The organism is Rhizobium sp. SVR5-9E, assembly GCF_056755095.1.
Map to the genome: position 1 here is coordinate 55,493 of NZ_JBNDHS010000005.1, position 56,687 is coordinate 112,179.

Below are 56,687 nucleotides of genomic sequence, written 5' to 3' on the forward strand. Positions count from 1 at the left end.
GAGTGAGACATCATAGCTCTGGAGAATTGGCGTTGCTGCCGCACTGGACGAAGGAATGTGAATGCGATTTTTCCGCGACAACGGACTGACCATTGTTCTCCTCACGGCGACACTTGTCACGATCGGCGGCATGCTGCTCAGCGGATGGCAGAGCTTGAACCAGGAGCTTGCGGAACACGGTTTCCCCCAGCTGACATTGCTGGAATACGCCGGGTCGGGTCATTTTCTCTCGGCACTGTTCGAGAACTGGGAGAGCGAATTCCTGCAAATGGCCACTTACGTGGTTTTGACCGCGTTCCTCTTTCAACGGGGCTCGGCAGAATCGAAAGATCCGGATGACACCTCATCGCAGGACGAGCACATCTTGGTCCCTGCCCATGATCCTCACGTGCCGGGGCCTTTGAGAGGCGGGCGGCTCGCGCGCAAACTCTACGCTTATTCGCTGGGCATAGTCCTAGTGGTCCTGTTTGTCGCAAGTTTCATTCTTCATCTGTTCGGCAGTGCTCAAAAGGAGGCACTTGAGGCGGCCCTGCGTGGCCACCCGGCGACGAGCTTCCTCGACCATCTAGGCAGCGCGCAATTTTGGTTCGAGTCATTTCAGAACTGGCAATCCGAGTTCTTTTCCACCGCCGTCCTTGTTGTCCTGTCCATATTCCTGAGGTTCAAGGGCTCGCCGGAATCGAAACCCGTCGCCGCACCGCATCACCAAACTGGCGGGTGAAAGCCTAGAACGTTAATTGGCAACTGGTTCAACCCAGTCGCATCGGAAGGCCAGAACGGGCTTCGAAAATCCCTTCAGACGCCGGCGCGTAGCGTGGGCGAAGAGATCTGAGGCGCCGTATTCCCGGAAAATGTTCTCCGATACCAAAATCTGGTCGCTGGAGGCGGCGCCGCACAATCGCGCTGCAAGTTGCACCGTGGAGCCGAACAGGTCGTTACTATCCTCGACGGGCTCGCCGCAATCGAGTCCGATGCGAACATGAATTGGTTCAGGATTGCCGCGGTTGTACCGCTTGAACTCCTGCTGAACCATTCTTGCACATTCGACGGCTGCAGGGATCGAGGCGAACGTCGCCATGATTCCGTCGCCGGTATGCTTCACCTCGCGGCCGGCACACTGGCCGAGGCACCTACGCACAAGGGAGTCGTGCGCCCTGACCATTTCGGTTGCCAAGCGGTCGCCAAGGCGTGATGTCATTGCCGTCGAGCCGACGATATCGGTAAACAGGATGGCCCGGTGGCCGGCATCCACAGTGGCCGAGGATTGCCCGGGCGCCGGCTTTGGATCGGTAATGCGGCCGAGAAAGGCCTCTACCGCCGACAATGCAACTTCGACGATTTCGCCGGCGACAAAGCCGTGGGCTTCCCGGTGCACACATTGTGCCGTTTCCGCATCGGGCGCATCTACGAGGCAGAACACGGTCCCCCGGGGCTGGTCGTACCAGTAGGTGAGGAATTTGACCCCGTATTGATCCTGAATCTCGATGTCCTTGCGGTGTGCCTCGGCAATGTCGGCGGCTGTGGTTCCCGCGAGATCATGCCGGTCTATGAAGATAGGCATTGGCGCGCTCCTTCCGGAATCCTCCGCATATAGGAGGCATGTATTCTACGGCCTGCATACGAATCCGTCCACATTCTCGAACGGTTGATTTCCATCATCGCCAGCGGGCCGGGATACGGTCAAAAGCCTCGTCATCCACCAGCCTTCCCAACAAGCCTGGGTGCTCTAGCTTTCTGGTTGTGAAAAGGAGGAATGCTATGTCTGACGCTGTAAATCAGACCGTGCCGACCCGCAAAGTGCTGCGCGGCCGACCTTACAGTATGAGCGAATTTGCTCGGAAATATCGCTTGGATGAAAAGGAAGCCAGGCGGCTTTACGAAAAGTTCGGGCCTTCGGCGACCGAGCTCGACCTCTTGATGGCCGCCAAGCGCAGGCCGCCGAAATTGCCGCCGGACCTCGATTCCTGATGAAAATCCGTACCGGGGGCTGCCTTTGTGGCGCGGTCAGATATGAAGTGAAGGGTGAGCCGCTTCGCGCCGGCCTCTGCCATTGTGCAGATTGCAGAAAGGAGAGTGGCTCGGCCTTCGTCACCTTCGCGGTATGGCCACGCACCGCATTCGACTATTCCGGCAGGGTCGCGACATTTGAAGGCCGCAGCTTCTGTACGGCATGCGGCGGGCGGCTGTTCTGCCTCACGGAGAACGAGGCGGAACTCAGGCTCGGTTCGCTGGACGAGGCGCCGATGGAAATTGCTCCAACCTATGAAGTATGGATCAAGCGGCGCGAAAGCTGGCTCCATCCGATGCAAGGAACGCAGCAGTACCAGGAAGATGCCGACTAAACCGGATTTTCATTACCAAGATTTAATGCAATTTTTCGCTATTCCATGCCGATGCGCCTCTCGCAGTTAGTTCCGGTTCATCTTCGCTATGACTATTTACATGGCGAAGGAGCAGGCGCTCCCATGGTGGTTTGAGGATTTCATGAACGATTTCGAATCCGGAAGCGGCGCGAAGGCCGTATCGGCTAGGCTCGATCTTGCTGAGGTACTGGCAACCTCCGGCAAGCGTGGCCAGGGTCGCCGCTGGCGCGGCCGGCTTATAGCGGCAGCCATAGTCATTGCCGTGGCCGGTAGCGGCGGCTATGCTTATTACGGCCGCAACGGCAATGAATACAGCTATACGACCCTGCCGGCAAAGCGCGGCGATTTGACGGTCCTGGTGACGGCAACCGGCTCCGTGCAGCCGACGGAACAGGTCGACATATCGAGCGAGCTTTCGGGCACCGTGCGCGACGTCAACGTCGATTACAACAGCGAGGTGAAATCCGGCGAGGTGCTGGCAGTTCTTGATACGAACAAGCTGGAAGCCGATGTGAAAAGTTCGCGCGCGAAGGTCGTATCCGCCAAGGCGAACGTTGCCAAAGCCGATGCCGACCTGCTTTCGGCGCAGAGCTCGCTGGAGCGCTTGAAAAGTCTGGTCAAAAGCAACGTCTCGACGCAGCAGAGCCTTGAGGACGCATCCTACAAATATGAGTCTGCCGTCGCCGCAAAGCAGATAAACGAAGCGGACGTGCTCTCGGCCGAAGCGGACCTGCAACTGGCAGAGGTCAACCTAGCCAAAGCCAAGATCGTTTCGCCGATCGACGGCGTCGTACTGACCCGCTCGGTCAATCCTGGGGCAACCGTTGCTGCCTCGCTTTCGGCGCCGGTGCTCTTCACGATCGCAGGCGATCTCAGGAAGATGGAACTGCAGGTGGACGTCGACGAGGCCGATGTCGGCCAGATCGCGGTCGGACAGAAAGCGACCTTTACGGTCGACGCCTATCCGGACAAGACCTTCCCCGCCGAGATCGAGCAGATCCGTTTCGCCTCCGCGACAACCAACAACGTCGTCACCTATAAGGCCGTGCTTTCGGTCGACAACGCAGGCCTGCTGCTACGCCCAGGCATGACGGCTACCTCGGACATCACGGTCGAGGCCGTCAAGAATACGCTGATGGTGCCGAACGCAGCGCTGCGTTACGCGCCGCCGGAAACCGCATCGCGCGGGCGCGGCATCTTTGCTCTTTTCCGTCCGCCACGCATCGGCCGCCCGCGTGGAGGCGCTGGCGGTAGCGAGGCGCTGACTGGCGCAAAGCGGCGCGTATGGGTGCTTCGGAATGGCGTGCAGGTGCCGTTGGTCATCCAGGTCGGCTCCTCAGACGGTCAGTTCACCCAGGTCGTCTCCGGTGAATTGAAGGAGAACGATCGGCTTGTGACCGACGCAACGGCGCTGACGCAATAGACGGGACACGACGATGACCAGTCCGCCGCTTCTCGAATTCAGACAGGTATCGAAGGTCTATGGCCATGGCGAAGCGGCTATCCGCGCGCTCGACCACATCGACCTGCGGATCGCGACGCATGAATTCGTCGCGATCATGGGGCCGTCAGGCTCCGGAAAATCCACGGCGATGAACATCCTCGGCTGCCTCGACGTGCCGAGCGCCGGCGACTACATCTTCCAGGGCATTTCCACGAAAGGTTTCGACCGGGGGCAACTGACGCTGCTGAGGCGCCATATGCTGGGCTTCGTCTTCCAGGGCTTCAATCTTCTCGCCCGTACATCGGCGGTCGAGAACGTCGAGTTGCCGCTGAGCTACCGCGGGATTGCCGCGCGAGAGCGCCGCGAGCGTGCCATTGAAGCGCTTGGTCTGGTCGGCCTGGCGGGACGTGAACACCACAAGACACAGGAGCTTTCCGGCGGCCAGCAGCAGCGCGTGGCGATCGCGCGGGCGATCGTCACCGAACCCGCTCTGCTTCTCGCCGACGAACCGACCGGCAATCTCGACACCAGGACCAGCGCCGAGATCATGGATCTGATGACCCGCCTGAACCGGGAGCAGGGCATCACCATCGTCATGGTCACGCATGAGCCGGACATCGCGGCCTATGCCCAGAGGATACTGCGTTTCGTCGACGGAAGGCTCGAAGCCGAGGTTGCGCCTCGGGAGGAGGCGGATCATGTTTCTTGAAACGCTGAAGCTCGCGCTGCGCGCCATCAGCCGAAACATGTTGCGGTCCTTCCTCACCGTGCTTGGCGTCGTCATCGGCGTTGCAGCCGTCATTGCACTGGTGACAATCGGCAATGGCACCACCGAGCAGGTCTCCACCGAACTTTCGCGGCTCGGAACCAACATGCTGTTCGTGCGTCCGGGGCAGTTCGGTCCGGGGCGGGCGAGTGCAGAGGCGAGGCGGTTCACCGTCAAGGACGTCGATGCAATCCGCGATCAGCTGACGGGCGTTCGCGCCGTGGCGCCGCTCAACCAGACGACGGCGACGGCGATCTACGGCGGACAGAGCCATTCGACCACCATCATGGGCACAACCAACGACTATTTCATCGCCCAGGATTGGGACATTGCGCTTGGCCGCACATTCGAGGCGGCAGAAGAGCGCGGACGTGCCAGGTGCATTCTCGGCGAGACGGTGCGGTCGGAGCTTTTCGGCGCGGCCAATCCAACAGGCCAGCAGATCCGCGTGGGCAAGGTATCCTGCAGCGTCATCGGCGTTCTGGCAAAACGCGGGCAATCGGGCATGGGCAACGACCAGGACGATGTGGTGATCCTGCCCGTGAAGGTCTACCAGCGCCGGGTCGGCGGCAGGGCCAATGCCACGGTTCAGATGATCGTCATCTCGGCGCGCGACGGCGTCTCGACCTCGAAGGTGCAGGCGGAAACGGAAAACCTGCTGCGCGAGCGCCGCAAGATCGTTCCGGGCCGAGACGACGATTTCACCGTCAACGACATGACGCAGATCGCCGCGGCGATGACGGGGACGACGACGCTGCTCACCGGACTTCTGGGAGCGGTGGCGGCAATCAGCCTGCTCGTCGGCGGCATCGGCATCATGAATATCATGCTGGTTTCCGTGACCGAGCGCACGCGCGAGATCGGCATCCGCCTTGCCATCGGCGCGCTCGAAACCCAGGTCCTGATGCAGTTCCTGGTGGAAGCCATAGCGCTGTCGCTCTTCGGCGGCATTACCGGCATCGTGCTCGGGATGGGGATCGGCTTTGTCTCCGTCACGCTCTTGAAGGTTCCCTTCGTCTTCAGCCCCATGATGATCGCCGTTGCTTTCCTCTTCTCGGCTGCCATCGGGATGATATTCGGTTATTTTCCGGCTCGCCGGGCCGCACAGCTGAACCCGATTGACGCCTTGCGCCACGAATAAAATAGCTTCACGTTCGCTTTCCTGGCTCTGAATTATCACGGTAGCTTGCCATCCTCATTTCTGCCATGTCACTATGTGATATATCAGTTTGAAGCATGGATTCCGGAATGCAGAATTCGCAGAGCCATCTGGCCTACCTCGCACTGGAGCACGCGATCGTGACGCTGGTGTTGAAGCCTGGTGCGCTCGTGACGGAAAAGCAGCTGATCGATCTGGCAGGACATGGGCGCACGCCGGTACGGGAAGCGATTCAGAAGCTTGCGTGGCAGGGGCTTATCATCGTCCGGCCGCGCGTCGGGTTGCAGATTGCGGAGATCAAGGCGGGTGACCATGCCAATGTCATGCAGGTGCGCAGGGAACTGGAGCCGATCGCGGCATCGCTCGCCGCCGAGCATGCGACGGACGAACAGCGGGCGGCGCTGACCGAATGCGCCCGCGCCATGGCGGACTGTACCGTCAACGGCGATCTTGATGCTTTCTTTGCGGCCGACAAGGCGTTCGACGAAATTCTCGAAGAAGCCTGCCCGAACACCTTCATCACGGTGGCACTCGGGCCCGTGCAGACGCATTCACGGCGTCTCTGGTATTCCACCGCCAATCCGGATCGGATGAACCGCTCGATCTCGCTTCACGTCGCAGTCATTCACGCGATTGAGGCGGGCAGGGTGGAAGAATCGCGCAAGGCAATGGCAACCTTGATTGACTACCTGAGCCACAAATGAAAACGGCTCCGTCTCCGGAGCCGTCCATCAATTCATGCAAAGACCATCAGCCGACAAAGGCGCGTTCGATGACGAACTCGGCGGGTTTGCTATTGGCGCCTTCTTCAAGGCCCGCCTTTTCCAGAAGTTCCTTGGTGTCCTTCAGCATGGCGGACGAGCCGCAGATCATGCCCCGGTCGATTGCCGGGTCGAGCGCCGGAACGCCGAGATCCGTAAAGAGCTTGCCGGAGGAAATCAGATCGGTGATGCGGCCGGTGCGCTCGAAATCCTCACGCGTCACGGTCGCATAGTGGCGCAGCTTATCGCCGACGATTTCGCTCAGCAGCTCGTCATTGCGGATTTCATCAACGAGGTCGAAGCCGTATTTCAGCTCAGCGACGTCGCGGGTCGTGTGCGTGAGGATCACTTCCTCATACTTCTCATAGGTTTCCGGGTCGCGGATAAGGCTTGCGAAGGGGGCAATGCCTGTTCCGGTCGAGAACATGTAGAGCCGCCTGCCGGGGGTGAGTGCGTCGAGAACCAGCGTGCCCGTCGGCTTCTTGCGCATCAGGACCTGATCGCCCGGCTTGATGGCCTGAAGATGCGATGTGAGCGGGCCGTCCGGCACCTTGATGGAGAAGAATTCGAGTTCTTCGGCCCAGGCGGGGCTTGCGATCGAATAGGCGCGGAACACCGGCTTGCCTTCGACCATCAGGCCGATCATTGCAAACTCGCCCGAGCGGAAACGGAACCCCTGCGGCCGGGTCATGGTGAAGCGGAAGAGCCGGTCGGTATAATGCGTGACGCTCAGCACCTTCTCGGCATAGACATTTGCCGGAATGGCGGAGGCGAAATCTTCGGTCTTTGCAGGAGCGTTCATTTTTCTTAATCGGATCCCGTATTCGTCGGATGATCGTGCGGATGCGAGGCAGATATTACAAATCCGCCTGAAGTTAAAGGCAATCCATTCTCCGGCGCGCTACCAAGAGGAAATATGCATGTCATGCTCATGATTCAATGCCTGTGCGCCATGTTGCTTTTGCGCTGGCGAAGCGAAGCAAAGGATGCATATTAGGCCAAAACGCCGCCTGCAGGTTTTAAGCGGCGATAGGCGGTGGGGAAACATGAAGATTTTCAACTACAAGCGCGTTCCTTATGCAGAAATACGCGCCTTTTCCGTCCATATTTTGACGGCATCCGGCTCCTTCCTTGCCTTTCTCGGCGTGGTCGCCGCCGCCGAGCATCGTTTCATCGATATGTTCTGGTGGCTGGGTCTTGCTCTGCTTGTTGACGGCGTCGATGGCCCGATCGCCCGCAAGGTGCGCGTAAAGGAAGTCCTGCCCAACTGGTCGGGCGACACGCTCGACAATATCATCGATTATGTGACCTACGTGTTGCTGCCCGCTTTCGCATTGTATCAGAGCGGCATGATCGGCGAGCCCTGGTCTTTCGTCGCGGCCGGGATGATCGTCGTTTCGAGCGCCATCTACTATGCCGATATGGGCATGAAAACGGATGAGTATTTCTTCTCCGGATTCCCTGTCGTCTGGAACATGATCGTCTTCACGCTCTTCGTCATCGATGCCGATGCAGCGACCGCGTTGAGCGTCGTGGTCGTCTCGGTGATACTCACTTTCCTGCCGATCAATTTCCTGCATCCGGTCCGCGTCCAGCGCTTGCGGCCGCTCAATCTCGCGGTCTTCTTTCTCTGGTCGGCGCTCGGCATGTATTCGCTGCTCATGCATTTCAGCATGCCGCAGTGGGCGGTTGTTCTCTTCGTGATCAGTGGCATCTATCTCTATTGCATCGGCGCCGTATTGCAGTTCTTCCCGGCGCTGGGCCGCAGCGAATAGGAGACACATATGACAAAGACGCAGGCGATCGCATTCAGCCGCAATGGCGGAACTGAGGTTCTGGAATATGTCGATATCGACCTGCCGCCGCCGACCGCCGGCGAGGTGCAGATCAGGCATGCCGCGATAGGCCTCAACTTCATCGACGTGTATTTCCGCGATGGCACCTATAAGGCGCCGCATCTTCCCTTCGTTCCGGGCAAGGAAGCCGCCGGCACCGTCACCGTGGTCGGGCCGGGTGTGACGGATTTTTCCGTCGGCGATCGGGTTGCCTATGCCGGTGCCGACGGTGCCTACAGCGTCGAACGGAATGTCGCGACCAAGCATCTCGTCAAGGTGCCGGACGGCATTAATCTGGAGACGGCGGCTGCGATGATGCTGAAGGGCATGACCGTCGAGTATCTGTTGAACCGGACATTCAAGGTGGGGCCGCAAACCGTCCTGCTGTTTCACGCTGCGGCGGGCGGCGTCGGGCTCATTGCCGGGCAATGGGCAAAGGCGCTCGGAGCGACCGTGATCGGCACCGCAGGCTCGGAAGACAAGGTGAAGCTCGCACTCGAGCACGGCTATGATCACGTCATCAATTACCGGACGGAAAACTTTCTCGATCGTGTGCGTGAAATCACCGCCGGCAAGGGCGTGGACGTCGTTTATGACTCGATCGGCCGCGACACCTTCCCGCAATCGCTTGACTGCCTGAAGCCGCGCGGCCTGTTCGTGTCATTCGGCCAATCCTCTGGCCCGATCGAGAACTTCACAATGGCAATGCTGGCGCAGAGGGGCTCGCTTTTTGCGACCAGGCCGACCCTTTTCACCTACATTGCGACCCGCGAGGAACTGACCGCCTGTGCAAACGCGCTATTTGATGTTGTGCTAAGCGGCAAAGTGCGTATCAATGTCAATCAAACCTATCCATTGCGTGAGGTGGGACGGGCTCACACGGATCTGGAAACAAGAAGAACTACCGGAACTACGCTGCTGATTCCATGAAAGATCCGGAACGGACGGATCGGCAGAGAGAAATGAGGGGAACGTGTCGTCATTGAATGCGCTGTCGTCCGGTGCGTTACTGTCGGTTCAGAAGCTGACGAAATTCTTCGGTAGCTTTGCTGCCTGCAATGAAATCGATCTCGATATTGCCCCAGGCGAAATTCACGCGCTTCTGGGAGAAAACGGCGCGGGAAAATCCACGCTGGTGAAGATGCTGTTCGGCGTGCTGGAGCCGACCGGCGGCCAAATCTTTTGGTCGGGAAAATCGGTTGCGATCGACTCTCCGGGAGAAGCCCGCAAACTCGGCATCGGCATGGTCTTCCAGCATTTCTCACTTTTCGAGGCGCTGACGGTCGCCGAAAACATCGCGCTTTCCCTCGATGACAGAATTCCGATCGGCAGGATCGCCGAAGAGGCGAGGGCACTGTCGCGCGCCTACGGTCTGCCGCTCGATCCGCACGCCCACGTCGCCGACCTTTCCGTCGGCGAGCGCCAGCGCATCGAAATCGTCCGCGCCCTGCTGCAGAACCCGAAGCTGATCATTCTCGATGAGCCGACTTCCGTTCTGACGCCGCAGGAGGCCGACAAGCTTTTCGAAACCCTCTTCAAGTTGAAGGCGGAAGGCCGCTCTGTCCTCTACATCAGTCATCGTCTCGAGGAAGTGCAGCGTCTTTGCGATCGCGCCACGGTGCTGCGCCACGGCAGGGTGACGGGCATCTGCGATCCGAAGCGCGAGACGCCCGGCTCGCTCGCCAGAATGATGGTGGGTTCGGATGTGGCGAGCGTCACACATCCCGATCGCGGCAATCCGGGGGATGTTCAGCTCGCGGTGACAGGCCTCTCGGTCGCACCTCGCACGCCCTTCGCCATGCCGCTGAAGGATGTATCGCTCGCCGTTCGTTCCGGTGAGATTCTGGCAATTGCCGGTGTCGCCGGAAACGGGCAGGGCGAACTCTTCGACGCGCTGTCCGGGGAGTATCCCGTGGCTTCGGCAGATGCGATTGTCATCCGCAGGCAACCCGTGGGCACAAAGGGCATCGCTGCCCGCCGCCTGCTCGGCGCGGGTTTCGTTCCCGAAGAGCGCCATGGGCACGCCGCCGTTCCAACCATGAGGCTTTCCGACAACCTCGTACTCGCGCGCAGCCAGTCGGATCGAAAGACCTTTCTCGCGGGCGGCTTCCTCAAGGTTATCCGCCGCGGCGCCGTGAAAAACGCTGCACGACGCATCTCGGAAGTCATGGATGTTCGCAAGAGCGGCGAGGATCCACCGGCCGGATCGCTCTCCGGCGGCAATCTTCAGAAATTCATCGTCGGCCGCGAGCTGGATCGCCAGCCTGCGGTTCTGGTGGTCAATCAGCCGACCTGGGGCGTCGATGCAGGTGCTGCGAGCCGCATTCGTCAGGCGCTCGTCGATCTCGCACGCGCCGGCTCTGCCGTCATCGTCATCAGCCAGGACCTCGACGAGATATTCGAAGTGGCGACCGAAATCGCGGTCATCTCGGAAGGACGCCTCTCGCCGCCGTTTCCTGCCGGCGAACTGACACGTGAGAAAATCGGCCTGTTGATGGGCGGCCTGCATCAGAGCGGGTCCGGTGCAGAGATCGCCCATGCGCATTGAACTCGAGAAGCGGCCTCAGACGTCGAAACTCTTCGGATTCGTTTCGCCGCTCCTGGCATTGGTCCTCACGCTGATTGCAGGCAGCATCATGTTTAGCCTGCTTGGCAAGGACCCCGCCGAGGCGTTGGATGCATTCTTCGTCGAACCTTTGCTCGAGGTCTGGTCGCTGCACGAGCTGGCGATCAAGGCCGCACCGCTGATCCTGATCGCCGTCGGTCTTTCCGTTTGCTACCGCTCGAACAACTGGAATATTGGCGCCGAGGGCCAGTTCACGATGGGTGCGATCGTAGGCTCGATCCTGCCGATTGTCTTCTACGACTGGCATTCGCCGCTGGTCCTGCCGCTGATGCTCATCATGGGCGCGATTGGCGGTGCGCTCTTCGCCGCCATCCCGGCCCTCCTGAAAGCGCATTTCAACACGAACGAGATTCTGACCTCGCTGATGCTGGTCTATATCTCTCAGCTTTTCCTCGATTGGCTGATCCGCGGTCCCTGGCGCGATCCGCAGGGCCTCAATTTTCCGGTTTCGCGTGATTTCGCGCCGGAGGCAATCGTCCCCGCTATTTGGGAAGAGTCCGGACGCGCCCACTGGGCTTTCATCTTCGCGATCCTCGCGGCGATCCTCGTCTGGTTCATGATGCGCTATACGCTGAGGGGCTTCGAAATTGTCGTGCTCGGCGAGTCGGAGCGGGCAGGGCGGTTTGCCGGCTTCTCCTCGAAGGGCATGATCTGGTTCAGCTTCCTGTTTTCCGGCGCGCTTGCCGGTCTCGCCGGCATTTCGGAAGTGTCGGGTTCGATCGGCCACCTTCAGCCGGCGATTTCGCCCGGCTACGGCTTTACCGCAATCATCGTCGCCTTCCTCGGGCGTCTCAATCCGCTGGGCATCATCGCCTCCGGCCTGGTGCTGGCGCTGACCTATCTCGGCGGTGAGGCGGCGCAGCTTTCGATCGGCGTATCGGACAAGGTGACGCGTGTTTTCCAGGGGCTTTTGCTCTTCTTCGTGCTCTCCTGCGACACGCTGATCTTCTACAGGGTCAGGATCGTCTGGTCGCGCGTTCATCAGGCGGTCGTCGGAAAGGCAGCGGAATGATTTTCGAAGCCATTCTGCTCACCGTCATCACGGCCTCCACGCCTCTCGTGATCGCTGCCCTTGGCGAACTGGTGGCCGAGCGCTCGGGTGTCTTGAACCTCGGCGTCGAGGGCATGATGATCATGGGCGCAGTCGGCGCCTTCGCGGCTGCCCAAGTCACCGGTTCGCCCTATGTCGGATTGCTGGCCGGGATCGCTACCGGCGCTCTGTTTTCGCTTCTTTTCGGCTTTCTGACGCTGACCCTGGTAACCAATCAGGTGGCGACGGGGCTTGCGCTGACGATCCTCGGGCTCGGCGCGTCCGGCATGCTGGGAGAGCCCTATGTTAGCGTTCCCGGTATCCGGCTGACACCGATCGTCTTTCCCTTCCTGTCGGAAATCCCTTTGTTGGGGCCAGCCCTATTCCGCCAGGATATCATCTTCTATCTCTCGATCGCCCTTCTTTTCGGCGTCAGCTGGTATCTCTTCCGCAGCCGAAGCGGGCTCAAGCTGCGCGCGATCGGCGACAACCACTCCTCGGCGCATGCGCTTGGTATAGAGGTCATCCGAACGCGTTACCTGGCAGTGATCTTCGGCGGCGCCTGCGCGGGCCTCGCCGGCGCGCAGCTCTCGCTTGTCTATACGCCGCAATGGGTGGAGAACATGTCGTCGGGGCGCGGCTGGATCACGCTCGCGCTTGTGGTCTTCGCCTCATGGCGTCCCTGGCGCGTCTTTGCCGGCGGCTATCTCTTCGGTGCGGTCACGATCCTGCAACTGCATGCCCAGGCCTTGGGCATCGGCATTCCGGCGCAATTCCTTTCAATGCTGCCCTATGCAGCCACTATTGTAGTTCTCGTCATCATTTCTCATAATCGGCGTACGACGTTGATCAATACGCCCGCGTCGCTTGGAAAGGCCTTCGTGCCGGAGCGATAGAAGAACAAAGAAACGGGTTTCCAGAAGATCTTCAAACCAACAGGGGTTATCATGAAGAAAATAGCACTCGCACTCGCCGCATCGGCTGCCGCGGTTATTGGCGCCGGTTCCGCTCATGCCGCGGACAAGACCAAGATCTGCTTCGTCTATGTCGGCTCGCACACCGACGGCGGATATTCGCAGGCACACGATCTCGGCCGCCAGCAGGTCCAGCAGGAGTTCGGCGACAAGATCGAAACGCCGTACCTCGAAAACGTTCCTGAGGGTCCGGATGCCGAGCGCGCTATCGAGCGCCTGGCTCGCTCGGGCTGCAAGCTGATCTTCACCACATCCTTCGGCTTCATGGACGCGACCGTAAAAGTTGCCGCCAAGTTCCCGAAAGTGAAGTTCGAGCATGGCACGGGTTACAAGACGGGCCCGAATCTCGCCACCTACAATTCGCGCTTCTATGAAGGCCGCTACATCCTCGGCCAGATCGCCGCCAAGACCTCGAAGAATCACGGTGCTGCCTACATCGCTTCCTTCCCGATTCCGGAAGTGGTGATGGGCATCAACTCATTCGAACAGGGCGCCAAGTCGATCGACCCGGACTTCAAGCTCAAGGTGATCTGGGTCAACACCTGGTTCGATCCGGGCAAGGAAGCCGACGCCGCCAAGGCCATGGTTGACCAGGGAGTCGACGTGCTGACGCAGCACACGGACACGACCGCGCCGATGCAGGTTGCCGAAGAGCGCGGCATCCATGCCTTCGGCCAGGCATCGGATATGATCGCAGCGGGCCCGAAAGCTCAGATGACGGCTATTGTGGATACCTGGGGCAACTACTACTCCAAGCGTATTCACGCGCTTCTGGACGGCACCTGGAAGTCCGAACAGAGCTGGGACGGCCTGAAGGACGGCATTCTCAAGATGGCGCCTTACACGAACATGCCGGAGGACGTGAAGAAGATGGCCGAAGAGACCGAGGCCAAGATCAAGTCCGGCGAGCTGCATCCCTTCACCGGCCCGATCAACAAGCAGGACGGTACTCCGTGGCTGAAGGCCGGCGAGAAGGCCGATGACGGCACGCTGCTGGGCATGAACTTCTACGTTGAAGGTGTCGACGACAAGTTGCCGCAATAATTCTGCAGCTATTTTGCTGCTGCCAAGGCGCTCCGGTCCGGAGCGCCTTTTTTGTTGCGCTGCATCCTAAAATAGCAATTTACAAAAGTAATACTATATGATTTTTTCTCTCTAGCCGCGAGGAGCGGCATTTGGGAGAGACAATCATGAAGTTGAAAACTGCACTTTTGAGTGCCACGGTTCTGGCTGCCTGCATGTTCGGTTCCGCGTCTGCGGCCCAACTCGTCGTGGGCTTTTCGCAGATCGGCTCGGAATCAGGCTGGCGCGCTGCTGAAACGACGGTGACGAAGCAGGAAGCCGAAAAGCGCGGCGTTGACCTGAAATTTTCGGACGCCCAGCAGAAGCAGGAAAATCAGATCAAGGCGATTCGCTCCTTCGTCGCCCAGGGCGTCAACGCCATTTTCCTCGCACCGGTCGTTGAAACCGGTTGGGACGACGTTCTGAAGGAAGCCAAGGAAGCCGAAATCCCGGTCATCCTTCTCGACCGCACGATCAAGGCTCCGGAAGACCTCTACCTGACGGCGGTTACCTCCGACCAGGTTCATGAAGGCAAGGTCGCGGGCGACTGGCTCGTCAAGAATGTCGGCGACAAGAAGTGCAACGTCGTCGAACTCCAGGGCACCACCGGTTCCTCGCCGGCGATCGCCCGTAAGAAGGGCTTCGAGGAAGCCATTGCCGGCCATGACAACTTCAAGATCGTTCGCAGCCAGACGGGTGACTTCACCCGTGCGAAGGGCAAGGAAGTCATGGAAAGCTTCCTGAAGGCCGAGAATGGCGGCAAGGACATCTGCGCCCTCTACGCCCATAATGACGACATGGCTGTCGGCGGCATCCAGGCGATCAAGGAAGCTGGCCTGAAGCCCGGCAAGGACATTCTCGTCGTCTCGATCGACTCGGTTCCGGATATCTTCCAGGCGATGGCAGCAGGCGAAGCCAATGCGACCGTCGAGCTCACGCCGAACATGGCCGGTCCGGCATTCGATGTGCTCGACGCCTACCTGAAGGACAAGAAGGAGCCGCCGAAGTGGATCCAGACGGAATCGAAGCTCTACACGCAGGCTGACGATCCGATGAAGGTCTACGAGTCCAAGAAGGGCCTCGGCTACTGATCGACGCTTTGGAACCGCACCGGCCCGTCATGGACCGGTGCGGCGTTGCCCACGCGAGCAAGACATCATGTCTGCAACTGCAAGGGCACAAGGGGTCAATATCAGGAAAATACCGAGCCATGATTCACGATTTCGAGAACATTCTCGCCGCGTCCGGAATATCCAAGTTTTTTCCCGGCGCGGTGGCGCTGGACAAAGTTGATTTCACGCTTCGCAAGGGCGAGGTGCATGCGCTGCTCGGTGAAAACGGAGCCGGCAAATCGACGCTCATCAAATGCCTGAGCGGCGCCTATCGCCGCGACGAGGGACGGCTCGCGCTGGAAGGCAGCCAGATCGATCCTGCCGATACGCTGGCCGCTCAGAAGCTAGGCATCGGGACCGTCTATCAGGAGGTAAACCTCCTTCCCAATCTCAGTGTTGCCGAAAACCTTTTTCTCGGCCGCCAGCCCCGACGTCTTGGCATGGTCGATGCCCGCGCCATGAACCGGATGGCGCGTGAATTGCTGGCGCAATATGGCTTGACCATCGATGTAACGGCGCAGCTCGATCGCTTCTCCGTCGCCGTTCAGCAAGTGATCGCCATTGCCCGGGCGGTCGATCTTTCCGGCAAGGTCCTGATCCTTGATGAGCCGACCGCAAGCCTTGATACCCACGAAGTCGCGATGCTCTTCGACATCGTAAAGAACTTGAAGAGGCGTGGGTTAGGCATTGTTTTCATTACGCACTTCTTGGAGCAGGTCTATGAAATCAGCGATCGCATAACTGTGCTTCGCAACGGTAGATTGGTCGGCACCCGGAAGACGGCGGACTTGCCGCGGCAGGCGCTGATCCCGATGATGCTCGGCCGCGAATTGGCCCAGACGGAACAGGCGGCAAGCGAGCGCGCAGTTGTAGTTGGCGATACCAAGTACCGCTTCGAGCGCTATGGCAAGCGCGGCAAGGTGAAACCATTCAATCTCAACGTTCGCACCGGCGAGGTAGTGGGCATAGCGGGCCTGCTGGGATCCGGACGCACCGAGACTGCGGAGCTTCTCTTTGGCATAGAGCACGCCGACAGCGGCAAGGCCGAGATCGATGGGAAAGCCGTGGCGCTATCAAGCCCGCGTGCCGCGATCATGAACGGCTTCGGCTTTTGTCCGGAAGACCGCAAGACCGATGGAATCATCGGCGACCTCTCGATCCGCGAAAACATCGCGCTGGCCCTTCAGGCCCGCCGCGGGTGGGCGCGGCCGCTTTCGCGCAGCGAGCAGAACGCCTTGGCGGACCAGTACATAAAGACGCTCGATATCCGCACCACCGACCGCGAGAAGCCGATCCGCCTGCTTTCGGGCGGCAATCAGCAGAAGGCCATCCTGGCTCGCTGGCTTGCTACCAATCCGGATTTTCTGATCCTCGACGAACCCACGCGCGGCATTGATGTCGGAGCCCACGCAGAAATCATCAAGCTGATCGAGGAACTTTGCGCGAAGGGCATGTCTCTGATCGTCATTTCCTCAGAACTGGAAGAACTTGTCGCCTACAGTTCACGCGTCATTGTTCTTCGCGACCGCGAGCATATCGCCGAGCTTGCCGGAGACCGCGTGACTGCAGCCGCCATCATCGATGCAATCGCAGCCGCTGAAAAGAAAATGGAGGATGCATGAGTTCCTCGCTCAAGGCGCTTGTCATACGCCTCGCCCCGCAATTGATTGCGCTTGCGGTTATTCTCCTGTTGAATTTCATAATGTTCCCGCAGTTTTTTAATGTCGTGGTGCAGAATGACCGTCTCTATGGCAGTCTGATCGACGTTCTCAATCGCGGCGCACCGGTTGCACTCCTTGCGATCGGGATGACGCTGGTCATCGCGACGAAGGGCATTGATCTTTCTGTCGGCGCAGTCATCGCGATCTGCGGCGCGGTTGCTGCATCGTTGATCGTCTCCGGCAATTCGCTTGCCTACACGCTGATCGTGACCCTCGGCACCGGATTGCTTTGCGGCGTCTGGAACGGTTTCCTGGTTGCCATCCTGAATATCCAGCCGATCATCGCCACCCTCGTTCTGATGGTGGCCGGGCGTGGCATCGCCCAGCTGATTACCGAAGGCGTGATCATGACCTTCAATGATCCGGGGCTCATCTTCCTCGGCAGCGGTTCCTTCGCCTACCTGCCGATGCCCGTGGTGACCTGGCTGGTCGCCGGTGCGCTGGTGATCCTGCTCGTGCGTCGCACCGCTCTTGGGATGCTGATTGAAGCAATCGGCATAAACCGCCGGGCCAGCACGCTTTCCGGCGTTCGCACTCCCGTCCTGCTGATGGCGGTCTACATGCTGAGCGCGCTCTGCGCGGCCGTTGCCGGCATCATCGTTGCAGCTGACATCAAGGGCGCGGATGCGAATAATGCGGGTCTTTGGCTGGAGCTGGATGCGATCCTTGCGGTGGTTGTCGGCGGCAATTCCCTGCTTGGCGGGCGCTTCAGCATTCTTGGCTCACTCATCGGTGCGATGATCATCCAGGCGGTCAACACCGGCATTCTGCTCTCGGGCTTTCCTCCTGAATTCAACCTCATCATCAAGGCGGTGATCGTCCTGATCATCCTCATCATCCAGTCGCCGGCGCTGCAGTCCACGGCGATCTTCTTCAGCCGCAAGCCGGAAGTCAGGGCGGAGCTGTCGAAATGAACTCGAAATACCTGCCGCTGCTGGCGACCATCGTCATCTTCGTGCTGTCCTATGTGGCCTGTGCGCTGCAATACCCGAACATGCTGTCGACCCGTGTCGCCGGCAATCTTTTGACCGACAATGCATTCCTCGGCATTGCCGCCGTCGGCATGACCTTCGTCATTATTTCAGGCGGCATCGATCTCTCGATCGGCTCGGTCATCGCCTTCACGGGCGTATTCCTTGCCGTCATCCTGCGGGACACCTCGATCCACCCGCTCGCCGCATTCGCGCTGGTTCTCGTTATCACGACCGCTTTCGGCGGGTTGATGGGCGCAGTGATCCATTATCTGAAGATGCCGGCTTTCATCGTGACGCTGGCAGGCATGTTCCTGGCGCGTGGCATGTCCTATGTGCTGTCGATCGACAGCATCCCCATCGATCACGAATACTATTCGACGCTGACCGGCATCTACTACCGCCTGCCGGGCGGCGGACGCCTGACGCTGATCGGCGGCATCATGCTGCTTGTCTTCACCGCGGGCATCTTCATCGCGCATCGCACGCGCTTCGGAGCAAACGTTTACGCGCTCGGTGGCGGCGTCCAGACGGCCGAGTTGATGGGCGTGCCGGTTGGCCCTACCACCATCCGCATCTACGCGCTTTCCGGCTTTCTGGCGGGACTATCGGGAATCGTCTTTTCACTCTATACCTCTGCCGGCTATTCGCTGGCGGCGGTCGGTGTGGAACTTGACGCCATTGCCGCGGTGGTCATTGGGGGGACGCTGCTGACGGGGGGAGCGGGATTCGTCGCGGGAACTTTTATCGGTCTCTTGATACAAGGGCTCATTCAGACGTACATCACCTTCGACGGGACGCTTTCGAGCTGGTGGACAAAAATCCTTATCGGCCTTCTGCTCTTTGCGTTTATTCTGATGCAAAAGGCTATTCTGTTCGTTTCCAGCCTGAACAAGAGGTACGCCTGACGGAGGACTTGTTACTTGCGCAACCGATTGCTTGAGACACGAAGGAGCGGTCGCAGGACCCGCACCAGCCACGCGCAGGTCGTGGATGAGCTCGGCAAGGCCATCGTGGCCGGGACCTATCCGGTCGGCTCGATTCTCCCTGGCGACGCCGAGCTTGCGCAGCGCTTCAAGGTCTCTCGAACGGTTCTTCGCGAAACGATGAAGACGCTCGCGGCCAAGGGCATGGTTGTCGCCAAGGCGCGTGTCGGCACGCGCGTCACCGAGAAGACCTTCTGGAACATGTTCGACAGCGAGATCATCGCTTGGCATTTCGATCATGGCGTTACCGAAGAATTCCTGTTGCAGCTCTACGACATTCGGCTTGCCGTGGAGCCGTTCGCCGCTGGGCTGGTTGCAGAGCGCGCGAACGGCGATGACATCGCCACGCTGCGTGCGTTGGCGCTCGATATGGCCGAACCCGGCCACACGGCGGAAAGTCTCGCGTTCGCCGACCTGAAATTCCATCTGGCAGTTGCCGATGCCTCCCACAACCCGTTCATGCGCACGCTCGGAAGCCTGATCGAGGCTGCACTGGTTGGCATGTTCCGGCTCAGCACGCCGCCTTCCCAGAACGGCTTCGCCAATATCGCCGACACGCATATGCGCATTGTCGATGCAATCGTTGCAGGCGATGTCCCGGCCGCCCGCACGGCAATGGAAGCCGTCATCATCGAAGGCCGGGGGCGCGTTCGTGATGCCTACGCGGCTCTCACCCGGGTCTCGGCCTGACCAATTTCATCTTTGTCGACGGTTCGCCTTGCTGCTATGAGGCAGAACGTTGCCGAACAATGGATTCCCGGAGCCCGCCATGGAACGCACCTGCCTCGCCGTTATTCTTGCCGCCGGTGATAGCACTCGCATGAAGTCCTCAAAATCGAAGGTGCTGCATCCGGTCGCCAACCGGCCGATGATTGCACATGTCGTGGAGGCCGTGGCAAAGGCAGGTATCTCCTCCGTCGCGCTTGTTGTCGGACGCGATGCCGAAGAGGTCGCCAAGGCAGCCAGCATCGGCGGCGTCGAGGTCGAGGCGCATCTGCAGAAGGAACGTCTTGGAACCGGGCACGCGGTCCTTGCGGCGCGCGAGGCGATTGCCCGCGGCTACGACGATATTTTCGTGACCTATGGCGACGTGCCGCTGCAGACCGAGGGTCCGTTGAGGGCGGCGCGTCAGGCGCTGGCGGAAGGCAGTGACATCGCCGTCATCGGGTTCCATACAGACCGGCCGACCGGTTACGGCCGGTTGCTGGTGAAAGATGGCGAACTGATCGCGATCCGCGAGGAAAAGGATGCGACCGACGCCGAGCGCGCCGTCAAATGGTGCAATAGCGGCCTGATGGCGATCAACGGCCGTAAGGCGCTCGATCTGCTGGCGCGGATCGGAAACGGCAACATGAAGGGTGAGTATTACCTTACAGACCTCGTCGAAATCGCCCGTTCGCTGGGCGGCCGGGTGACCGCTGTCGATGCTCCGGAAGTCGAGATGACCGGCTGCAACAACAGGGCTGAACTCGCGGCGATCGAGCGTTTCTGGCAGGAGCGCCGCCGTCACGAACTGATGATCTCAGGCGTGACGATGATCGCGCCGGAGACTGTTTTCCTGTCGTATGACACCGTCATCGGTCAGGATGTGCTGATCGAGCCGAACGTCGTGTTCGGTCCCGGCGCGGTGATCGACGGCGGCGCGGTGATCCATTCCTTTTCTCATATCGAAGGTGCGCATGTAAGGGCGGGTGCGGCGGTCGGTCCTTTTGCCCGCCTTCGTCCCGGCGCCGATCTCGGCCAAGGCTCGAAGGTCGGCAACTTCTGCGAGGTGAAGAACGGTCAGATAGGCGAGGGCGCCAAGGTCAACCATCTGACCTATATCGGCGATGCGGTCATCGGAGCCGGTACTAACATCGGCGCGGGCACGATCACCTGCAACTACGACGGCGTGAACAAATTCGAGACCCGAATCGGCGCCAATGCCTTCATCGGCTCGAACAGTGCATTGGTTGCTCCGGTCAGCATCGGTGACGGCGCGTATATTGCGTCCGGCAGTGTCATCACCGACAATGTCCCCGCCGATGCGCTTGCCTTCGGCCGGGCTCGCCAGGAGGTGAAGCCTGAGCGCGCCAAAGCAATTCGCGAGCGCGCACTGGCCATCAAGGCGGCAAAAAAAACCAAGGCTGAGTAACGGCCGGAAATCGAAAGTGACCGGCTGAGCGATTGAGAAATAACAGGAAATCGCTAGGTACTGGTCTCGTTATTTCAAAGCGTTGGGGACATTTTCATGTGCGGTATCGTGGGCATCGTCGGCAGTCGTCCTGTTGCGGAGCGGTTAGTGGATGCGCTGAAGCGGCTCGAGTATCGAGGTTATGATTCCGCCGGTGTTGCGACGATCCACAACGGCGTGATGGATCGCCGCCGCGCCGAGGGCAAACTTTTCAACCTGGAGAAGCGCCTCGACGCCGAGCCGCTCTTCGGCACGACGGGCATCGCCCATACCCGCTGGGCAACCCATGGCGTTCCGAACGAGACCAATGCGCACCCGCACTTCGTCGAAGGCGTGGCTGTCGTCCACAACGGCATTATCGAGAACTTCTCGGAGCTGCGCGACGAGCTGAGTGCCGACGGTGCGATATTCGAAAGCCAGACGGACACCGAAGTCGTCGCTCATCTGATGGCGAAGTACTTGCGCGAGGGACTTGAGCCGCGCGCAGCCATGCTCAAGATGCTGAACCGCGTGACGGGCGCCTATGCGCTCGTTGTCATGCTGAAGAACGATCCGGGTACGCTGCTGGCTGCGCGCTCCGGCCCACCGCTCGCCGTTGGCTTCGGAAATGGTGAAATGTTCCTGGGGTCGGATGCGATCGCTCTTTCGCCCTTCACCAGCGAGATCACCTATCTTGTCGACGGCGACTGCGCGGTCATCACCCGTGAGGGTGCGACGATCGTCGATTTTTCCGGCAAGCCGGTGAACCGCCCGCGGCAGATTTCCCAGGTGGCGGCCTATGTCGTCGACAAGGGCAACCATCGCCATTTCATGGAGAAGGAAATCTACGAGCAGCCTGAGGTGATTTCCCACGCTCTCAGCCACTACATGGATTTTGCCGAGAACACGATTGCTGCCAATGCATCGGCGATCGACTTCCGGACGGTAAGCAGCCTCGCTGTCTCGGCCTGCGGCACGGCCTATCTCGCTGGCCTGGTCGGCAAATACTGGTTTGAGCGCTATGCCCGCTTGCCGGTCGAAATCGATGTCGCCTCGGAGTTCCGGTATCGCGAGATGCCGCTGCAGCCGTCGCAGGCAGCACTCTTCATCTCGCAATCGGGTGAAACCGCCGATACGCTGGCCTCGCTCCGCTACTGCAAGGACCATGGCCTGAAAATCGGAGCCGTGGTCAACGTCCAGGAGTCGACCATCGCGCGCGAATCCGACGCCGTCTTCCCGATCATGGCCGGCCCTGAGATCGGCGTTGCGTCGACCAAAGCCTTCACCTGCCAGTTGGCGGTGCTTGCATCGCTCGCAATCAGCGCCGGCAAGGCGCGCGGCACCGTCAGCGCGGACGAAGAAAAGGCGCTCGTGCGCCATCTCGCCGAAATGCCGCGCATCATGAGCCGTGTGCTGAACCTCGTGCAGCCGCAAATGGAAAGCCTGTCGCGTGAGCTCTCCAAGTGCCGCGACGTGCTTTATCTCGGCCGCGGAACCAGCTTCCCGCTGGCAATGGAAGGCGCGCTGAAGCTCAAGGAGATTTCCTATATCCATGCCGAGGGATATGCGGCGGGCGAATTGAAGCACGGGCCGATTGCGCTGATCGACGAGAATATGCCGGTCATCGTCATCGCGCCTTACGACCGCTTCTTCGACAAGACCGTTTCGAACATGCAGGAAGTCGCGGCTCGCGGCGGGCGAATCGTCTTCATCACCGACGAAGCGGGCGCCGCCGCGTCCAAGCTGCCGACCATGACGACGATCGCGCTTCCGAACGTTCCCGAGATCATTGCGCCGATGATATTCTCCCTGCCGATCCAATTGCTTGCCTACCACACCGCGGTGTTCATGGGCACGGATGTCGATCAGCCGCGAAACCTCGCGAAATCGGTCACGGTGGAGTGAACCGCAAGGCGGCTGCACCGCTTGTACAAGGTGTCGAATTCTGGCAGCCTCGTTCGGCAGGTGCGGGGGCGCCTGATCACGACATCCGGTAGACCCAAGGGAGTTCATCGCGAGCGATGACGAACAAGCTGCACCGATTGCCGATAGCAACGCGCATTAGAAACAACTTCCTGGCGGGCCTCATCATCTGTGCCCCGATTGCGATCACGCTCTGGCTCACATGGTCGATTGTCCGCTGGGCCGACAGCTGGGTGAAGCCGTACATTCCCGCCCGCTACGATCCCGACAGCTACCTGAATTTTGCGGTTCCCGGTTCCGGCCTGATTATCGCGATGATCTTCATCACCATCATCGGCTTCCTGGGGAAAAACCTCATTGGCCGGGGCATCGTGCAGTTCGGAGAGTCGCTGGTACACCGCGTCCCGCTGGTGCGCAGCATCTACAAGAGCGTGAAGCAGATATTTGAATCGGTGCTGAAGGAGCAAAACAATTCCTTCAAGAAGGTAGGCCTCATCGAATATCCGAGCCCTGGCCTCTGGGCGCTGGTCTTCATCGCCACTGATGCGAAGGGTGAGATCGCTACCAAGTTCAATGCGATGGGGCATGATATGGTCAGTGTCTTCCTGCCGCCCACCCCGGTGCCGACGGCCGGATTTCTGATCTTCGTCCCGCGCGAAAAGATCGTTGTTCTCGACATGTCGCCGGAGGATGCGGCAAAGCTCCTGATTTCGGGCGGACTTGTGGCGCCGGATGAACTTGCAAGCCGGGCCGCGAAGGAAAAGCGTTCCCGCAAGCAGTTGCGAGCGCCCGCGGAAACCTGATCCGCACTTCTGAGCCTGTCACGTAAGTATCACGTTGCCGCCCTACACCGCTCTTCGGGAGGCTTTCGGGCGCAATCTCATCGAACAGCTTCATAAACACCGAAGCGGGCCGTTCATATTTCGAAGCGGCTTACGGGCTTGCGTCCTGATGAAATCCTTTCCGAAAAAGCTTTTATCAAGAGGACATTGCCCCATGAAATATTCGCATTTTCCAAGGCTTCGGTTACTGGCCGCAGCCTTGATCGCATCCGCCGCCCTGACGCCGGTTGCCGCGCTTGCCGATAATTCTGTCACTGTCGGCGCCACGACTTTCGTCAATAAAGGTCTCGTCGGCATCGGCCGCATGCCGTCGAACCAGCGCGACAAGTTCGGGGAAACCTTTGGTTCCGGTTCCGGCATGTCGATCGACCAGTCGAGCTGGACGCGCGATGGCGACACCTACAAGGGCTCGCTGTGGCTGCTGCCCGACCGCGGTTACAATGCCGTTGGAACGACCGATTATCGCCCACGTCTGAATACGATCGACATTACGTTCACGCCGGTAGCGCCGGGCGCAACGCCTTCGGCCGGTAAGGAACAGTCCGGCGTTCAGGCTACGCTCGCCGATACGATGATGCTCGTGGACGACAAGGGTGCGGATACGACCGGCCTCGATCCGGAATCCGGCGTTCGCGCTGCCGCCGGTGACATGCCGCCGCTGCCTGAAGCGACGAACGGCAAGGTTGCCCTCGACAACGAAGCGATCATTCGTCTGCCGGACGGCTCCATGTTCATCAGCGACGAATACGGCCCTTATATCTACCGCTTCTCTGCCAATGGCCACCTGATGTCCGCGACGCAGCCCTCCAAGGCGCTGTTGCCGATGCGAAAGGGCACGCTGAGCTTTGCGTCGAACAACCCCGGTCCGGGTGCGGCTGCTCCCGATCCCAAGGACCCCGATACCGGCCGTCAGAATAACCAGGGCCTTGAGGGCATGGCGATGACACCGGACGGCAAGTATGTGATCGCCGTGCTGCAGTCGGCAGCCCGTCAGGATGGCGGTGATTCCGGCTCTACCCGCCAGAATACCCGCGCGATGATCTACGACGCCTCCGACCTTGCGCATCTGAAGATGGTGCACGAATATGTCGTGCCGCTGCCCGTCTTCAAGGATGCCAAGGGCAAGACGACCATTGCCGCGCAGAGTGAAATCGTCGCGCTCTCCGACACGAAATTCCTGATGCTGTCGCGCGACAGCGGCAACGGTTCGATGCTGAAGGGCGACACCTCGCTTTATCGCAATATCGGCATCGTCGATGTCTCGGCCGCGACCGACATTCTCGGAACCGATTTCGATGCTGCCAAGCCGGTCGCTCCGAAGGGCGTCGTGGATCCTTCGGTCAAGCCCGCAACGCTGACCCCTTTCATTGACATGAACGACAACACGCAGCTTGCCCGCTTCGGCCTGCACAACGGCGCACCGAACGACCGCAACAACCTGTCCGAAAAGTGGGAGGCGGTGTCGCTCGCAAGCGTCAAGGATCCGAACCTGCCGGACGACTACTTCCTCTTCGTGGTGAACGACAACGACTTCTTCACGCAGGATGGTTTCCAGGTCGGCGCAGCCTACAAGGCCGAAGGTGGTGCGGACGTCGACACCATGTTCCAGGTCTATCAGGTTACCCTCCCGGGACTGTCGGGCAAGTAACCTCTATCGAAACAAGCGGACGCGCATGTCGCGTCCGCACTCAGCCCGCACGCAGGAAGCGGATCGCCTCATCGCGCCGGAATAGATAGAGCAGCGTGCGGATCGCCGTGCCGCGTTCGCTTGTCAGGTCCGGGTCGCGCTCGATCAGATAGGCGGCGTCCTTGCGGGCGATCTCCAGAAGGTCGGCATGGGCCTCCAGGCTCGCGATCTGAAAGCCGGGGGTGCCGGACTGGCGGGTGCCGAGCACTTCGCCTTCGCCACGCAGCTTCAAGTCCTCCTCGGCGATCCTGAAGCCGTCCTCCGTCTCTCGCATGATCGAGAGCCGAGCGTGGCTGGTCTCCCCAAGCGGACCTTTGTAGAGCAGGATGCAGGTCGATGCCTCGTCGCCGCGGCCGACGCGTCCGCGAAGCTGGTGCAGCTGCGCCAGTCCGAAGCGTTCTGCGTGCTCGATCACCATGATCGTCGCGTCCGGCACGTCGACACCGACTTCGACGACGGTCGTCGCGACGAGCAGCCGCAGTTCGCCGTTCTTGAACGACATCATCACGGCATCCTTCTCCGGCCCGCTCATGCGGCCGTGGATGAGACCAATTCCTGGACCGAGAGCAGAGACAAGCGTGGAATGCCGCTCTTCGGCCGACATCAGGTCGAGTTCTTCGGACTCCTCGACCAGCGGGCAGATCCAGTAAGCCTTCTTGCCTTCGGCGAGAGCACTCTTCAGCCGCTGCACGATCTCGCCGGTTCGTTCGCTGGGAACCGTTATCGTCTGTATCGGTTTGCGGCCCGCGGGTTTCTCGGTGAGTTTCGAGACATCCATGTCGCCGAAGGCGGCAAGCACCAGCGTGCGCGGAATGGGGGTGGCGGTCATCACCAGCATATGCGGCGAGATGCCTTTCGCCGTCAGCCTCAGGCGCTGATGGACGCCGAAGCGATGTTGCTCGTCAACGACCGCCAGCATCAGGTTCTTGTAGTTGACGCTGTCCTGGAAGAGCGCATGCGTGCCGATGATGATCTGGGCCGCACCGGAGGCGATCCGCTCAAGAATGTCGTCGCGCTCGCGCCCCTTGGTTCGGCCGGTCAGCACCTCGATGCCGAGACCGGCAGAGGCCGCGAACTTGGAGATCGTCGCGTGGTGCTGCCGCGCAAGAATTTCAGTGGGAGCCATCAGCACGGCCTGGCCGCCGCTCTCGATCACGGCAGCCATTGCCATCAGCGCCACCAGAGTCTTGCCGGAGCCGACATCGCCCTGGAGAAGCCGCAGCATACGGTCTTCGCTAGCCATATCCTTTAGAACGTCGGCAACGGCCTCTGTCTGGCTGCGCGTTGGAGAAAAGGGCAGCGCATCAAGGATTTTCCGGCTGATCTCGCCGGTGGCATGGACCGGTTGCCCGGCGACCTTGCGAAGCCGCTGGCGCACCAGCGAGAGCGACAACTGACCGGCAAGAAACTCGTCATAAGCCAACCTTCGCCGAGTAGGGGCCTGCGGGTCGATGTCCGTGGGATCGCGCGGTTCGTGCAGCATATGAAAGCTGTCGGCGGTCGACGGCAATCCCTGCTTCTGTGTCAGCGAAAGGTCGGTCCATTCCGGCAATTGCGGTATCCGAGGCAACGCCGCCTCGATAATCTTGCGCAGGGTCTTCGGCGAGAGCCCGGCCGTCAGCGGGTAGATCGGCTCGACGAGCGGCAGGTTTTCCGCATCACTTGCCTTCACGATGTAATCCGGATGGACCATCGTTGCCCGGCCATTGAACCAGTCGATCTTGCCGCTGACGATGACCTCCTCGTCGATCGGGAGTTGTTTCTCCAGCCATCCCGCCTGACCGCGGAAGAAGACGAGCGACAATTCGCCCGTCTCGTCGTGAAGGAAGACGCGGTAGGGAATATTGCTCTTTCCCCGGGGAGGCGGCTGATGCCGGTCGACACGCGCCGTGATCGTCACAATCGCGCCTTGGGGGGCGCGGGCAATTCCCGGCTGGTTGCGCCGGTCGATCAACGAATGCGGCGCATGGAAGAGCAGATCGATGATCCGGGTATCCTCCGGCGCCTCGCGCCCGAGCAGCTTTACCAACAGCTCGGCGATCTTCGGGCCGACGCCCGGAAGAGCCGAAACGGGGGAAAACAGCGGATCGAGAATGGCCGGACGCATGCTGCAAAATGCGATGAACATTAGGGCATTGGCAAGGCTGACAAGCCGCTTTCGAGGGGCTATAGAGGCCCATCAACAGGAAGGTAATGCCATGACAGGTGTGACACTCTCGAGTGCCGGTCTCGATCCGCGCCGCCGACGGATACTCTTTCGCTGCTGGCATCGCGGGCTGCGCGAGATGGATCTGGTCTTCGGTCAGTTCGCCGAGGCCGAAATTGCCTCGCTTTCCGAGGCGGAGCTTGACGAGCTGGAAACCATCATGGGCGAGGAGGACAACGACCTTCTGCGTTGGGTCATGGGAACCTGGCCGGTGCCGGAGCGTTTCCAGACACCCATGTTCGAGCGCCTCGCCGCCTTCAAGCCGGATTTCCAATACCCGGCGGATACCGCATCCAGGAAACCGGAATGATCCCAGGATTTGATGCAAGTAAGCTCGCAGCCGCTGCCGAGCCGCTGACGATCGGCAATGTGCCGTCCGGCCTGGAACCGCTTCTGCTGGCGGAACTTGCACGCGCCGGCGAGCCTGTCGCCTACGTGCTGTCCGACGGGCAGCGCATGGCCGATCTGGAGCAGATGCTCGGCTTCGTCGCCCCCGATATCCCGGTCCTGACGCTGCCGGCATGGGACTGTCTGCCGTACGACCGCGTTTCTCCGAGCGCCGATACGTCCGCACGCCGCCTGGCGGCTCTGAGCGGCCTGATTGCGCACGGCAAGAAGCCGCATGCGGCAATCGTCCTCGTGACGGTCAATGCTATGCTGCAGAAAGTTGCGCCGCAGGATGTGATCGAAAGCCTGGGCTTTTCGGCCCGTCCCGGCAATCAGGTCCGCATGGACGACGTCGCCGGCCGGCTGGAGCGCAACGGCTTCGATCGCGTCGCGACGGTGCGCGAAGTCGGTGAATACGCGGTGCGCGGCGGCATTCTCGATGTTTTCGTCCCGGGCGCGGAAGAGCCCGTTCGTCTCGACTTCTTCGGGGATACGCTCGAAAGCATCCGCAGCTTCGATCCGGCAAGCCAGCGCACGACGGGGCAGGTGCGCTCCCTCGACCTCAACCCGATGAACGAGGTGACGCTGACGCCCGACACGATCAGCCGCTTCCGCAAGAACTATCTGTCGGCTTTTGGTGCCGCGACGCGTGATGATGCGCTCTATCTCGCCGTCTCCGAGGGCCGTCGTTATCCCGGCATGGAGCACTGGCTGCCGCTCTTTTACGAAAAGCTCGAGACAGTCTTCGACTATCTGAAGGGTTTTCGCCTGGTGACGGATCACACCGTCCGCGAGGCGGCGGAAGAGCGCTCCAAACTCGTTCTCGACTATTATGATGCGCGCCTGAATGCCGGCCAGCAGGCAAAGGGTCAGATGGCGCAGGGGACACCCTACAAGCCGATCACGCCCGGCCAGCTCTATCTCGACGGCAAGAGCTTCGCGCAAACGCTGGATGCGTTCAATGCCATGCGGATTTCGCCCTTCAACGAGCACGAGGGCGAGGCACGACGCGTCGTCAATGTCGATGCGCGTCAGGGAGAGCGCTGGGCGCGTACGAGTGCCGAAAGCGGCGACCGCAACGCTGAGCGCGTCAACATCTTCGACGTTGTCGTCAAGCACATAGCCGACAAGCGGGCAAGCGGCGCGAAGGTTCTCATCACCGCCTGGACGGAAGGCTCGCTTGAACGCCTGCTGCAGGTCCTGAATGAACATGGTCTGGAACGCGTCAAGACAGTCGACACCCTGAAGGCCGTCGACTCGCTGGATAGAGGCGAGGCGGCTGCGGCAGTGCTCAATCTCGAGTCCGGCTTTGAGGCCGGTAACCTCATCGTCATCGGCGAGCAGGACATTCTCGGCGACCGCATGGTTCGCCGTACGAAGCGCCGCAAACGCGCCGCCGACTTCATTTCGGAAGTTGCCGGGCTCGACGAAGGCTCGATCGTCGTGCACGCCGAACACGGCATCGGCCGCTTCGTCGGTCTGCGGACAATCGAGGCGGCCGGCGCCCCGCGCGCCTGTCTCGAGCTGCAATATGCCGACGACGCGAAGCTCTTCCTGCCGGTCGAAAACATCGATCTCCTTTCACGCTATGGCGGCGAGAGCACCGAAGTCCAGCTCGACAAGTTGGGCGGCGGCGCATGGCAAATGCGCAAGGCAAAGCTCAAGAAGCGCCTCCTCGACATGGCGGACGCGCTGATCCGCATCGCCGCCGAGCGCCTGACGCGCCATGCACCCGTCCTGACAACGCCGGAAGGGCTTTACGACGAGTTTGCGGCACGCTTCCCCTATGACGAGACGGAAGATCAGGACAACGCCATCGAGACGGTGCGCGGGGATCTTGCTGCCGGCCGTCCCATGGATCGCCTTGTCTGTGGTGACGTCGGTTTCGGCAAGACGGAAGTGGCGCTTCGCGCCGCCTTCGTCGCAGCGATGAACGGCATTCAGGTTGCCGTCGTCGTGCCAACGACGCTGCTTGCCCGCCAACACTTCAAGACTTTTTCGGAGCGCTTCCGCGGCCTGCCTGTACGTTTGCAGCAGGCTTCCCGCCTTGTCGGCTCGAAGGAACTTGCGCTTACGAAGAAGGAAGTCGCCGAAGGCAAGACGGACATCGTCGTCGGTACGCATGCGCTGCTCGGCGCTGGTATCAAATTCGCCAATCTCGGCCTGCTGATCATCGACGAGGAGCAGCATTTCGGCGTCAAGCACAAGGAGCGCCTGAAGGAGCTGAAGAGCGACGTGCACGTCCTGACGCTGTCCGCCACGCCGATCCCCCGCACGCTGCAACTGGCGATGACCGGTGTCCGCGAACTCTCGCTGATCACAACGCCGCCAGTCGACCGCATGGCGGTACGCACCTTCATTTCTCCGTTCGACAGCCTCGTTATTCGCGAAACGCTGATGCGCGAGCATTATCGCGGCGGCCAGAGCTTCTACGTCTGCCCGCGCCTCGCCGATCTCGAAGACGTCCACGCCTTCCTGCGCTCGGATCTCCCCGAGCTGAAGGTGGCGGTCGCCCACGGCCAGATGCCGGCTGGCGAACTAGAAGACGTGATGAATGCCTTCTACGAGGGACGCTACGATGTGCTGCTTTCGACGACGATCGTCGAATCCGGGCTCGATGTTCCCACCGCCAATACGTTGATCGTCCACCGCGCCGATATGTTCGGTCTGGCGCAGCTCTATCAGCTCCGCGGCCGCGTCGGCCGCTCGAAGGTTCGCGCCTTCGCGCTCTTCACACTGCCGGTCAACAAGGTGCTGACGCCGACTGCGGAGCGCCGCCTCAAGGTGTTGCAGTCGCTGGACACGCTCGGTGCCGGCTTCCAGCTCGCAAGCCACGACCTGGATATCCGTGGCGCCGGCAACCTGCTCGGCGAGGAACAGTCCGGCCACATCAAGGAAGTCGGCTTCGAGCTTTACCAGCAGATGCTGGAAGAGGCAGTCGCTGAAGTGAAGGGTGTCGACGAGATACATGACACCGGCTGGTCACCGCAGATTTCCGTCGGCACGCCCGTCATGATCCCGGACGGCTATGTGCCGGACCTGCATTTGCGGATGGCGCTTTACCGCCGCCTGGGCGAGATCACCGAACTCAAGGAGATCGATTCCTTCGGCGCCGAGATGATCGACCGGTTCGGTCCGATGCCGATCGAGGTGCAGCATCTCTTAAAGATCGTCTACATCAAGTCGCTTTGCCGCGTGGCCAATGTCGAAAAGCTCGATGCCGGTCCGAAGGGCGTGGTCATTCAGTTCCGTAACAAGGAATTCCCGAACCCGGCAAACCTGGTTGGCTATATCGCCAAGCAGGGAACGATGGCGAAGATACGCCCCGACCACAGCCTGTTTCTGAACCGCGACTTGCCGGCGCCGGAAAAACGGCTGCAGGCTGCAGCCGTCATCATGACGCAACTGGCCGAAATGGCCAAGCCGTAGGGCAGGTCAATTCAATCCGGCGCGCGCTTCGGCCTTCGCCTTGGCGATGTCGCGGAGCGCGCCGGCCAGCACGTCCGGCGTCTGCGCGCCGCTGACGGCATATTGCTGGTCGAAGATGAAGAACGGCACGCCATTCACGCCCATCTTCTGCGCGGCGTCGATTTCGGCGATTACCAAGTCCCGGTCCGCGTCGGAGGCAAGCAGCGAGGCGATCACGGCACGGTCGAGACCGGCTTTCTCGGCAATGTCGAGCAATACTGCATGATCGCCGACATTGCGGCCTTCCTCGAAATTCGCCTTGAATAGCGCAGTGACGACGCTGTCCGCTCTGTCGCGATCTTCGATCATCGCCCATTGGATCAACCGGTGCGCATCGAGCGTGTTGGGGCCAATCTTGATCGCCTGGAAATCGAAATTTATACCCACTTCGCGACCGAGATCGGTAAGCGTCTTATGCGCTTGCGCGACACGCTCCGCGCCGCCGAGCTTCTGCTCCAGCATTGTCTTTTGATCGACGCCTTCCGGCGGATAGTCGGGGTTCAGCCGGTAGGGGCGCCAGTTGATGTCGACGCCGATTTCGTCCTGCACTTCCGCGATCGCAAGCTCCAGCCGCGCCTTGCCCAGATAACACCATGGGCAGACGACGTCCGATACGACGTCGATGGTGATACGTTCCATGGTGGTTTCCTTTCATTATTCCGGGGGTCTTTCCAAGCCATCTATGCCCTGACAGGCCAGACTTCAACCAGGCAGGAAAAAGGAACCACTTCCGGCAGACTTATTGGACGCTCTGATCCCACCAAACAGGAAGCTGATAGCCGTAAAGCGGCGCGCCATCCGGACGGCCGATCCGCTTGTTGCGCGCAATCCATTGCTGGTCGAGATGGTAGAGAGGCAACACGTAATGCCCAGAAAGCAATAAACGGTCATGCGAACGGACAGCGGCCGTGAAGTCCTCGTCGGAGCGGGCGGTGAGAATATGCCTGATCAGCGCATCGACATCAGGGTCGGTAACGCCGGCAAAATTTGAACTCCCCTGGCGGTCGCGCGCAGCCGACGACCAGTAGGAGAGCTGCTCATTTCCGGGCGAGAGCGACGACGGATAAGATTTTAGAATAACATCATAGTCGAAACTATTGGTTCTGCTTTGATATTGCGAATCGTCCACCGTGCGGATCGAGGCAGCAATGCCCAAAGCGTGAAGCGAACGCTGATAGGCGATGGCAAGTTTTTCCTGGTCGGTGTTCTGCGTCATGATCTCGAAAGCCAGCAGTTTTCCGTTGGCATCCACCATCTTGCCGTTTTTGATCGAATAGCCGCCTTCCTTCAGCGTCTGCAGCGCTTGCTTCAGCACATTGCGGTCGCGCCCGGAGCCATCGCTTAGGGGAAGCTTGTACGTGCCGTCGAGAATGGCCGGATCAATCTTCTCTTTGATCGGGCCTAGCATTTGGATCTCGCGGGCATCGGCCGGAACGCCGAAGCTCGAAAGCGCCGAATTCTGCCAGAAGCTCTGCGTGCGCTTGTAGGCGTTGGAATAGAGCGTCCTGTTCGCCCACTCGAAGTCGAAGATCAGCGAGAGCCCTTCGCGAACTTTGGCATTGGCGAATACCGGGCGCCGTGTGTTGAAGACAAACCCGAACATGCCGCTTGGCAGCTTCGGCTGGAACGTATCCTTGATTACAGTGCCGGAGGAAACTGCCGGGAAGTCATAGGCTGTCGCCCAATGCCCGGGACTCCCGTCGGAATAGACGTCGATGTCGCCCTTCTTGAATGCCTCGAAAAGGGTGGTGTCCTGCAGAAAATACTGGACGGTGATCTGGTCGTAGTTGTCCATGCCGACCTTGGAGGGGATATCCTTGCCCCAGTAGTTCGGATCACGTTCGTAGGTGATGCTTTCGCCGGGCTTCACCGTTTTGATCTTGTAGGGCCCGGAGCCGACCGGTGGCACGAGAGTGGTACGGTCGAAGGTTTCCGGATCGATGGCGTGTTTCGGCAGCACCGGCATCAGCCCGAAGACCATCGGCGTTTCGCGGTCCGCCTTGTCGTTGAAGGTGAAGCGCACGCTATGCTCGCCGATCTTCTCCATTTTCGAGACGAGGCTCAGGCGGCTCGCAAAGGGCACGCGTCCCTTGTCGCGCAGCAGCTCGAAGGAGAACATGACGTCCTCAGGCGTCACCGGCTGCCCATCGGACCACTTGGCCTTCGGATTGAGATTGAACTGAACGAACGTGCGGTCTTCATCCCATTCGACCGTCTCGGCAAGCAGCCCATAGAGCGTAAACGGTTCGTCCCGGGAACGCTGCATCAGCGATTCATAGACGAGATTGCCGTATTCCGGATCCCACATGCCGCGCGCCGTGGTTCGCATGCTTTTCAGGATGAACGGATTGAGATTGTCGAAAGTGCCGACGACGCCGTAGGTGATCTTGCCGCCTTTCTTCACGTCCGGATTGACGTAGGAGAAATGCTTGTAGTCAGAGGGCAGGGCGGGTTGGCCATGCATAGCGATGCCGTGCAGCGGGGCCGCAGCAACGGCGCCGCAAAAAAGCGTAAAGGCTATGGGGAGAATGACCCGGAGCATGCTCACAATCCTTTCCGGCAAGGCACGATTCGGCCGAAGACTAGCATGCGCGGCGGAAAATCGAACGTTCACAAGGCGGAATCTTTCGGCCACCCCGAAATTGCCAAAGAAATACTGGATATCTGGATCGCCCCAATGTAACAGGTGTTTCGAAGTTCTGGGGTCATGCATTTGCCTTAATGTTTTAAGAGGTGGAATGCCGAATAGCCCCGGATGGAGAGGACGGCGCATCGCGGTCCCTAATGGGTATCAGGAGACGGAATCCGTTATGTTGTTCAAATCAGATAAAAAAATGCGGGCAGCCCTGTCCGTTCTGGCACTCGCTTTCGGTGCGGCTTCGGCCCCGGTATCCTCCTTCGCACAGGACGCTTCAGCAGACGCACCGGCTCAGGCTGCCGGCGCACCGCGCCTTGGCTGGTACAAGACCTGCAGCAAGCAGGCTGACAACGATGTCTGCGTCGTTCAGAACCTGATCCTCGCCAATGGCGGCCAGCTCGTCACGGCCGTCGGCCTCATCACGATTTCGGGCAAGATCAACCGCAAGCTTCTGCAGGTATCCGTGCCGAGCGCCCGGCTGATCCCTCCGGGCATCATGATGCAGGTCGACAATAACAAGGGCCAGAAGCTCGACTACGCTGTTTGCCTGCCGGACAAGTGCACCGCCGAGGTCCCGCTGACGGATGCCATGATCGCAGGCCTGAAGAAGGGTAGCGACGTGATCTTCACGTCGATCAATTTCCGCCGCGCGCCGAACCCGATCAAGATTTCCCTCGAAGGCTTTACCGGCGCCTTTGATGGCGAAGCTGTTTCTCCGAACAAGCTTGCCGAAAGCCAGAAGAGCCTGCAGGACAGCATGCAGAAAAAGGCCGAGGAAGCCCGCAAGAAGCTGGAAGATGCGCAGAACGCCGCCAAGGCGCAGTAATCTGCCAGCGGCGAAAGAAAGAACAAAAACCCGGCCCTGCGCCGGGTTTTTTTGTTGCCGGAAAACAAAAACCCCGCCGGGAGGAGGCGGGGTTTTAAGTCATGACCGATAGCGTCTTAGTGGGCGAAGCTCATCTTGGGCTTGAACTGGCCGGACGGCGCTTGATCGAAAATCTGATAGACCTGCTGATTGCGAAGCGGCAGGCCGCTTTCATCATTCACCAGGTTCTGCTCTGAGACGTAAGCGACATACTCGTTTTCGTCATTTTCCGCGAGCAGATGGTAAAAGGGTTGGTCCTTACTGGGGCGAACTTCGGCAGGGATTGAGTTCCACCATTCTTCCGTATTCGCAAACTCCGGATCGACGTCGAAGATGACGCCGCGAAACGGAAAAACTTTGTGCCGGACCACTTCACCGATACTGAACTTTGCTACTTTTGTTTTCATGGTACGACTTCCTTTCATCACCAGATTTGGTGATTGGGCCTGCACAAATCAAGTTTTTTGCAGGCTTTCGTCACATGAGTGTCACATCACCGGCAGTGACGAGAGAGGAAAGCTCCGCCGGCGACGGAGCTTTCTACTTGGAGATCAAGCCGAATAGTACATGTCGTATTCGACCGGATGCGGGGTCATCTCGAAGCGCATCACCTCCGCCATCTTCAACTCGATGAAGGAGTCGATCTGGTCGTCGTCGAACACGCCGCCCGCCGTCAGGAACTTGCGATCCTTGTCGAGGCTTTCGAGCGCCTCGCGCAGCGAGCCGCAGACCGTTGGAATCTTCTTCAGTTCCTTCGGCGGCAGATCGTAGAGATCCTTGTCCATGGCTTTGCCCGGATGGATCTTGTTCTTGATGCCGTCGAGGCCGGCCATCAGCATGGCGGCGAAGGCGAGATACGGGTTTGCCGTCGGATCCGGGAAGCGGACTTCGACGCGCTTTGCCTTCGGATTGGAGCCGAACGGAATGCGGCAGGAAGCCGAGCGGTTGCGGGCGGAATAGGCCAGGAGCACCGGTGCTTCGTAACCCGGGACGAGACGCTTGTAGGAATTCGTCGACGGATTGGTGAAGGCGTTGATCGCCTTGGCATGCTTGATGATGCCGCCGATGTAATACAGGCAGCTTTCGGAAAGGCCTGCATATTCGTCGCCGGCGAAAGTCGGCTTGCCGCCCTTCCAGATCGACTGGTGCACATGCATGCCAGAACCGTTGTCGCCGAAGATAGGCTTCGGCATGAAGGTTGCCGTCTTGCCGTAGGCATTGGCGACCTGGTGCACGACGTATTTGTAGATCTGCATCTTGTCGGCGTTGCGGACGAGCGTGTCGAACTTGATGCCGAGTTCGTGCTGGGCAGCGGCCACCTCGTGATGATGCTTTTCGACGGTGACACCCATTTCGCCAAGTACGGTCAACATTTCAGAGCGCATGTCCTGCGCGCTGTCGACCGGCGGGACCGGGAAATAGCCGCCCTTGATGCGCGGACGGTGGCCGAGGTTTCCGGTCTCGTAATCGGTGTCGTCGTTCGACGGCAGTTCGCTGCTGTCGAGTTTGAAGCCGGTATTGTAAGGGTCGGCCTTGTATTTGACGTCGTCGAAGACGAAGAATTCGGCTTCCGGACCAACGAAGATGGTGTCGCCGATGCCGGATGCCTTGAGATAGGCTTCAGCTTTCTTGGCGGTGCCGCGCGGATCGCGGTTATAGGCTTCGCCCGAAACCGGATCCAGAATATCGCAGACGATGACCATGGTAGACTGCGCGAAGAAAGGGTCCATGTGAACCGTTTCCGTATCCGGCATCAGCACCATGTCGGACTCATTGATGGCCTTCCAGCCGCCGATCGAGGAACCGTCGAACATGACCCCGTCGGCGAACATGTCTTCATCGACACAGGAAACGTCCATTGTGACGTGCTGCAGCTTGCCCTTGGGGTCGGTAAAGCGCAGATCAACGAACTTTACGTCGTTTTCCTTGATCTGCTTGAGAATTTCGTTCGCGGTCGCCATAGAATCTCCCTTTCAATTTATAACGTGATACTCAATCTTGAAGCCGAGCCGGCCAGCTCAGATAGCGTCGACGCCGGTTTCCCCTGTGCGGATACGAATGACTTCTTCGATGTTGGATACGAAGATCTTTCCGTCTCCAATCCGGCCGGTCTGCGCTGCCTTGCGGATAGCGTCGATAACAGCTTCCGCGTTCTCGTCGGCAAGCACGACTTCGACCTTCACCTTTGGCAAAAAGTCGACGACATATTCGGCGCCGCGGTAAAGTTCCGTATGGCCTTTCTGGCGACCGAAGCCCTTCGCTTCTGTGACAGTGATGCCTTGCAGGCCGACTTCCTGAAGGGCTTCCTTCACTTCGTCGAGCTTGAAAGGCTTAATGATCGCTTCGATCTTTTTCATGAGAAAATGACTCTCCGCTTCTCCCGTTAACGCGGGCAAATTGCCGCTCGAAAACCATGATGCAGGTATCATGCCAGTCGCAGCGCCGGAGAACCAGAAAATGCGCCAATTATCCCCAGATTCGCGGATCCAAGGGTATTTCCAAGGAATTTTCGAACAAAAATTGATGAGAATGGCCCTGGAAAATGCAAAAACGGCGCAGAATCCGAAAAAAATCGGGATGAGCCGGGCTGTGGCTCGCGCGCCTTCGGTGAGTAATAAATATGCAAATGGCGTATTTTTATGCATTTGTTTGACCGCAAATGCGGTTGTTTTTTAGGCGTTTTTTGAATTGAATGAGCACATGGCTGAACAACTGAGTGATCTCCTTCTTACCCCTGCAGAGATGGCGGCCGCGGATGCCGCTGCGGCTCAATCGGGAATTTCCTCCTTCGGGCTGATGGCGACGGCGGGCGCCGCAGTGGCTGCTGCCGCTTTGCGACTCTACCCGGGCGCCCAGCGCTTCGCCGTCCTCTGCGGCCCGGGCAACAATGGTGGAGACGGCTATGTGGCGGCACGCTTTCTTGCCGAGAGCGGTGCAGCGACCACCGTCTTTCATCTGGGTGACCTCGCGAGGCTTCAGGGCGATGCCGAGCGCGCAAAGGCCGAATGCCCGCTCACGCCGCAGCCGCTTGACACTTATGAGCCGAGGCAGGGGGATGTCGTCATCGATGCGATTTTCGGGGCAGGGCTCGGAAGGGATATGCCGCCAGAGGTGCGATCCGTGATCGAACGGGTGATGGATGCCGCGGTCCCGGTCCTTTCCGTCGACCTGCCATCCGGTGTCGATGGCCGCAGTGGCGAGGTCCTGGGGGCGGCGTTCAAGGCGGATCACACAGTCACGTTCATGACACGCAAACCGGGCCACCTGCTGATGCCGGGCAGAGAGCGTTGCGGAAACATCGAAGTCATCGGCATCGGCATTCCGGGCCGTATCATCAAGGCTTGTTCCTCAGGGATGGTCGGCGAGAACGCTCCGGCCAGATGGAAGCACCTTCTGCCCGCGGGGAAACTGGAGACGCACAAATACAAACGAGGACACCTTGCCGTTTTCTCGGGCGGAGCGGGGAAGACCGGCGCGGCGCGGATGACGGCGATGGCTGGACTGAGAGGGGGAGCAGGTCTCGTGACCATTGCCTCGCCGGCGGAGGCGGCGGCCGAAAACAGTGCCCACCTGACAGCCATCATGCTGCGTATCATCGACAACGAGACCGCGCTGCGCGACTGGCTGGGCGATGAGCGCTTGCAGACCTTCGTGCTCGGGCCGGGTTTCGGTATCGGCGCAAAGGCAAGAGCCTTCGTCGCCGCATTGCGCGATCGCCATCTGGTGCTCGACGCAGACGGCATCACCTCATTCAAAGAGAGCCCGCAAGAGCCTTTCGATCTCTTCGCCGAAGGCGAACCGCATCTCGTTCTGACGCCGCATGAAGGCGAATTCGCGCGCCTCTTTCCGGATATCGCCGCGGACAAGAAGCTCAGCAAGATCGACAGGGCGCAGGCGGCGGCAAAGCGGGCCAATGCCGCGATCGTCTATAAGGGCGCTGATACCGTCATTGCTTCGCCGGACGGCAGGGCACTGATCAATACGAACGCGCCCATCTGGCTCGCAACGGCAGGCTCAGGCGATGTTCTTGCCGGCATCATCGGCGCGTATCTGGCGCAGGGTCTGCCCGCGTTCGAGGCGGCCGCAGCCGGTGTCTATCTCCACGGTGAAGCTGCACAGCGCGCCGGCAAAGGTTTGACCGCCGAAGATCTCGTCGCCCATGTCCTGCCGTTCTGACTACTTGCCGACTTCTTCCTGAAGAGCGATCGCCCCGAACGGCGCGTTGACCTTGCCCTCGTGGATCATAAAGGCAAAGACATCCCGCGGTTCGCTCTTGACCTTTCGGTCTTTGTCGATCAACGGCAGATCGTCCGGCACCTTGCCTTCGGCCCAAGTCTCGAGCCTTTTGGCCCATGCCTTCAGGTCCTTGGGAGGATAGCAGGTCTTGATCTCGTCCGAGCCCTTTTGCAGCCGGGCGTAGACGAAATCAGCCGTCACGTCGGCGATCATCGGATAGTCGAAATGCTCGGCCACGACCGGCGCGACGCCGTATTTCGCCAGCAGAGCGACGAATTCCGGCACCTTGAAGGAGTCGTGCCGCACCTCGACGACGTGCCGCAACGGCAGGCCGTCCTGTTTGTCCGGCAAAAGCTTTAGGAAAGCTTCGAAATCCTCGGCATCGAACTTCTTGGTCGGAGCGAACTGCCAGAGGATCGGCCCCAGCCGGTCACCGAGCTCCGTCAGCCCCTGCGTCAGGAAACGCTCCATCGATTCGCCTGCTTCGCCAAGGACGCGCCTGTTGGTCACGAACCGGCTGGCCTTCAGCGAAAAGATGAACCCGTCCGGCACGTCGGCCGCCCATTTCGCGAAGGTCTCGGGCTTCTGCGAGCTGTAATACGTGCCGTTGACCTCGATGACCTTCAACTTGCGGCTGGCGTAGTTGAGCTCGTCCTTCTGCCTGAGGTCGGCAGGAAAGAAATGCCCACGCCAGGGCTCGAAGGTCCAGCCGCCAATGCCGACCCGGATCGTACCGGAGTTGCTCATCTATGTCCCCCACTGCGCCGTGGCGCGTCTTGTTTCCCGAACGGCTACTCCGCCGCCACTACAGTCTTCTTCACCGGCCGGCGTTCCAGCAGTTCCCTCAGGAACTGGCCGGTATAGGACCGGGGCTCCTTGACGATCGCCTCCGGCGTGCCGGACGCGACGATCTCGCCGCCACCATCACCGCCCTCCGGGCCGAAATCGAGCACCCAGTCGGCCGTCTTGATGACTTCGAGATTATGCTCGATCACCACGACGGAATTGCCTTGATTGACCAGCTCGTGCAGCATTTCGAGGAGTTTCGCGACATCGTGGAAGTGCAGCCCGGTCGTCGGCTCATCCAGGATATAGAGCGTGCGGCCCGTCGAGCGTTTCGAAAGCTCCTTGGCGAGCTTGACGCGCTGTGCCTCGCCGCCCGAGAGCGTATTCGCCTGCTGGCCGACCTTGATATAGCCGAGGCCGACGTCCTTGAGCGACTGCAGCTTGTCGCGCACGGCAGGTACCGCGGCGAAGAACTCGACACCTTCCTCCACCGTCATGTCGAGCACGTCGGCAATGGACTTGTGCTTGAACGTGACTTCCAGCGTTTCGCGATTGTAGCGCTTGCCGTGGCAAACGTCGCAGGTCACGTAAACGTCCGGCAGGAAGTGCATCTCGATCTTGATGACGCCGTCGCCCTGGCAGGCCTCACAGCGTCCGCCCTTGACGTTGAACGAGAACCGGCCCGGCTGATACCCGCGCGCCTTCGCCTCGGGCAGGCCGGAGAACCAGTCACGGATCGGCGTGAAGGCACCGGTGTATGTCGCCGGGTTCGAGCGCGGCGTGCGGCCGATCGGCGACTGGTCGATATCGATCACCTTGTCGATATGCTCGAAGCCGTCAATCCGGTCGTGATCGGCCGGGATTTCGCGGGCGCCCATGACACGGCGCGCCGCTGACTTATACAGTGTCTCGACCAGGAAAGTCGACTTGCCGCCACCCGAAACGCCGGTGACGGCGGTGAAAACGCCGAGCGGAATGGATGCGGTGACGTTTTTCAAATTGTTGCCGCGGGCGCCGATGACCTTGATCTCGCGGCCCTTCTTCGGCTTGCGGCGCTCGTCGGGCACGGGCACGCCGAGTTCGCCCGAGAGATACTTCCCGGTCAGCGACTTGGGGTTCGCCATGATGTCCTGCGGCGTGCCATGCGCGACGATCTGGCCGCCGTGCACTCCGGCCGCCGGACCGATGTCGACCACGTCGTCGGCCGTCAGGATGGCATCCTCGTCGTGCTCGACGACGATCACCGTGTTGCCGATGTCGCGCAGATGTTTCAGCGTCTCGAGCAGACGGGCGTTGTCGCGCTGATGCAGGCCGATGGACGGCTCGTCGAGAACATAAAGCACGCCGGTCAGGCCCGAGCCAATCTGGGAGGCGAGGCGGATGCGCTGGCTTTCACCGCCAGATAGCGTGCCGGAATTGCGCGACAGACTGAGATAGTCGAGGCCGACGTCATTCAGGAAGCGCAGGCGCTCCCGGATTTCCTTCAGAATGCGGACGGCAATCTCGTTCTGCTTGGCCGAGAAAACGGCGGGCAGCGTCTCGAACCAATCGCGGGCCTTGCGGATCGACATCTCGGTGACCTGGCCGATATGCAGCTTGTTGATCTTGACCGCCAGCGCCTCCGGCTTCAGGCGGAAACCGTTGCAGGCCGGGCAGGGGGCTGCCGACATGAAGCGCTCGATCTCTTCCCGCGCCCAGGCGGAATCCGTCTCCTTCCAGCGGCGTTCCAGATTAGTGACGATGCCTTCGAAGCTCTTGTGCGTGGTATAGGATCGCGCGCCGTCGGCATAATGGAACTCGATCTTCTCGTCCGTTCCGTTCAGAATGACGTCCTGAGCCTTTGCGGACAGGTCGCTCCACCGTGCCCCAAGCTTGAATCCGTAGTGCTTGCCGAGCGCTTCCAGCGTCTGATTGTAATAGGGCGAGCTCGACTTCGCCCAGGGTGCGATCGCGCCGTCGCGGAGCGTCCGCTCCGGCTCGGGAACGATCAGGTTGGCATCGATTTTCTGCTGCGCACCAAGGCCATCGCAAGTGGGGCAGGCGCCGGCGGGATTGTTGAACGAGAAGAGCCGCGGCTCGATTTCCGGGATGGTGAAGCCGGAGACGGGGCAGGCGAACTTCTCCGAGAAAAGCACCCGCTCATGCGTCTCGTTCAGCGACTTGTTGGCCGACCCGCCGGCCGCGGTTTCTTCCGCCGGTAGCGGCTTGTCCGCGAACTCAGCGACGGCCAATCCCTCGGCGAGCTTCAGCGAGGTTTCGAAGCTGTCTGCCAAGCGCGATGCCATGTCGGTGCGCACGACGATACGATCCACGACGACATCGATGTCGTGCTTGTATTTCTTGTCGAGTGCCGGAACGTCGGCGATCTCGTAGAATTGGCCGTCGACCTTGACGCGCTGGAAGCCCTTCTTCATCAGCTCCGCCAGCTCTTTCTTATACTCGCCCTTACGGCCGCGTACGATCGGGGCCAGAATATAAAGGCGTGTACCTTCCTGGAATTCGAGCACGCGATCGACCATCTGGCTGACGGTCTGGCTCTCGATCGGGAGGCCGGTTGCCGGCGAATAGGGAACGCCGACGCGCGCAAAGAGCAGGCGCATATAGTCGTAGATCTCGGTGACCGTCCCGACCGTCGAGCGCGGATTGCGCGAGGTCGTCTTCTGCTCGATCGAGATCGCCGGCGAAAGGCCGTCGATCTGGTCGACGTCCGGCTTCTGCATCATTTCCAGGAACTGGCGCGCGTAGGCCGAGAGGCTTTCGACATAGCGCCGCTGGCCCTCCGCATAGATCGTGTCGAAGGCGAGCGAGGATTTGCCGGACCCTGAAAGCCCGGTCATGACGATGAGCTTGTTGCGCGGCAGGTCCAGGTCGATGCCCTTGAGATTATGTTCGCGCGCGCCGCGTATGGAAATGGTCTTCAGTTCACTCATCGTATTTTGCTTCTGTGCTGGAACAAGCCCCTTATTTAGTGATGCCGTTTGGCGAGTCGAGGCTAAATGTCGGGAAGGCTCTATGCTTTTCGATTCTACTGACAGTTATTGACAGCATCATAGCGATAAACTAGAACAAATAAAGAACAAAATTCCTTGTGGATGAACCGGTGATGGACGCCCATCGTGGGGGCTCTATAGTTTAAGGTATGCCGATTGTTTCAAAGCGCCGCCGGGCAGGGCGGCAGTAAGGTGAATAGGTATGGCTGGCAGCGTAAACAAGGTAATTCTGATCGGAAACGTGGGTGCCGACCCCGAAATCCGCAGGACGCAGGATGGCCGCCCGATCGCCAACCTTCGCATCGCGACCTCGGAGACCTGGCGGGACCGTAATTCCGGCGAGCGGCGTGAAAAGACCGAATGGCACACAGTCGTCGTCTTCAACGAAGGTCTCTGCAAGGTCGTCGAGCAATATGTGAAGAAGGGCGCTAAGCTTTATATCGAAGGCCAGTTGCAGACCCGCAAGTGGCAGGACCAGACCGGCAACGACCGCTATTCGACGGAAATCGTGCTGCAAGGCTTCAATTCGACGCTGACGATGCTCGATGGCCGCGGCGAAGGCGGCGGCGCAAGTTCCGGCTTCGGCGGCGGCCGTGGCAGCAGCGATTTCGGTGGTGGCGGCAACTACGGGGACGATTACGGCGCGCCGTCACAGCCGGCCGGCCGCAGTGGCAGCAGCAGCGGTGGCGGCGGCAACTTCTCGCGCGATCTGGACGACGATATTCCGTTCTGAGGCGGCTGTTCCTCAGAGTCGCGAACACAGACGGCCGCGTCGGCGCGGCGTCGCCTTTTGATGCTGTCGCCTTTGGGATCGATGTCGAATAACGCCTTGAGTTTTGGCTCCCCGCTACACTCACAGTTTAGTTACGCGCCATAGACGAAAAATTACTGTCAACTTCATCTGAGATCGGCTTTCTGGATCCCGGTGTCCTGGCTCGTGCATTCACGGCCGGCTAAAGGAGGATGACATGAGTTCCCATCAGAAGATGACGCGCCGCTTTAGGGCTGTGTCCCTCGGTATTGCAGTTTTATTGACAGCAGGGGTATGCCTTCGCTTTGCGGCAGCTGCGGCCGAGGAGCCGCACGTCATTCCCGCCCCGGTGCAGGATGAGAAGCCGGGCGCCGATCTCGAGACGGCTGTATTCGCCGGTGGCTGCTTCTGGGGCGTGCAGGGCGTCTTCCAGCACGTGGACGGCGTGGTCAGCGCGACCTCGGGTTATGCGGGCGGCGTCAAGTCCTCCGCACAATACGAGACGGTGAGCACCGGTAGGACAGGTCATGCCGAGTCTGTTCAAGTCGTCTTCGACCCTGCAAAGGTAAGCTACGGCCATCTCCTGCAGATCTACTTCTCCGTCGCTCACGATCCGACGCAACTCAATCGACAGGGCCCGGATACGGGCACCCAGTACCGCTCCGCGATATTCCCGCAGAGCGACGACCAGACGAAGGTCGCCAAGGCCTATATTTCCCAGCTCGATCATGCTCGGGTCTATGACGCGGCCATCGTCACCAGGATCGAAACCGGCAAGAGCTTCTATCCCGCCGAGGCCTACCACCAGAATTTCTTGACCAACAATCCAACCTATCCCTATATCGTCATCAACGATCTTCCGAAGATCGAGAATCTTAGGCAAATCTTCCCCAAGGACTACCGCTCGGAGCCTGTGCTTGTTGCGCAAGACGGCAAGTGACTCGGTGTACGAAGCTCCATGCTGCGCTTGCGCACAAAGCGCGTCTTGTCATCGTCACGCAGGGAGGACTGGCTAGCGGGCACTCAAGCCGTCATCGGCCATTTCAAGTAGCACATCATCCGCCTGCGGACTGACGTTCTGTTCTGTGTGTCAGGTCAAAAGCGCTTGAAGCGTGATGACAACAAGAAACGCGGCGACGATTGCTAAAGCGAACAGTTTGACCTGGCGATCGGCCTTTTCGAAGACACGGAAGTGCGCTCCTCGCTTCGGGCGGCGGCGATGTTGCCCGATGTGAGCGGCGTTAGAGTGCAGTTGTTTCTTTTTTTCCGACGTCGCGGCCTCCCTCGGAACGGCGTCATTGCATCAGTCCACCCCAATGAACCGCTCTATTATATGCCACGTCAAGGTAGCATCAAAATAGATACCTGCTCGTGCACCGCCCTTTTGCGCTCCGCCGACTTTGAAGATAGCCGACACTCGGCGCTCTAGTTCACGGCCATCGCTGCCTTCACACCGTCCACCACGAACTGCGCTGCAAGGGCTGCAAGAATGACGCCCAGCAGGCGGGTGAGGATCGCCCGACCGGTGACACCGAGAAAGCGGTCGAGCCGATCGGCAACCACAAGCGCGGCAAGCATCAGCAGCAGGTTGGCCGCAATCACGATAAGAAGCTGCGCCCGCTCGACGGAGCTTTGCAGCGAACCGGCAAGCAGGATCGTCGCCGAGATCGCGCCCGGGCCGGCAATAAGGGGGAGCGCCAGCGGAAAGACCGCTATGTTCTGGATGTGATCCTTGGTGATCGCCACTTCGCCAGTCTTCTCCTTGCGGTCCTGCCGCTTTTCAAAGACCATCTCAAAGGAAATCCAGAAGAGCAGCAGCCCCCCGGCAATGCGGAATGCGCCGATCGAAATGCCGAGGACGCCAAGCACGCTTGCGCCGAACAGCGCAAAGACGGCAAGGATGATGAAAGCAATCACGGAGCCGCGCAGCGCCACCTGTTTGCGCTGGCTGCGGCTCATGCCCATGGTCAGCCCCAGGAAGATCGGCGCAAGCCCAGGTGGATCTATCGTGACAAGCAGCGTCGTGAAAGCGTTGATCAGTTGGTCGGCGCTTGCCATAATCTCTCCGGAACACCATATGAGGGATGGGTTTTCGCAATTGTGAAGCGAGGTTTTCCATTTGGCAAATGCCGGGCGACGGCCTGGTCTCGAAAGCCGGGCGAATCGCCTGATTTGCCGCCTTTCCGCCGCAAAAGCCTGTTCAAAACTTCCGCTCAAATTGGCGTGAGACAACCCTTTCCGCTATACATCTTCCAGTGATTCTACAAAGAGATCGTGATCTGTTTTGACTGAACAAGCACCCCCAGGCGGCGGGAAGCTCCCGCCAGGCATCGAGCCCATCTCCATCATGGAGGAAATGCAGCGGTCGTATCTCGATTACGCGATGAGCGTCATCGTCAGCCGCGCGCTGCCGGATGTCCGCGACGGCCTTAAGCCCGTGCACCGGCGCATTCTCTATGGCATGTCCGAGCTCGGCATCGACTGGAACAAGAAATACGTCAAATGCGCCCGCGTCACCGGTGACGTGATGGGTAAATACCATCCGCACGGCAACATGGCGATCTACGATGCGCTGGCGCGCATGGCGCAGCACTGGTCGCTCCGCCTGCCGCTGATCGACGGCCAGGGCAACTTCGGTTCTGTCGACGGCGACCCGCCGGCGGCCGAGCGTTACACGGAATGCCGCCTGCAGAAGGCGGCGCATTCGCTGCTTGATGACCTCGACAAGGAAACGGTCGATTTCCGCGACAACTACGACGGAACGCTCTCCGAGCCCGTCGTGGTGCCCGCGAAGTTTCCGAATCTTCTCGTCAACGGGGCAGGCGGCATTGCCGTCGGCATGGCGACGAACATTCCGCCGCACAACCTGTCCGAAGTCATCAACGCCTGCATTGCGCTGATCGACGATCCGGCGATCGAATTGCCGGAGCTCATGCAGATCATCCCCGGTCCGGACTTTCCGACCGGAGCGAAGATCCTGGGCCGTTCGGGTATCCGCTCGGCTTACGAGACCGGCCGCGGTTCCGTCATCATGCGCGGCGTTGCCGCAATCGAGCCGATGCGCGGCGACCGCGAGCAGATCATCATCACCGAGATCCCGTATCAGGTGAACAAGGCGACGATGATCGAGAAGATGGCCGAACTGGTGCGCGAGAAGCGTATCGAAGGCATCTCCGACCTTCGCGATGAATCCGACCGCCAGGGTTACCGGGTCGTCATCGAGCTGAAGCGCGATGCCAATGCCGAAGTCATTCTGAACCAGCTCTATCGCTACACGCCGCTGCAGACGTCATTCGGCTGCAACATGGTTGCGCTGAACGGCGGCAAGCCGGAGCAGCTCAATCTGCTCGACATGCTGCGCGCTTTCGTTGCCTTCCGCGAAGAAGTCGTTAGCCGGAGAACGAAGTTCCTTCTCCGCAAGGCGCGCGAGCGCGCGCATGTGTTGGTGGGCCTCGCGATTGCGGTCGCCAATATCGATGAGGTGATCCGCGTCATCCGCCAGGCGCCGGATCCGCAGTCCGCCCGCGAAGAGCTGATGACGCGCCGCTGGCCCGCCGAAGACGTCGAGAGCCTGATCCGCCTCATTGACGACCCGCGCCACCGCATCAACGAGGACCTGACCTACAATCTTTCGGAAGAGCAGGCGCGCGCCATCCTCGAGCTGCGTCTTGCCCGCTTGACGGCACTTGGCCGCGATGAAATCGGCGACGAACTCAACAAGATCGGCGACGAAATCAGGGATTACCTCGAAATCCTGTCGTCGCGTGTCCGCATCCAGACCATCGTCAAGGACGAACTGAAGGCGGTGCGCGACGAGTTTGGCACGCCGCGGCGCACTGAGATCATCGATGGCGGTCTGGAGATGGACGATGAGGACCTGATCGCCCGCGAAGACATGGTCGTCACGGTTTCGCACCTCGGTTATATCAAGCGCGTTCCGCTCACTACCTACCGCGCGCAGCGCCGCGGCGGCAAGGGCCGGTCCGGTATGACGACCCGCGACGAGGATTTCGTTAGCCGGCTATTCGTTGTCAACACCCACACGCCGGTTCTCTTCTTCTCCTCGCGCGGCATCGTCTACAAGGAGAAAGTCTGGCGCCTGCCGATCGGCACACCGACCTCGCGCGGCAAGGCCCTGATCAACATGCTGCCGCTGGCACCTGGCGAGCGTATCACCACGATCCTGCCGTTGCCGGAGGACGAGGATAGCTGGGATAGCCTCGACGTCATGTTCTCGACGACGCGCGGCACGGTTCGCCGCAACAAGCTGTCCGACTTCGTTCAAGTCAACCGCAACGGCAAGATTGCGATGAAGCTCGAGGAGGAGGGCGATGAAATCCTCTCCGTCGAGACCTGCACCGTGCATGACGACGTTCTGCTGACAACGGCGCTCGGCCAGTGCATCCGCTTCCCCGTCGATGACGTCCGTGTCTTTGCTGGCCGCAATTCGATCGGTGTGCGCGGCATCAACCTTGGAGAAGGCGACAGCATCATCTCGATGACCATCGTCGGCCATGTCGATGCCGAGCCGTGGGCACGTGCCGCCTACCTGAAGCGTTCGGCGGCCGAACGGCGTGCCACGGGCGTGGATGAAGAAGATATTGCGTTGGTCGGCGAGGAAGTCACCGAAGAGGGACAGTTGCTCGACGACCGTTACGAGGAACTGAAGGCTCGCGAGGAGTTCGTGTTGACGGTCTCCGAGAAGGGCTTCGGCAAGCGTTCCTCGTCCTACGACTTCCGCATCTCCGGCCGCGGCGGCAAGGGGATTCGCGCTACCGACACATCGAAGACGGCCGAAATCGGCGAGTTGGTTGCAGCCTTCCCGGTCAACGACGGCGATCAGATCATGCTTGTCTCGGACGGGGGCCAGTTGATCCGCGTGCCAGTCGGCGGCATTCGCATCGCCAGCCGCGCAACGAAGGGGGTCACGATCTTCTCCACGGCCAAGGATGAGAAGGTCGTCTCTGTCGAGCGCATCACGGAGCCTGAAGATGACGGCGAGGACGTCGCCGAGATCGTCAACGAGACGCCGATCGAGCCGGAGGCGGCGCCGTCGGCAGCGGAAGGCGACGCATCGCCCCCAGCAGAAGAATAACTCAAACCAGAGTGTGGTTTGGAAACCGGGCGGCTTTTGCCGCCCGTTTTTTTATGTGCTGAAGGGTGCGGCGCATGCTCGCAAATTGAAAAAGCCGGACGCTGGGAGTGCGTCCGGCTTTGCTGGTTCACGTTCGCGAGCGAATGCGCTCAAACGGGTTGTCAGAATGCTTTGTGCTTCTCGTTGAATGCCTTCGCATCTTCACTCTCACGGCGAAGCGCCGAGATGGTCGACGCCACAGACACGATGAACATGCCGCTGATGAGAACGGTAAGAGCAGTCAAGATCGTGAACATGGCAGTTCCTTCCGAAGTAGCGTTCGCTCCTCAGTACTGGCTGATCATCGCCGTGCGGGTCGATGCATAGGGGCCATATACCTTGGATGTATCAGTCTGCTGATCGTAGAGTGCGATAGTGGCAGTAAGCATTCCCGTGATCATTGCCATCCAGAATACATTGATGATGGTAATCTTATCGGGCATTTTTTCTTCCCTCGTACCGCGTATCTTCTACGCTTCGGTTAATGAACGTGTCCGTCTGATAATAGTTCCAGCGGATGTTGACCGGTCGTTTACCAAGCAAGGTCTGAAGCCATCTTGAATGCCTCATTCATCTGGCGTTCAGATTCGCTGCCTGGCTCAACGCATTCTGCCGAGTTTCCGCATGATGACATGGTGCTCCCTCACTTCGGCGCGCACCCAGCCCGCCGCGCGACGGTCCTGCATATACGCCCAGGCCACCTCTGCAAGCAGGGAGAGAACGACGGCGAGGGCAACGATCAAAATCAGCATGTCATCATCTTTCGAGTAACGCCCGGCTTGGCGTTGATGTTTCCGATTGTGCAGGTTGCATCTGAAACGGCGTTGAACACTGCATTCATCCGGCGTTCAGCCCGGCTGCAAATGACTTGCGGGACGCGGGTATCCATGACAAAAGGCCTCGAACGAAACGGTCGGGTCCTATGACGACAGCTTTTTACCCGGGGTCCTTCGACCCGATCACCAACGGACATCTGGATGTGCTCGTCCAGGCGCTGAACGTTGCAGAACGAGTTGTCGTTGCAATCGGCATCCATCCCGGCAAGGCGCCGCTTTTTTCCTTCGAGGAGAAGGCGGAGCTGATCCGCAACTCCGTTGCCGAGGCCTTGCCGCAGCGGAGCGGCAGCATCTCGGTCGTTTCCTTCGACAACCTGGTCGTGGATGCGGCACGGGCGCATGGCGCGACGCTGCTCATTCGCGGCCTTCGCGATGGTACCGACCTCGACTATGAAATGCAGATGGCGGGCATGAACCGTCAGATGGCACCGGACGTCCAAACCATCTTTCTACCGGCAGGCACAGCCTCGCGGCCTATAACCGCCACATTGGTGCGTCAAATCGCGGCCATGGGCGGCGATGTCAGTGCCTTCGTGCCGGCTGCCGTTTTGAAAGCCCTTCAATCCAAGCGCAAATCTTGAGGCGTTTTCCGCCGCAACGGAGCTCATATGAAACTCTTTTCTATCGCATTTGCCGGCGTGCTTTGCCTCGCGTCCTTCGTGGGTAGCGCTTTTGCCCAGTCGGCCGATCACACTTTGACGATCCAGCTCAAGGATGGCCCGGTCGTGATCCAGCTCCTGCCCGATGTCGCTCCCAAGCACGTCGCCCAGATCGAAGCGCTGGCGAAAAAGGGTGCCTATGACAACGTCGCCTTTCACCGTGTGATCGACGGCTTCATGGCGCAGACCGGCGACGTGCAGTATGGCAACATGGCCAAGGGTTACGAGCCGAGCCTGGCAGGCACCGGCGGCTCTGATATGCCGGACATTCCGGCGGAGTTCTCCAAGACGCCGTTCGTACGCGGCACGGTCGGCATGGCGCGTGCCCAGGATCCTAATTCAGCAAATTCGCAATTCTTCATCATGTTCGCTGACGGTTCGTTCCTGAACGGCCAGTACACGGTCGTCGGAAAGGTCGTCTCCGGCATGGAGAATGTCGACAAGATCAAGCGCGGGGAAGGCCAGAACGGCGAAGTCAAGGATCCCGATCGCATGGTCAAAGTCACGGTCGGCAAGTAATTCCAAGAAAACGAGGAGAGTAAGAATGGCCGAAATCAAAGATCCGGAAAACACCGTCATCCTGGAAACCACCAAGGGTAAGGTGGTCATTCAGCTTCTGCCGCAGGTGGCACCGGAACACGTGGCGCGCATCAAGGAGCTTTCCCGCGAGAACGCTTACGACGGCGTGGTCTTTCACCGCGTGATTGCCGATTTCATGGCGCAGACCGGCGACGTGCAATATGGCAAGAAGGGCGGCGAGAACTTCAACCCGAACCGCGCTGGCATGGGCGGCTCGTCGAAGCCGGACCTCAAGGCTGAATTCTCGGCAACGTCGCACGTCCGCGGCACTTGCTCCATGGCCCGGTCGCAGAATCCGAACTCGGCAAACAGCCAGTTCTTCATCTGCTTCACCGATGCGCCGTGGTTGAACAAGCAGTATTCCGTCTGGGGTCAGGTCATCGAAGGCATGGACGTCGTCGACGCGATCAAGAAGGGCGAACCGGTCAGTGATCCGGATTCCATCGTCTCCATGCGGGTTGCCGCCGACGTCTGATTGTGATTTCTGCTGAAACCCGCCCTTGCGTGAAAAACGCGGGCGGGTTTCGCTTTGCCTGGAAGTGCCTGATGCGCGTTGACCTTTTCGATTTCGAACTGCCGGATGAACGGATCGCCCTACGGCCGGCCGAGCCGCGCGACAGCGCGCGCCTGCTCGTCGTCGATCCGCATGCCGAAACCATGTTCAGCGACCATATTGTCAGTCAGCTTCCCTCATTCCTGCGGGCAGGGGATGCGCTTGTCTTCAACGATACGAAGGTCATTCCCGCCCAGCTCGAGGGCATTCGTTATCGCGAAGGCGCGCCCGGCCAGCAGGTCTCGACGACGTTGCATATGCGCATCGGCACCAGCCGCTGGAAGGCCTTTGCCAAGCCCGGCAAGCGCATCAAGATCGGCGACCGCATCGCCTTCGGCCACAGCGGCGAAAGCTGCTTTCTCGGCCAGCTCGATGCGACCGTCGAGGAGAAGGGCGAGGGGGGTGAGGTTACCCTTGCCTTCGATCTGTCCGGGCCGGCGCTAGACGAGGCGATCGCCGCCGTCGGCCATATTCCGCTACCGCCCTATATCGCTGCAAAGCGCCCGGAAGACGAACGCGACCGCACCGATTACCAGACGATCTACGCCCGCGACGAGGGTGCCGTCGCAGCCCCCACCGCCGGCCTGCATTTCACGCCCCGGCTCTTCGAAGCGCTGGATAAGGTTGGGATCGAACGTCATTTCGTGACACTGCATGTCGGCGCTGGCACCTTCCTGCCGGTCAAGGCCGATGACACTGACGATCACAAAATGCATCTCGAAAGCGGCTATGTCAGCGCCGAAACAGCCGCAAAGCTCAACGCCGTCAAGGCGAGGGGCGGACGCATCGTCTGCGTCGGCACGACCTCACTGCGGCTGATCGAAAGTGCGGCCGGGGATGATGGTGAAATCAAAGCCTGGGCTGGCGCCACCGGCATCTTCATCACACCCGGCTACCGCTTCAAGGCGGTCGATATCCTGATGACCAATTTTCATCTGCCGCGTTCGACGCTCTTCATGCTGGTTTCCGCCTTCGCGGGTTTCGAGACCATGCAGGCAGCCTATAAACACGCCATTTCGACAGGCTACCGCTTCTACTCCTATGGCGACGCGAGCCTTCTTTTCCGGAAAGACCAATGACCGAGAATTTCCAGTTCACGCTCAACAAGACAGATACCGGTGCGCGCCTCGGCGAAATTTCCATGCCGCGCGGCACGATCCAGACCCCGGCATTCATGCCGGTCGGCACCGTCGGCACGGTCAAGGCGATGTATCTCGATCAGGTTCGCGAGACCGGTGCCGACATCATCCTCGGCAATACCTATCATCTGATGCTGCGCCCGACGGCGGAACGCGTCGCGCGCCTTGGCGGACTACACAAGCTAATCCGCTGGGAACATCCGATCCTGACGGACTCCGGTGGTTTCCAGGTCATGTCTCTCGCGGGGCTGCGCAAGCTCGACGAGCAGGGCGTCACCTTCAAGTCGCATGTCGACGGCAGCCTGCACCATATGTCGCCGGAGCGATCGATCGAGATCCAGGGCCTGCTCGGCTCCGACATTCAGATGCAGCTTGACGAATGCGTGGCGCTTCCAGCCGAGCCGCGTGAAATCGAGCGCGCCATGGAGTTGTCATTGCGTTGGGCCGAACGCTGCAAGGACGCCTTCGGCAAGCAGCCGGGCAAGGCGATGTTTGGCATCGTGCAGGGCGGCGACATTCCGGCACTTCGCATCCGCTCGGCCGAAGCGCTGACCCAGCTTGACCTCAAGGGCTACGCGATCGGCGGCCTCGCGGTTGGCGAGCCGCAGGACGTCATGCTGAAGATGCTCGAGGAAACGCTGCCTGTGCTGCCGGGCGAGAAGCCGCGTTACCTGATGGGCGTCGGCACACCGGACGATATCCTGAAATCGGTCGCCCGCGGCATCGACATGTTCGACTGCGTCATGCCGACCCGTTCCGGCCGCCATGGCCTGGCCTTCACCCGTCGCGGCAAGGTCAATATCCGCAACGCCCGCCACGCCGAGGATATGCGTCCGCTGGACGAACAATCGAACTGCCCGGCGTCACGAGACTATTCGCGGGCCTATCTGCACCATCTCGTTCGCGCCAACGAAGCGCTCGGCGGCATGCTCTTGTCCTGGCACAATCTTGCTTACTATCAGGAACTGATGCAGGGCATCCGCAAGGCGATCGCAGAAGGCCGCTTCGCCGACTTCATGGCGGAAACGCAGGAAGAATGGGCGAGGGGTGATCTCGAGCCAGCCTGAGGCTCAGATACCTTTGCTGTCTGTATTCGGCATGATCTGCACGCCGTTGATCTTGTAGCTGCCGTCAGGCTGCCGCGTCATCTGGTAGATCGCCGTCCAGTCCTTGCCGTCGCGGCCCGATATCAGCACCTCATGATAGATCGTCGCCCCACCGGCGATCGACCTGCTGCGGCCGAAGGCATAGTTGCCGGGATGATAGACCGGCTCGTAGCTCTTCTTCACCATAGCAAAGAAGGTAGTCTTGTCCGGATACATCGCCTTGATGCCAGGCGCTGCAAAGGAGTAGGCGGTATCGGCATCGTCCTTCAGGAAGGCCGTGATCTGATCCTCGATGACATGCCGCGTCGTTTCGAGCGGATCTTCGGCTCGCGCAGGCATGGAAGCGATGGCGAATGCGGCACACAGAAGAAGCACTGCGGATAAAGCGCGCATGGATTAAACTCCGGCCATATAGAGCGGAGTGTAGGGCATTTGCAGGAATTGGAAAGTAGCGGCAGCCGGTGCTTTTCTCGCCAGCTGCCGCCAGTCGTTGGAGGTTTAGTTCCAGCGCCGGAAGAGGGCGCTCGCATTGACGCCGCCGAAGCCGAAGCCGTTGCTGATCGCGTATTCCCCGGCAAGCTTGCGGGCTGTCTTGCCGACGATATCAAGCCCTTCGGCGGCGGGGTCCGCTTCATCGAGATTGCGTGTCGGCGGCACGATCTGGTCGCGCAGCGCAAGGATCGTGAATATCGCCTCGAGCCCACCGGCTGCGCCCAGCAGATGGCCGGTCGCGGATTTCGTGGCGCTGATCGCAATCTCGCCATTGCGGCCGAAGACCGTGCCGATGGCCGCCATCTCCCCGCGGTCGCCGACAGGTGTGGAGGTCGCGTGTGCGTTGAGATGCTTGATCTCCGACGGCGCTATCCCGGCCTGCCGAATTGCCGCCTCCATTGCGCGGCGCGCCCCGTCGCCGTCCTCCGGGCCTGCCGTCATGTGGTATGCGTCAGCCGCCGTGCCGTAGCCGACAAGCTCGGCGAGCGGCATTGCGCCGCGGGCGAGGGCGTGTTGCAGGGTCTCGATGACGAGGATGCCGGCCCCTTCGCCCATCACGAAGCCGTCACGGGCGGAATCGAACGGGCGCGACGCAAGTTCCGGCCTGTCGTTGAAGCCGGTCGATAGCGCCCGTGCCGCGGCGAAGCCGCCAAGGCTGACCTTGTCGATGCAGGCCTCGGCACCGCCGCAGATCGCCACATCGGCTTCGCCCGATCGTATCAGCCGGGCGGCGTCTCCGATCGCCTGAACGCTCGCGGCGCAGGCGGTCACGGGCGCGCCGAGCGGGCCCTTGAAGCCGTAACGGATGCTGACCTGACCGGCTGCGAGATTGACCAGGAACGAGGGGACGATGAACGGCGACAGCCGCCGAACGCCGCGCGTTTCGGCAGCGCGGACCGCATCGGTGATCGCCGGAAAGCCGCCGACGCCCGAGGCGATGATGGTTGCCGTACGCTCACGCGAGACCGTATCCTGCGGCATCCATCCGGCCTGGCGGACGGCTTCTTCCGTCGCGCCCATCGCGAACTGGATGAAGCGGTCCATCTTCTTCTGATCCTTGGGCGGAATGTAGCGGTCCGGCTCGAATCCGGCTTCGGCGTCCTCCGCCGCAGGCGGCACCACGCCGCCAACCTTGGCCGGCAGGTCGCCGACCATATCGTCGGGCAGAACCCGCAGCCCCGAACCGCCGGCAAGCAGCCGCTGCCAGGCGGTTTCAACACCCGTGCCAAGCGGCGACACCAGTCCCATGCCGGTCACGACGATCCGATCCATGCTCTCTTTCCTTCTTAGGCATCAATGCCGAGATACCAGGCCTTGACGCGCGCAATGCGTTCGCGGTCGCTTTCCTCGGCCGCCGGGCCGGGAAGCAGGCAGGTATTTTTGGGGGTAAGTTCTTCGCCGGTCTCGGCGTCGACGAGTTTGGTGTGCCGTTCCGTGCCGGACGCTGCATTGCCAAGGAGAAAGGCAAGGTCGTCTTCAGGCACATGGCGGCGGCCCCATGAAAACAGCGCCATCAGAACCGGGAAGAAATCGCGGCCCTTGTCGGTCAGCACATATTCATGGCGCGCAGGGCGCTCACTGTAGAGCCGCTTCTCGAAGATGCGTTCCTCAACCAGATGCGCCAGCCGGCGGGTTAGGATGTTCGGTGCAACGCCGAGGCTCTTCTGGAACTCGTCGAAGCGCGTCAGCCCTTGAAACGCATCCCGCAGGATCATGATGCTCCACCAGTCGCCGACGCTCTCGAGAGCGCGCGCCGCCGGGCATTTGAAACTGGCAAAACTTGTCCGTTGCATGATGCAAGTCACTATAGCAGTAACTTGCATCATGCAAGTATCTTCTCAGCTCGCATCGCCGGCAAAAATGCGAGCAAGCAACACGCCCGTGACCAGTATGCCTGCGGCGAGGAAGATCGTGTCGCCGAGCGTTCCGATGTAGAGCGGCCCGATATTGGCAAAGAGCAGAAAGGCGATGAGGAAGTTCAGCCAGCCCCAGATGACATTGGTTTCGGGCGAACTGAGGCTGGAGCTGCTCATGCGCACGAACGGCGTTCGAAACGGCCGGCCGCTGACCCCGGCGACGAAATGCGGAATACCGTTCGTCATGAACGCGGCGGCGATGAAGTGAACGATGTAAGCGATCCAGGGCAAGAGAACCTCCGATGTGGGTGTCTGCCGGTTGTAGATTGACGAAGCTTCGTCGAAGGCAAGGGCGGTCGTTTGTTGGCGATATCAAGATCACATAAGATAGATTATGGAACTAAAAGCCTAGGCTTGTACCAGAGGCAGCTGTGCCAGAAGCTTTTGGGTTTGCAGAGCATCCCACGAAATATACTCGGTGATCGCCAGCCCCACGATATCACAGGCTTCGCCCACGTCTTGCAGGAGCCGGACAACATGCGCAGGCTCGAGACGGCCGCGCGGAACACCTGCCAGAAAGCTGTCTTCCTGC

The 56,687-nt window shown here is 60.3% G+C and carries 53 protein-coding genes (1 of these 53 cut by a window edge); 34 read left to right on the forward strand and 19 right to left on the reverse strand.

The window, feature by feature from the left end; translation table 11 throughout:
• Positions 1-61: 61 nt before the first annotated feature.
• Positions 62-721 carry a DUF6766 family protein gene (locus tag ACPYOJ_RS04680; protein ID WP_481415204.1) on the forward strand — a complete coding sequence of 220 codons (660 nt, stop codon included), beginning with the start codon at positions 62-64 and terminating at the stop codon, positions 719-721.
• 12 nt (positions 722-733) lie between these two features.
• Here the strand turns inward: ACPYOJ_RS04680 and ACPYOJ_RS04685 are convergent, their stop codons facing one another.
• The gene (locus tag ACPYOJ_RS04685) at positions 734-1,561 is read right to left on the reverse strand and encodes a nickel-binding protein (protein ID WP_481415205.1); all 828 of its coding nucleotides are present in this window, start codon (positions 1,559-1,561) and stop codon (positions 734-736) included.
• Between the two features lie 197 nt (positions 1,562-1,758).
• Here ACPYOJ_RS04685 and ACPYOJ_RS04690 point away from each other — a divergent pair, with 197 nt between their 5' ends.
• The 6 genes from ACPYOJ_RS04690 to ACPYOJ_RS04715 all read left to right on the forward strand — a co-directional run bounded on the left by ACPYOJ_RS04690 (position 1,759) and on the right by ACPYOJ_RS04715 (position 6,436).
• A complete protein-coding gene (locus ACPYOJ_RS04690; protein ID WP_481415206.1) occupies positions 1,759-1,968 on the forward strand; it encodes a hypothetical protein in 210 nt (69 codons plus the stop codon).
• On the forward strand, positions 1,968-2,342 hold the full coding sequence (locus ACPYOJ_RS04695) for a GFA family protein (RefSeq protein ID WP_481415207.1): 375 nt from the start codon (positions 1,968-1,970) through the stop codon (positions 2,340-2,342). Before ACPYOJ_RS04690 ends, ACPYOJ_RS04695 begins: the two co-directional genes overlap by 1 nt.
• A 142-nt stretch (positions 2,343-2,484) precedes the next feature.
• Positions 2,485-3,786, forward strand: a complete 1,302-nt coding sequence (locus tag ACPYOJ_RS04700) for an efflux RND transporter periplasmic adaptor subunit (RefSeq protein WP_481415208.1) — start codon at positions 2,485-2,487, stop codon at positions 3,784-3,786.
• Positions 3,787-3,799: 13 nt separating this feature from the next.
• Positions 3,800-4,516 carry an ABC transporter ATP-binding protein gene (locus tag ACPYOJ_RS04705; RefSeq protein WP_481415209.1) on the forward strand — a complete coding sequence of 239 codons (717 nt, stop codon included), beginning with the start codon at positions 3,800-3,802 and terminating at the stop codon, positions 4,514-4,516.
• Positions 4,506-5,714, forward strand: a complete 1,209-nt coding sequence (locus ACPYOJ_RS04710; RefSeq protein ID WP_168832748.1) for an ABC transporter permease — start codon at positions 4,506-4,508, stop codon at positions 5,712-5,714. The genes ACPYOJ_RS04705 and ACPYOJ_RS04710 overlap by 11 nt, the downstream gene beginning before the upstream one ends.
• A 107-nt stretch (positions 5,715-5,821) precedes the next feature.
• Positions 5,822-6,436: a GntR family transcriptional regulator gene (locus ACPYOJ_RS04715; protein ID WP_481415210.1), complete on the forward strand. Its 615-nt coding sequence runs from the start codon at positions 5,822-5,824 to the stop codon at positions 6,434-6,436.
• 46 nt (positions 6,437-6,482) lie between these two features.
• On the opposite strand, the gene ACPYOJ_RS04720 is transcribed toward ACPYOJ_RS04715, so the two are convergent.
• On the reverse strand, positions 6,483-7,295 hold the full coding sequence (locus tag ACPYOJ_RS04720; RefSeq protein WP_168832746.1) for a ferredoxin--NADP reductase: 813 nt from the start codon (positions 7,293-7,295) through the stop codon (positions 6,483-6,485).
• Between the two features lie 244 nt (positions 7,296-7,539).
• Here ACPYOJ_RS04720 and pcsA point away from each other — a divergent pair, with 244 nt between their 5' ends.
• From pcsA to ACPYOJ_RS04795, 15 genes are all read left to right on the forward strand, one after another.
• Positions 7,540-8,268: a phosphatidylcholine synthase gene (gene pcsA, locus ACPYOJ_RS04725; protein ID WP_481415211.1), complete on the forward strand. Its 729-nt coding sequence runs from the start codon at positions 7,540-7,542 to the stop codon at positions 8,266-8,268.
• A 9-nt stretch (positions 8,269-8,277) separates the two neighbouring features.
• On the forward strand, positions 8,278-9,258 hold the full coding sequence (locus tag ACPYOJ_RS04730) for a quinone oxidoreductase family protein (RefSeq protein WP_481415212.1): 981 nt from the start codon (positions 8,278-8,280) through the stop codon (positions 9,256-9,258).
• Between the two features lie 52 nt (positions 9,259-9,310).
• Positions 9,311-10,876 carry an ABC transporter ATP-binding protein gene (locus ACPYOJ_RS04735; RefSeq protein ID WP_168832847.1) on the forward strand — a complete coding sequence of 522 codons (1,566 nt, stop codon included), beginning with the start codon at positions 9,311-9,313 and terminating at the stop codon, positions 10,874-10,876.
• Positions 10,866-11,966: an ABC transporter permease gene (locus ACPYOJ_RS04740; protein ID WP_481415213.1), complete on the forward strand. Its 1,101-nt coding sequence runs from the start codon at positions 10,866-10,868 to the stop codon at positions 11,964-11,966. Before ACPYOJ_RS04735 ends, ACPYOJ_RS04740 begins: the two co-directional genes overlap by 11 nt.
• Positions 11,963-12,880, forward strand: coding sequence for an ABC transporter permease (locus ACPYOJ_RS04745; RefSeq protein ID WP_481415214.1), 918 nt, complete (start codon positions 11,963-11,965; stop codon positions 12,878-12,880). The genes ACPYOJ_RS04740 and ACPYOJ_RS04745 overlap by 4 nt, the downstream gene beginning before the upstream one ends.
• 51 nt (positions 12,881-12,931) lie before the next feature.
• Positions 12,932-14,002 carry a BMP family ABC transporter substrate-binding protein gene (locus ACPYOJ_RS04750; protein WP_481415215.1) on the forward strand — a complete coding sequence of 357 codons (1,071 nt, stop codon included), beginning with the start codon at positions 12,932-12,934 and terminating at the stop codon, positions 14,000-14,002.
• A gap of 146 nt (positions 14,003-14,148) precedes the next feature.
• Positions 14,149-15,111: a galactofuranose ABC transporter, galactofuranose-binding protein YtfQ gene (ytfQ, locus tag ACPYOJ_RS04755; protein ID WP_168832740.1), complete on the forward strand. Its 963-nt coding sequence runs from the start codon at positions 14,149-14,151 to the stop codon at positions 15,109-15,111.
• 119 nt (positions 15,112-15,230) lie between these two features.
• Positions 15,231-16,754 carry a galactofuranose ABC transporter, ATP-binding protein YtfR gene (ytfR, locus tag ACPYOJ_RS04760; protein WP_481415216.1) on the forward strand — a complete coding sequence of 508 codons (1,524 nt, stop codon included), beginning with the start codon at positions 15,231-15,233 and terminating at the stop codon, positions 16,752-16,754.
• On the forward strand, positions 16,751-17,767 hold the full coding sequence (locus ACPYOJ_RS04765) for an ABC transporter permease (protein WP_481415217.1): 1,017 nt from the start codon (positions 16,751-16,753) through the stop codon (positions 17,765-17,767). The genes ytfR and ACPYOJ_RS04765 overlap by 4 nt, the downstream gene beginning before the upstream one ends.
• Positions 17,764-18,732, forward strand: a complete 969-nt coding sequence (yjfF, locus tag ACPYOJ_RS04770) for a galactofuranose ABC transporter, permease protein YjfF (protein ID WP_481415218.1) — start codon at positions 17,764-17,766, stop codon at positions 18,730-18,732. Before ACPYOJ_RS04765 ends, yjfF begins: the two co-directional genes overlap by 4 nt.
• A 15-nt stretch (positions 18,733-18,747) precedes the next feature.
• Positions 18,748-19,500 carry a FadR/GntR family transcriptional regulator gene (locus ACPYOJ_RS04775; protein ID WP_168832736.1) on the forward strand — a complete coding sequence of 251 codons (753 nt, stop codon included), beginning with the start codon at positions 18,748-18,750 and terminating at the stop codon, positions 19,498-19,500.
• 79 nt (positions 19,501-19,579) lie between these two features.
• Entirely contained in the window at positions 19,580-20,944 is a 1,365-nt protein-coding gene (gene glmU, locus ACPYOJ_RS04780) for a bifunctional UDP-N-acetylglucosamine diphosphorylase/glucosamine-1-phosphate N-acetyltransferase GlmU (RefSeq protein ID WP_481415219.1), read from the forward strand.
• Between the two features lie 96 nt (positions 20,945-21,040).
• On the forward strand, positions 21,041-22,867 hold the full coding sequence (gene glmS, locus ACPYOJ_RS04785) for a glutamine--fructose-6-phosphate transaminase (isomerizing) (protein ID WP_481415220.1): 1,827 nt from the start codon (positions 21,041-21,043) through the stop codon (positions 22,865-22,867).
• Between the two features lie 116 nt (positions 22,868-22,983).
• Entirely contained in the window at positions 22,984-23,688 is a 705-nt protein-coding gene (locus ACPYOJ_RS04790; protein WP_168832733.1) for a DUF502 domain-containing protein, read from the forward strand.
• Between the two features lie 193 nt (positions 23,689-23,881).
• Positions 23,882-25,375, forward strand: a complete 1,494-nt coding sequence (locus ACPYOJ_RS04795; protein WP_481415221.1) for an esterase-like activity of phytase family protein — start codon at positions 23,882-23,884, stop codon at positions 25,373-25,375.
• 40 nt (positions 25,376-25,415) lie between these two features.
• Here the strand turns inward: ACPYOJ_RS04795 and recG are convergent, their stop codons facing one another.
• Complete coding sequence (gene recG, locus ACPYOJ_RS04800; RefSeq protein ID WP_481415287.1) at positions 25,416-27,521, reverse strand: ATP-dependent DNA helicase RecG; 2,106 nt, start codon at positions 27,519-27,521, stop codon at positions 25,416-25,418.
• Between the two features lie 91 nt (positions 27,522-27,612).
• Here recG and ACPYOJ_RS04805 point away from each other — a divergent pair, with 91 nt between their 5' ends.
• On the forward strand, positions 27,613-27,930 hold the full coding sequence (locus ACPYOJ_RS04805; RefSeq protein WP_168832731.1) for an FAD assembly factor SdhE: 318 nt from the start codon (positions 27,613-27,615) through the stop codon (positions 27,928-27,930).
• Entirely contained in the window at positions 27,927-31,436 is a 3,510-nt protein-coding gene (gene mfd / locus ACPYOJ_RS04810; RefSeq protein ID WP_481415222.1) for a transcription-repair coupling factor, read from the forward strand. Before ACPYOJ_RS04805 ends, mfd begins: the two co-directional genes overlap by 4 nt.
• Positions 31,437-31,442: 6 nt before the next feature.
• Here mfd and ACPYOJ_RS04815 read toward each other — a convergent pair whose 3' ends face one another.
• A complete protein-coding gene (locus ACPYOJ_RS04815) occupies positions 31,443-32,114 on the reverse strand; it encodes a DsbA family oxidoreductase (protein WP_481415223.1) in 672 nt (223 codons plus the stop codon).
• A gap of 100 nt (positions 32,115-32,214) precedes the next feature.
• Positions 32,215-34,017 carry an extracellular solute-binding protein gene (locus ACPYOJ_RS04820; protein WP_481415288.1) on the reverse strand — a complete coding sequence of 601 codons (1,803 nt, stop codon included), beginning with the start codon at positions 34,015-34,017 and terminating at the stop codon, positions 32,215-32,217.
• A 268-nt stretch (positions 34,018-34,285) separates the two neighbouring features.
• On the opposite strand from ACPYOJ_RS04820, the gene ACPYOJ_RS04825 reads away from it, so the two are divergent.
• Entirely contained in the window at positions 34,286-34,939 is a 654-nt protein-coding gene (locus ACPYOJ_RS04825; protein WP_481415224.1) for an invasion associated locus B family protein, read from the forward strand.
• A gap of 116 nt (positions 34,940-35,055) precedes the next feature.
• On the opposite strand, the gene hspQ is transcribed toward ACPYOJ_RS04825, so the two are convergent.
• The 3 genes from hspQ to ACPYOJ_RS04840 all read right to left on the reverse strand — a co-directional run bounded on the left by hspQ (position 35,056) and on the right by ACPYOJ_RS04840 (position 37,335).
• On the reverse strand, positions 35,056-35,385 hold the full coding sequence (gene hspQ, locus ACPYOJ_RS04830) for a heat shock protein HspQ (RefSeq protein ID WP_481415225.1): 330 nt from the start codon (positions 35,383-35,385) through the stop codon (positions 35,056-35,058).
• Between the two features lie 144 nt (positions 35,386-35,529).
• Entirely contained in the window at positions 35,530-36,939 is a 1,410-nt protein-coding gene (gene glnA, locus ACPYOJ_RS04835) for a type I glutamate--ammonia ligase (RefSeq protein WP_481415226.1), read from the reverse strand.
• 57 nt (positions 36,940-36,996) lie between these two features.
• Positions 36,997-37,335, reverse strand: a complete 339-nt coding sequence (locus ACPYOJ_RS04840) for a P-II family nitrogen regulator (RefSeq protein ID WP_018900556.1) — start codon at positions 37,333-37,335, stop codon at positions 36,997-36,999.
• Positions 37,336-37,678: 343 nt separating this feature from the next.
• Here ACPYOJ_RS04840 and ACPYOJ_RS04845 point away from each other — a divergent pair, with 343 nt between their 5' ends.
• Positions 37,679-39,154 (forward strand): NAD(P)H-hydrate dehydratase, encoded by a 1,476-nt coding sequence (locus tag ACPYOJ_RS04845; protein ID WP_481415227.1) that lies wholly within the window; start codon positions 37,679-37,681, stop codon positions 39,152-39,154.
• On the opposite strand, the gene ACPYOJ_RS04850 is transcribed toward ACPYOJ_RS04845, so the two are convergent.
• Entirely contained in the window at positions 39,155-39,961 is an 807-nt protein-coding gene (locus tag ACPYOJ_RS04850) for a DUF72 domain-containing protein (protein ID WP_481415228.1), read from the reverse strand.
• A 44-nt stretch (positions 39,962-40,005) separates the two neighbouring features.
• The gene (gene uvrA, locus ACPYOJ_RS04855) at positions 40,006-42,930 is read right to left on the reverse strand and encodes an excinuclease ABC subunit UvrA (protein ID WP_481415229.1); all 2,925 of its coding nucleotides are present in this window, start codon (positions 42,928-42,930) and stop codon (positions 40,006-40,008) included.
• Between the two features lie 262 nt (positions 42,931-43,192).
• Here uvrA and ACPYOJ_RS04860 point away from each other — a divergent pair, with 262 nt between their 5' ends.
• Together ACPYOJ_RS04860 and msrA are read left to right on the forward strand one after the other, a co-directional pair.
• Positions 43,193-43,723, forward strand: a complete 531-nt coding sequence (locus ACPYOJ_RS04860) for a single-stranded DNA-binding protein (protein ID WP_481415230.1) — start codon at positions 43,193-43,195, stop codon at positions 43,721-43,723.
• Between the two features lie 235 nt (positions 43,724-43,958).
• Positions 43,959-44,681 carry a peptide-methionine (S)-S-oxide reductase MsrA gene (msrA, locus tag ACPYOJ_RS04865; RefSeq protein WP_481415231.1) on the forward strand — a complete coding sequence of 241 codons (723 nt, stop codon included), beginning with the start codon at positions 43,959-43,961 and terminating at the stop codon, positions 44,679-44,681.
• 485 nt (positions 44,682-45,166) lie between these two features.
• Here the strand turns inward: msrA and ACPYOJ_RS04870 are convergent, their stop codons facing one another.
• Positions 45,167-45,799 carry a MarC family protein gene (locus tag ACPYOJ_RS04870; RefSeq protein ID WP_168832719.1) on the reverse strand — a complete coding sequence of 211 codons (633 nt, stop codon included), beginning with the start codon at positions 45,797-45,799 and terminating at the stop codon, positions 45,167-45,169.
• A 226-nt stretch (positions 45,800-46,025) separates the two neighbouring features.
• Here ACPYOJ_RS04870 and gyrA point away from each other — a divergent pair, with 226 nt between their 5' ends.
• Positions 46,026-48,836 (forward strand): DNA gyrase subunit A, encoded by a 2,811-nt coding sequence (gene gyrA, locus ACPYOJ_RS04875; RefSeq protein ID WP_481415232.1) that lies wholly within the window; start codon positions 46,026-46,028, stop codon positions 48,834-48,836.
• A gap of 161 nt (positions 48,837-48,997) precedes the next feature.
• Here the strand turns inward: gyrA and ACPYOJ_RS04880 are convergent, their stop codons facing one another.
• The 3 genes from ACPYOJ_RS04880 to ACPYOJ_RS04890 all read right to left on the reverse strand — a co-directional run bounded on the left by ACPYOJ_RS04880 (position 48,998) and on the right by ACPYOJ_RS04890 (position 49,627).
• On the reverse strand, positions 48,998-49,132 hold the full coding sequence (locus ACPYOJ_RS04880; RefSeq protein ID WP_281408123.1) for a hypothetical protein: 135 nt from the start codon (positions 49,130-49,132) through the stop codon (positions 48,998-49,000).
• A gap of 30 nt (positions 49,133-49,162) precedes the next feature.
• Entirely contained in the window at positions 49,163-49,318 is a 156-nt protein-coding gene (locus tag ACPYOJ_RS04885) for a hypothetical protein (RefSeq protein ID WP_168832717.1), read from the reverse strand.
• A 156-nt stretch (positions 49,319-49,474) separates the two neighbouring features.
• Positions 49,475-49,627, reverse strand: a complete 153-nt coding sequence (locus tag ACPYOJ_RS04890) for a hypothetical protein (RefSeq protein WP_246704582.1) — start codon at positions 49,625-49,627, stop codon at positions 49,475-49,477.
• 170 nt (positions 49,628-49,797) lie between these two features.
• Between ACPYOJ_RS04890 and coaD the strand changes: the two genes are divergently transcribed.
• From coaD to tgt, 5 genes are all read left to right on the forward strand, one after another.
• Complete coding sequence (gene coaD, locus ACPYOJ_RS04895; RefSeq protein WP_481415233.1) at positions 49,798-50,292, forward strand: pantetheine-phosphate adenylyltransferase; 495 nt, start codon at positions 49,798-49,800, stop codon at positions 50,290-50,292.
• Positions 50,293-50,319: 27 nt separating this feature from the next.
• Complete coding sequence (locus tag ACPYOJ_RS04900) at positions 50,320-50,889, forward strand: peptidylprolyl isomerase (protein ID WP_481415234.1); 570 nt, start codon at positions 50,320-50,322, stop codon at positions 50,887-50,889.
• Positions 50,890-50,914: 25 nt separating this feature from the next.
• Entirely contained in the window at positions 50,915-51,424 is a 510-nt protein-coding gene (locus ACPYOJ_RS04905; RefSeq protein ID WP_168832714.1) for a peptidylprolyl isomerase, read from the forward strand.
• Positions 51,425-51,495: 71 nt separating this feature from the next.
• Entirely contained in the window at positions 51,496-52,581 is a 1,086-nt protein-coding gene (gene queA, locus ACPYOJ_RS04910; protein ID WP_481415235.1) for a tRNA preQ1(34) S-adenosylmethionine ribosyltransferase-isomerase QueA, read from the forward strand.
• On the forward strand, positions 52,578-53,708 hold the full coding sequence (gene tgt, locus ACPYOJ_RS04915; protein WP_481415236.1) for a tRNA guanosine(34) transglycosylase Tgt: 1,131 nt from the start codon (positions 52,578-52,580) through the stop codon (positions 53,706-53,708). The genes queA and tgt overlap by 4 nt, the downstream gene beginning before the upstream one ends.
• A 3-nt stretch (positions 53,709-53,711) precedes the next feature.
• Here tgt and ACPYOJ_RS04920 read toward each other — a convergent pair whose 3' ends face one another.
• The 5 genes from ACPYOJ_RS04920 to ACPYOJ_RS04940 form a co-directional block, all read right to left on the reverse strand.
• Complete coding sequence (locus tag ACPYOJ_RS04920; protein ID WP_481415237.1) at positions 53,712-54,140, reverse strand: DUF4864 domain-containing protein; 429 nt, start codon at positions 54,138-54,140, stop codon at positions 53,712-53,714.
• A 105-nt stretch (positions 54,141-54,245) separates the two neighbouring features.
• On the reverse strand, positions 54,246-55,511 hold the full coding sequence (fabF, locus tag ACPYOJ_RS04925; protein ID WP_481415238.1) for a beta-ketoacyl-ACP synthase II: 1,266 nt from the start codon (positions 55,509-55,511) through the stop codon (positions 54,246-54,248).
• Between the two features lie 14 nt (positions 55,512-55,525).
• A complete protein-coding gene (locus tag ACPYOJ_RS04930; RefSeq protein ID WP_481415239.1) occupies positions 55,526-56,032 on the reverse strand; it encodes a winged helix-turn-helix transcriptional regulator in 507 nt (168 codons plus the stop codon).
• Positions 56,033-56,077: 45 nt separating this feature from the next.
• Positions 56,078-56,386: a hypothetical protein gene (locus tag ACPYOJ_RS04935; RefSeq protein WP_481415240.1), complete on the reverse strand. Its 309-nt coding sequence runs from the start codon at positions 56,384-56,386 to the stop codon at positions 56,078-56,080.
• Between the two features lie 117 nt (positions 56,387-56,503).
• Positions 56,504-56,687 carry the 3' end of an arginase family protein gene (locus ACPYOJ_RS04940; protein WP_481415241.1) on the reverse strand. Its footprint extends 689 nt past the window's final position, so only the last 184 of its 873 coding nucleotides appear in the window; its start codon lies beyond the right edge, outside the window — the gene reads right to left on this strand; the stop codon is at positions 56,504-56,506.

Coding starts and splice junctions, on each gene's coding strand:
- ACPYOJ_RS04680 (WP_481415204.1), top strand. CDS start 62: ATGCGATTTTTCCGCGACAACGGACTGACCATTGTTCTCCTCACGGCG.
- ACPYOJ_RS04685 (WP_481415205.1), bottom strand. CDS start 1,561: ATGCCTATCTTCATAGACCGGCATGATCTCGCGGGAACCACAGCCGCC.
- ACPYOJ_RS04690 (WP_481415206.1), top strand. CDS start 1,759: ATGTCTGACGCTGTAAATCAGACCGTGCCGACCCGCAAAGTGCTGCGC.
- ACPYOJ_RS04695 (WP_481415207.1), top strand. CDS start 1,968: ATGAAAATCCGTACCGGGGGCTGCCTTTGTGGCGCGGTCAGATATGAA.
- ACPYOJ_RS04700 (WP_481415208.1), top strand. CDS start 2,485: ATGAACGATTTCGAATCCGGAAGCGGCGCGAAGGCCGTATCGGCTAGG.
- ACPYOJ_RS04705 (WP_481415209.1), top strand. CDS start 3,800: ATGACCAGTCCGCCGCTTCTCGAATTCAGACAGGTATCGAAGGTCTAT.
- ACPYOJ_RS04710 (WP_168832748.1), top strand. CDS start 4,506: ATGTTTCTTGAAACGCTGAAGCTCGCGCTGCGCGCCATCAGCCGAAAC.
- ACPYOJ_RS04715 (WP_481415210.1), top strand. CDS start 5,822: ATGCAGAATTCGCAGAGCCATCTGGCCTACCTCGCACTGGAGCACGCG.
- ACPYOJ_RS04720 (WP_168832746.1), bottom strand. CDS start 7,295: ATGAACGCTCCTGCAAAGACCGAAGATTTCGCCTCCGCCATTCCGGCA.
- pcsA (WP_481415211.1), top strand. CDS start 7,540: ATGAAGATTTTCAACTACAAGCGCGTTCCTTATGCAGAAATACGCGCC.
- ACPYOJ_RS04730 (WP_481415212.1), top strand. CDS start 8,278: ATGACAAAGACGCAGGCGATCGCATTCAGCCGCAATGGCGGAACTGAG.
- ACPYOJ_RS04740 (WP_481415213.1), top strand. CDS start 10,866: ATGCGCATTGAACTCGAGAAGCGGCCTCAGACGTCGAAACTCTTCGGA.
- ACPYOJ_RS04745 (WP_481415214.1), top strand. CDS start 11,963: ATGATTTTCGAAGCCATTCTGCTCACCGTCATCACGGCCTCCACGCCT.
- ACPYOJ_RS04750 (WP_481415215.1), top strand. CDS start 12,932: ATGAAGAAAATAGCACTCGCACTCGCCGCATCGGCTGCCGCGGTTATT.
- ytfQ (WP_168832740.1), top strand. CDS start 14,149: ATGAAGTTGAAAACTGCACTTTTGAGTGCCACGGTTCTGGCTGCCTGC.
- ytfR (WP_481415216.1), top strand. CDS start 15,231: ATGATTCACGATTTCGAGAACATTCTCGCCGCGTCCGGAATATCCAAG.
- ACPYOJ_RS04765 (WP_481415217.1), top strand. CDS start 16,751: ATGAGTTCCTCGCTCAAGGCGCTTGTCATACGCCTCGCCCCGCAATTG.
- yjfF (WP_481415218.1), top strand. CDS start 17,764: ATGAACTCGAAATACCTGCCGCTGCTGGCGACCATCGTCATCTTCGTG.
- glmU (WP_481415219.1), top strand. CDS start 19,580: ATGGAACGCACCTGCCTCGCCGTTATTCTTGCCGCCGGTGATAGCACT.
- glmS (WP_481415220.1), top strand. CDS start 21,041: ATGTGCGGTATCGTGGGCATCGTCGGCAGTCGTCCTGTTGCGGAGCGG.
- ACPYOJ_RS04790 (WP_168832733.1), top strand. CDS start 22,984: ATGACGAACAAGCTGCACCGATTGCCGATAGCAACGCGCATTAGAAAC.
- ACPYOJ_RS04795 (WP_481415221.1), top strand. CDS start 23,882: ATGAAATATTCGCATTTTCCAAGGCTTCGGTTACTGGCCGCAGCCTTG.
- recG (WP_481415287.1), bottom strand. CDS start 27,521: ATGCGTCCGGCCATTCTCGATCCGCTGTTTTCCCCCGTTTCGGCTCTT.
- ACPYOJ_RS04805 (WP_168832731.1), top strand. CDS start 27,613: ATGACAGGTGTGACACTCTCGAGTGCCGGTCTCGATCCGCGCCGCCGA.
- mfd (WP_481415222.1), top strand. CDS start 27,927: ATGATCCCAGGATTTGATGCAAGTAAGCTCGCAGCCGCTGCCGAGCCG.
- ACPYOJ_RS04815 (WP_481415223.1), bottom strand. CDS start 32,114: ATGGAACGTATCACCATCGACGTCGTATCGGACGTCGTCTGCCCATGG.
- ACPYOJ_RS04820 (WP_481415288.1), bottom strand. CDS start 34,017: ATGCTCCGGGTCATTCTCCCCATAGCCTTTACGCTTTTTTGCGGCGCC.
- ACPYOJ_RS04825 (WP_481415224.1), top strand. CDS start 34,286: ATGTTGTTCAAATCAGATAAAAAAATGCGGGCAGCCCTGTCCGTTCTG.
- hspQ (WP_481415225.1), bottom strand. CDS start 35,385: ATGAAAACAAAAGTAGCAAAGTTCAGTATCGGTGAAGTGGTCCGGCAC.
- glnA (WP_481415226.1), bottom strand. CDS start 36,939: ATGGCGACCGCGAACGAAATTCTCAAGCAGATCAAGGAAAACGACGTA.
- ACPYOJ_RS04840 (WP_018900556.1), bottom strand. CDS start 37,335: ATGAAAAAGATCGAAGCGATCATTAAGCCTTTCAAGCTCGACGAAGTG.
- ACPYOJ_RS04845 (WP_481415227.1), top strand. CDS start 37,679: ATGGCTGAACAACTGAGTGATCTCCTTCTTACCCCTGCAGAGATGGCG.
- ACPYOJ_RS04850 (WP_481415228.1), bottom strand. CDS start 39,961: ATGAGCAACTCCGGTACGATCCGGGTCGGCATTGGCGGCTGGACCTTC.
- uvrA (WP_481415229.1), bottom strand. CDS start 42,930: ATGAGTGAACTGAAGACCATTTCCATACGCGGCGCGCGCGAACATAAT.
- ACPYOJ_RS04860 (WP_481415230.1), top strand. CDS start 43,193: ATGGCTGGCAGCGTAAACAAGGTAATTCTGATCGGAAACGTGGGTGCC.
- msrA (WP_481415231.1), top strand. CDS start 43,959: ATGAGTTCCCATCAGAAGATGACGCGCCGCTTTAGGGCTGTGTCCCTC.
- ACPYOJ_RS04870 (WP_168832719.1), bottom strand. CDS start 45,799: ATGGCAAGCGCCGACCAACTGATCAACGCTTTCACGACGCTGCTTGTC.
- ACPYOJ_RS04880 (WP_281408123.1), bottom strand. CDS start 49,132: ATGTTCACGATCTTGACTGCTCTTACCGTTCTCATCAGCGGCATGTTC.
- ACPYOJ_RS04885 (WP_168832717.1), bottom strand. CDS start 49,318: ATGCCCGATAAGATTACCATCATCAATGTATTCTGGATGGCAATGATC.
- ACPYOJ_RS04890 (WP_246704582.1), bottom strand. CDS start 49,627: ATGCTGATTTTGATCGTTGCCCTCGCCGTCGTTCTCTCCCTGCTTGCA.
- coaD (WP_481415233.1), top strand. CDS start 49,798: ATGACGACAGCTTTTTACCCGGGGTCCTTCGACCCGATCACCAACGGA.
- ACPYOJ_RS04900 (WP_481415234.1), top strand. CDS start 50,320: ATGAAACTCTTTTCTATCGCATTTGCCGGCGTGCTTTGCCTCGCGTCC.
- ACPYOJ_RS04905 (WP_168832714.1), top strand. CDS start 50,915: ATGGCCGAAATCAAAGATCCGGAAAACACCGTCATCCTGGAAACCACC.
- queA (WP_481415235.1), top strand. CDS start 51,496: ATGCGCGTTGACCTTTTCGATTTCGAACTGCCGGATGAACGGATCGCC.
- tgt (WP_481415236.1), top strand. CDS start 52,578: ATGACCGAGAATTTCCAGTTCACGCTCAACAAGACAGATACCGGTGCG.
- ACPYOJ_RS04920 (WP_481415237.1), bottom strand. CDS start 54,140: ATGCGCGCTTTATCCGCAGTGCTTCTTCTGTGTGCCGCATTCGCCATC.
- fabF (WP_481415238.1), bottom strand. CDS start 55,511: ATGGATCGGATCGTCGTGACCGGCATGGGACTGGTGTCGCCGCTTGGC.
- ACPYOJ_RS04930 (WP_481415239.1), bottom strand. CDS start 56,032: ATGCAACGGACAAGTTTTGCCAGTTTCAAATGCCCGGCGGCGCGCGCT.